The organism is Leptospira licerasiae serovar Varillal str. VAR 010, assembly GCF_000244755.1.
In the GTDB taxonomy this organism is placed as follows: domain Bacteria; phylum Spirochaetota; class Leptospiria; order Leptospirales; family Leptospiraceae; genus Leptospira_B; species Leptospira_B licerasiae.
Map to the genome: position 1 here is coordinate 229,338 of NZ_AHOO02000009.1, position 56,603 is coordinate 285,940.

The following is a 56,603-nucleotide window of genomic DNA, read 5'->3' on the forward strand; positions in this document are numbered from 1 at the left end:
CCTTTTGGATAGCGGATCTGCACTTGGTAGGAACTGCGGCCCAATCATAGTAAAAAAGGCGGGATCCTCTGTAGGAACTCCTAACGGAAAAAAAATTCTGGTTCCTGGGCTCTGGACTACTGCCAACTTGCTTACACATCTGTATTTAAAAGGGGATTTCACCCCGGTTCCTACACGTTATGATCTGATCCTAGATAAAGTAAAAAATGGAGAAGCAGACTTCGGAATAGTCATCCACGAGGAAAGATTCACTTACGAAGCAAGAGGACTCACCAAGGTAGAAGATCTAGGAGAATGGTGGGAAGGAACAACCGGTGCACATATTCCGCTCGGATGTATTGCGATCCGCAGAGATCTTTCTCCTCAGATAAAATATGACCTGGATTCGGCGATTAAGGAAAGCCTTTCTCTCGCATACCAAAACAGAGAAAGTATGTACGATTATATCTTAAAACATTCACAAACCACGACCAGAGAAGTTGCGGATGCGCACATAGATCTGTATGTGAACGAATTTTCTAAAAGTTTAGGAAAAGAAGGAGAAAGGGCCATCCGCTTATTACAGCAAAAGGCCCTTGAAACAGGATTACTTCCTCCGGAAAAAGAGAAGGAATTATTCCTTTAACTTTTCAGTTCTCTAACAATATCCAAGCTCGCAGGAGATTGATTTAAAGTGTAAAGATGGATTCCGGGCGCCCCCATCTTGACCAGTTCACGGCTTTGGTTTACGGAAAAGTGAATACTTCTTTTATAAAATTCTTCCGGACGATCTTTTACTTCTTCCAGATCTGACACTAGTTTTTCCGGAAATTCACAGGCAGCCATCGCCCTGAATCTTTCTATTTGAGAAAAAGAAGTGATCGGCATGATCCCTGGGATCACAGGTACATCGATCCCTTTTTTGCGGATCAGATCTAAGAAAGATTCGAAATTCGAATTTTTAAAAAACAATTGAGATACCAGATAAGAAGCACCCGCATCCACTTTGCGTTTCAGATTTTCCACATCGGATTCTAAACTTGCAGCCTCCGGATGTTTTTCAGGATAGCAAGCGGCTCCCATACAAAAATCAAAACCTTCTGCTTTAATAAAAGAGATCAGCTCGCTCGCGTAACCGAATCCACCTTCTACTTTTTTGAAAGCATCTTCTCCTTTCGGAGGATCTCCTCGAAGCGCCATCAGATTTTCGATACCGGATTCTCTGATTTGTTTTAATATAACTCGGATCTCGTCCTTATTCCCACCCACGCAGGTAAAATGAGCCGCCGCAGGAAGAGAAAATTTTTTAGCCAATTCGGAAGTGATTCGGATCGTTTTATCCCTAGTCGAACCGCCCGCACCATATGTTACAGTGATATAACCAGGATCCACCTTGGATAATTCTTCCACAGCTTCGAATAATTTAGTCTCGCCTTCCGGAGTTTTAGGCGGGAAAAACTCGAAAGAGTACACCGGCGCTTTAGCCGTTTTATAAATTTCTAATATCTTTTTCATTCTAACCTTTCCCCGCGAAAACCGGGGAATTTTTCAACTACAGCAGAGTAGGACTTGAATAGGTCCTCTGCCGTTTCTTTGTAAGCCCAGAGATTTTGCAACAAGCGCGCCCGGTTTTAGATTTTCAGGAGCGACTCTGACCGCGTGGCCTCCGGTAAGACCAGAACATAATAGGTCTCCGGGTTGTACAGGATAAGATTGTGCCTCTACGTTCGCAAAGACAACTCCTGCAATTGCGACCAACCATTGTCCTTCTGCTTGGGGCTTATCTCCCAAAACTAAGGAGGCGGATTTTACGGCGACACCAACAATATTCGTAGCGTTAGGCTGTCTGGATTTATGAAGTTTACCGTCTTCTCCCATAGCAAGAAGATCGCCCTCTGCGATCACATCGGAAGACTGCACCGGAAAAAATTTAGCGATACAATCCGCACCTTTTCCCGATTGGAGATAAACTGTTCCTATAAAATCAGAATCTCCTTCTGCCAGGATCGCTTTGCCGGAACCGGTTTCGTTTAGACTTGGGATCCCTTTGCCGCTCGCATAAACAGCATGGCCGGATCTGGAATGGAACCATCCACCAAATCCTCTTTTAGCCAGACCCAAAATACCTGCGGATTCTTTTTCTCCGGAAGCGCTATCGCCACGAACTCCGAACTTTTCTCCAAAGCCTAAAATCCCGGAGAATCTACCAGAACCTACGACACCTGCACCTTTCTCGCTCTCATTTCTTGCATAAGCAAGTCCTGCATTTTCAGGAGGAGGGGAGATATTTGCGTATGGGGCTTCAACAGAACCCTTCAACCTTAAATATCCGGTATGCGAACTGAAATCATGTTCTTTAGGAGCATAATCATGAGTATGGGGAAGAGGTTGTCTCGCATCCGACAATCTAGGGTCCTCCGAAGAAACCACATGACCTGGGATGGATTTTCCTTTAGGAGCAACGGTAACAATACCAGGATACTCGGTGCTAGCATGACGCAACCTTTCATCGTCACCTTGGACAACAGCACCTTCTTTTGCTTCACCAGAACGAGCGAGCTTCACAATCCCATAGGATTGAGGAGTAGAAATTTTTAATCTCTTATCATTTCCTTGTACTGCCGCATCCGCAGACTCTTCTCCGTTGGAAGCGAATCGTACAAGTCCCGGACTTTCCGTAGTGGCATGCCTTAACCTTGGATCGTCGGAGGTGACCACTTTACCTGGACTTGCGTCTCCAGGAGGAGCCAATTGTACTAAACCGAATTTTTGGTTCGTTGCATGTTTCAGACGATCGTCGTTACCCTGAACGACAGTACCTTCTTTGGTTTCGCCGTTTTCCGCAAGTTCCACAATACCGAAACTTTGGGTGGTAGAAGGTTTTATACGATCGTCATTGCCTTGCACAACTCTATCTGCCCGATTTTCGCCGTTCGCAGCCAGTCGTACCAGGCCATAAGAAGCTTCGGTAGAATGTTTTAATCTTCTGTCGTTCCCTTGAACAACAACTCCTTCTTTGTCTTCTCCGTCGGAAGCAAGCTCTACAATACCTTTATACTCAGTGGACCCATCTCTTAGTCTTCTGTCATTTGCCTGAACTGCGGCACCTTCGGAAGTTTCTCCATCGATGGCGAGTCGGACTAAACCGGATCTCAGAACGGTAGCGTAGGGGAGAGGTTCTGCAGTAGGTTTATGAGTCAGCTCGCTCAAGTAGGGAGCCGCGTACAATTCCACCTCTACGATACTGGAAGAATATTTTTCCTTACCTTGTACCTTACGAGGACGAGATACGAATTTCAGAAAACGAATATTCGTAGGTAAAAATCTCCACTGATACCAAGTTCCCAACTCGGACAAGAATTGATTCTCTTCCAAAAGTTGGTTCCAGGTCAGATCGTCTTCGCTATAATATACGGTAAAAGTTTCCGGAAAATGTAAATGACCATCTTTCGGCGTAAGAACTCTTAACTCATTTACCCGGCTGATAGAGCCCAGATCCATCAGGAAAAATTCTTCCTTAGGCTGATTGGATTCCACAGAAGACCAACCGTAATCCGGCCTTTCGTCTATCAGATTTTCTTTTACCCAAAATCTGTCTTTTTCGGAAGAAACTTCTAACTTAGTAACTCCGGAAATCCCGACTTCCAAGGCCCCGATAGAAACCTTGAATTTAGCTCCTTCTTTTTCCGAAACCTTACTGACTAATTTCAGAAAATTAGCGCGGACTAAAGAGAAGTTCCATTGTCCCACTTTTTTATTCAATCTTCTGAAACCTGTTTCTTGCAGGATCGGTTCCCAAACTTTTCCATCCAAAGAGATTTCGAATTTAAAGGAGTCCGGGAAGAATGCACCGGATTGTTCCGACTGATGTAACTTAATCTGATTAAAACTAGAGCCTGGATTTAAAACCAATGTTAAGACCCCAACACCAGGATGGTCCAATTGCTCGGAATAAGAACGAAGTCCTCCTTCCTTAAATTCGAACGTACCTTTGGTCTTAATTTCGTTTACTTTAACTTGTCGAGGATGGCTGATCCGGATGGATTCTTCATTCATAAGAGCTTTAACGTGGTCCTTTTAAACATGTACCCGGTTTTCTTCGGCTTTTGCAGAAAATATAACCAGTATCGAGGGGTGGATTTTGTCTGTGAAGTACTTTGTAATGATCATTCTAAGAGTCTCAGGAAGAGGATCCTTCACCAAAAGAGTCTTGCCGTCCGGTTCTACCTGAACTTTTTCCAATACTTCCACACTACTTCTAGAAAGATTACCTTTGCACCATTCTATAAATCCAATCCAAGAAGCTTCCCTTCCAGAAGAATGCCCAGAGTCTTGAGAATGGATGGGGGAGGTGTGCTCAAAATTCGGCCGCTTTGTTCCGGACAAATTTTTACAAATACCTCGAATATAATGTAAATTTTCTCCTAACCCTTGTGATTTTGCGATTTCTATTGCCTCGGACAGGATGTTATCTCCGTAACGTTCTCTTAAAGAATCCAAACTCAATTCTTTCTTTTCGGAACTAGGTTTTTGGTTCTGGGTATTATGGATGGTTATATTAATATTGTTTGGGTTTCCAGTTAGACCCCCCTCCGGGCTACCCATCAACACCCCTGAGGGTGCCGCAAATCTCCCTCCGGGGTTTCCAAAAATAACCCCCTGAGGTGGAATTTTAGAACCGGGGTAGTTGAAGCAAAAATAATAAGTGGAGTTTTTATGCCCGGTCCCTGGAACAAATTGAAGAAGCCCCGCTCTAACTAGGTCCTTCTTACCTTCGTTGATAGATTTTTTAGTCTTTAAGCCGGTAAGTCGGATCAGGCTTTCGTTGCTAGGCCAAACTGGCTTAAAGGTCTGGTCACTAAATTTAAGCAGGACGAGATAAAGAGTCTTCGCGGCTGGGGATAGAGTGGCCCAAACCCCGGAATCTATGATGTCCGAGAGGAATTTTATATATGGAAAATGCTCGCCCATACCTTGGATCCTCTTTTGCCCCGGAGGCAAAAAAAATTAATTTTAAGCAAAAAGGTTCGAAGGTAGTTGACATTTATCCGACATAAGGTTACTTATGTCTCATCCAACAACATTCCTTCGGGAAGGTCCGGCCCCTGGGCAAACCAGGGGAGTTTTTTTATCTCAGACCGACGGCAATGTTTCTTCCTTCTCTCTTCCGGGTTGGGAGAAAGTACTACATTTCCGTTTAGAATATTATGTCACATATTGGGGCTTTTTTCGGCTCCGTCAACTCATTCCCGATTTTTTCAGCCCAAGTCTTATAAAATCTTTTGCTAAGTACATGTTTGTACTATTTTATTTCGTTTAACAATAGGTGTTAATTGATATTCTTTTGTGTTTTTGGATCTTACTTTCCGAATTTTTTGGAAATTTCTTTCTTAACGAACTTATGAAGTTCCGAAAGAAAATCTTCGTCTTCGGCGGAGATGATTACGCTTGTGCCTTTTTTTACGATCTTATAGGGGTAGGGAGAAACTGTAGGTTTTTCGGATCCGATATTGGTCCGTATCTGTGCAGGAGAGAATAATCCGCCTTCTTCCGCTCTGTTAAAAGTTTTAGCGTCTTTTACTGTTTTTAATTCACCTGAATTGAATTTTTCTAGAAAATCTTTTAGAGTTCCTTTTTTGGCAGCGGAGGCCGCTTGCACTAAAAGGTTTTTGGATTCTATTCCTGCTTCCTTGCAAACCTTTAGGTCTTCTTTAGAAAGAGAAGAAATCCCTAAAAGTTCGGTCATATAACTTCTACTTTTTCCGAACAGATTTCCAAGTTCCAGGTCCGTATATGAGAAAGAAGTTTTGAGATGGGTCATCGCTTCTATCTCTTCATAAGGGGATAAGTTTTCCCTTTGTAGATTTTCTATGATTGCTAGGCGGAAGGTTTCTTTTGCATCCTTGTCTAGAATCTTACATTCTACTTCCGGCCAATTGAGAAGGCTTGCTGCATGAAATCTTCTCTCCCCGGCGATGATGGTATAAAATTCTTCGTCGGCCTTTTTGGTGACCAGGATAGGCTGAAGAAGTCCGTCCTTATCTAAGCTCTGAGCAAGTTCCTCTACACCTTTTTTTCTTTCTTGTCTGGGCTGACTTTCAGAAGGGCGGATCTTATCCAAACGGATTTTGCGGATCGTGCCTTCTAATTTTTCAGCCTGGAAAACGTCGGCGAGAGAACCTAGTCTTTTACTTTTTGAGCTCATTCAAAAATTCCTCAATGAAACCTTCGTATTCCTGGGCCTGGCGGCTGGATTTATTGTACTCGTAGACAGACTTTCTGGCCAGGTGAGATTCTCCGACTGCAACTCCATCCGAAATACTATTATCAAAAATTCTAAAATATTTGGTAAGAACAGGGATGATTGTTTTAGTAAGAAGTGTCTGGGGTTTGAGCTGGGTTACTAACGCACCCATGATCTCTAGACTAGGATTGATTCTTTTTTTAATACTAGTGATTGTTTGCTGCAGTCCCAAAATTCCATCTACGGAAAACTTTTCCGCCTGGAGAGGAATAATCACATAGTTGGAGGCGACAAGAGCATTGATTGTAAAAATGGAAAGGCTGGGCGGGCAATCGATTATACAAAAATCCATTTCCTTTTCTAGATCTGCAAGAGCGTCTCGTAAAATATAAGGTGCGTCCACAATTGCTGCAATTGTCTCTGCTTCCGCAAGGGTCAGGCGAGAAGGAGCGATATTTAAATTCTCCACCTCGGTCTTTACCATAACTTCTCTAATCTTCGCTTTGGATTGGAAAATATTGTGCATGGATTTTTCTAACCCTTCCGGATTCAGGAAAATCCCTGTAGAATTTGCCTGAGGATCGATATCGATCAGCAGAGTTTTTTTACCTCTTCTGGCGAGACCCCAAGCTAAATTCAGGGAGGTGGTTGTTTTACCTTCTCCTCCCTTTTGGTTTGCGATGGATACTACAATCATTCTGTTCCCTTGTATCTCAATTGTCGGATGTCCGACATCCCGTCCTTTACTTCTACCGGCCGAAATCGAAGGAATAAAGAGGGGAATTTAAACAAAAATAAAAATTAAAAAGTCAACTTCGGGACCGAAGCCAACACTATATTTCCATGTAAGTAGAAGGGGAGAAGCATTCAAACTAATTCTTAAATTTTCAAAAAATTGCAGAAAAATCGGGCCGAATGTCGGACGTCCGACATTCGAAATAAACTCCAGGTACATGGTTGACACCATGCTTAATTTTAAACATTTTCCCTTCTATGCTATCCGCTCCGGAAGAATTTATATGGGGGAATCCAGATCCTAAAGAACTTAGGATTTTGCTGCCTCTCGCCTTTCCGGAATGTTTAAGATTAATCGATGGTCTGGCCGGGCTTGCTACTTTGGTTTCCGAATCGGATCCTTCTTCCTTGGAGGAGGCTGGTTCCTGGGGCTATGGAGAAGATGGATTCTTCTATCCTTTCCTAACCAAAGGATCTCAGATCCGAAGCAGGTTAGAAGGGAGTAAATCCCCATTCTTTTTGCACAGATCGGAAGAAGTGGAACTTTTCCGGGGAGATTCGGCAGGATGTTTATTGTCCCCGGTTTTGCTGGAAGGCAAAATGTTCGGATTCTTCCTGATAGAACTTTCAAACGAGGCGGAAGAAAAACAAATTCTACTCTTACATTTGTTTTGCCAGAAGGTGGCTCGGCTTTTGAAAAAGGAATCGGAGTCTTCTTTTATTCATCGAGCTGCTGAGGAAGTCGGCCCAAATCCTTTAGGCGAGTTACTTTTCAGATTGGGGAATGGAAAAAATTCCCACCTGGAAAAATTCAAGGAATCTAGAAGCATCTGTATTATCGGTCCAGCTTCTTCTGGTAAAAAGACTCTAGCAAAATGGATCCATAAAAGGGAGTTTCCAGGCAGGCCGATTTTAACGGTTTCGATTCTCCCGGAACAAGCATCCAAGTTAGAAAAGGCCTTAATTGATTGGGAAAAAATGGCCGAATCCGGGACCCTAATCTTAGAGAATTCGGAGAATTATTCTTTGGCGCAACAGAGGATCTTGTTCGAATATTCTCAGCGAAAGTCCGGAAAATCTCGTCTTATTTTTTTAGAAAACTCAGGCAAAAAATCAATAGAAGAGTTTTTATATTTTCGTTCTCTTTTGGCCGAAAATAGGTTAGAATTACCCGTTTGGAAAGACTGGGCGAAATCGGATAAAATAGCCGCAGTGCAACCGATTTTTCAAGAGGTCTGTGAATTGCATGGCCGTCCTGATTTAGCGTTATCCGAGGAGGCAATCGAGTCTTTGGTGGGAGGGATCTCCTGTCAAAATTTAGAGGACCTTCGGAATGCGATTGAAGAGGCAGTTTTAAATTCCGGCTCGGGGGAGATCCGAAATTCGGACCTTAAAAAAGAAGGTTCAAAAGGGATTTCTCTTCCGGACCCGGAGGACCTGGATTTGCGAAAAGCAGTGGAAGCCGTGGAACGTCAAAAAATTCTTTTGGCGGATAAATTGTTCGGCGGTAACCAAATACGAATGGCAAAGGCCCTGGGGATTTCCAGGGGTTCGTTGCAATATAAATTAAAAAACCTAGGTTTGGGTTAAAATTTTGGAATTAGATTCCTTATACGAAGAAAGAAAGACTCCGGCGGGATATTTGGTAAAAGTCCGCCTGGGAAAAATGACGTACGTAGTTTTTACCTCCAAGGGGCCAGAGGTCCCAAAAGGAGCCAGAAACCAGTCCATCGTGGTTCCGGTTCCGAGGATCGCATTTTTAGGGGAAGATTTTGATCTATCCCATTTTAGGTTAGGGGAGTTGAGTTTCGTAAACGTAAAACAAGGAAAACTTGTGATCCCTTACCAGCATTCTACTTCCGGAAATGAAGTTCGAACCATCTTCTTAAACAGCGGAAGCGAATGCGATATTTTGCCGGTAATCATCTACCATTATGACCGGGTGGAAAGCCTGCTCCGGGCCAGAGAAGAAGGTGTAGAAATGCACCATCTGGTTCTGGACGAGGAATTCCCACGTCAAGAATTGGTGGCCTTAAAAATCAGATTCCCTTCCTTGAATATGCTTATCATCAAAAGAAAGGTGGCGCAAAAGGTCGGGGCAGTAGGGGAAAAGCCGTCCCCTGGAAAAGAAGAGTTGGAAAAAAGCCTGAGGGAAGAATCCAACATTGTAGATTTTAATAAAGTAAGAGCCACGGATTTATTGGAGAAGGGAAACCTGAATATGCATTCCAAAAATCCGGTCTTTTTAGCCAGGATCCATCTCCGAAAAATGGAGTTAGAAAAAGTAAAACAGCTGCTTTTGGAATTCACTCTTAAGTCGGAAGAAGTAGCATTCATCCGTACCTTCTTGGACGTGATGATCCGAAACGATGATAATAAGGAAGAGCTGAAGGGCTGGGCTCCTAAATTAAAAAATTTGGATGAAGGTTTCCGACTCGCCGGCTTAATCTTAGAAACCAAAGAAAAAGAATTCGAGGCAGAACTAGATAAAGGTTTTTCCAAAGATATTGCTAGTATGGTTTATGCACTTTTGGAAAAAGAGCAAGACAGGGCAGAGAGTAAAGAACAGGAAATTGTGCTTTGGGAGTGGAAACTCAGGGCAAAGAGATTGTTCCGAAAGACCGCCTAAAATCCTAGAAAAACTGTAAAAAAAGCTTCCATTTCCTCTGAAAATGGTTAAAAATGGGCTATATTGTCATGTTTTTTCGGATGAGACATAATTTTTTGGCACAATTCTTGCTTATCGCCGCTCTGGCTTTGGGTTCGAGCTCTGCCTTTGCGGAAGAGGGTTTTGGCTCAGAACTTTCTTCTCAAATTATTGTCGAGGCAGAAGAGTCTATTTCGGAAGAACTAAAATCCATTTACCAAGAAGAAGTGGCCCAAGTTCTTGCCGAAGGAATTTCTTATTCGGAAGAAGAAAGATTATCCGACTTTCCGGATCTAGATTTTCTTTTGGCCGATGAAGTTGTTCCTACCAGAGTCGCAAAAATTTCTGCAGATAAAAAAGTGGAGAAGGGAAAAAGTTCTAACTCAGAGCTTAAGTTCCAAAATCCTAGATCGACTTCTAAAATTTTTTCAATGTCTTCGATCTTCTCTCAAAACTGTCTTCTTGGTTTGAATGTTTTATTAACGAATCTAAAAATCGAACAAGAGATCGGTCCGGAGTTCCTGCCTAAGGCTCCGATCCAAAGGCGAACTCGAGGCAATGAGGCTTTTCCAGTCAGAGGGTCCTTTTATGCGGAAGCAATGTCCGGCTGCGCAAATACCTTTTCTCTATATTTAGGCGGGGAAGGCTTCGCTATTGAGCTATCCTGTTCTGCCGAAAATCAGCAAAATTCACTCTTAGAGCCTGGAGTTCCTACCATGAGTGGCTGGAATTTAGGGAAAATCACTGAGAATGCATTGGAAGCTAATTTAGGCCCGGAATTCGATCAAATAATGAGCATTGTCCTGGCTTCTGGGAAATCCTATAAAAAACGGACCTTCCCCCATATCAATCAAAACCAAAGGGCGAGAATAGGGAAGTCCATACTGGTTACTATCGGACTGCAAGTAGCTGTAGAATTCCCTGCCGTACAATTGGGATCCCAAGTCCTAAACCAAGAACTGAAATCATCACTCGAAAAGGTAGCGTCAAAGGCCGGACAAGACTCACATAAATTTTCTTCTGGTCGTCCGACCCCAGAAATTCTAACTTAACAAATATGGCCGTGAAGATCAAACGAACCTCTTTTCAGAGGCTTCTGAATGCGATGAAGAAAGTCACTAGCGAGGTGAACGATCATGAAATTCTTCGCAGATTAGAAACTCTCATGGTCACTAGCAAAGAAGATTTGAACCAAACAGTGGTTCGTGCTCTTTTAGAAAATCCTTTAGACTTCGATCCCAAATCCGTGCCGGAACCTTATGCACAGTACGTTAGACATTTCGTATATATGGTGAAACGAAATAAGAAAATGGGATTGGATGTGAACTTCGATTCGAGTGCCATCGATTCAAAAAAAGAGAAAAAGAAGTTAGCCGCGCCTAAAAAATCCACTCCTGCCAAAAAACAAGTTCCCGCTCGCAAAAGAGCCTAAATTTTGAAAACCTCCCTGTGCTGCGCACAGGGCCAAAACCAACTTCCCATAATAGGGCAATATCATGCCTTAACTGCCCATGAGAGGGCGAATGACTCCATAAACGGGCGGTTTCTGCCCAAAGCCTGACTTTTTGCGCCAAGTCTGCGGCATATACATAAATGCCTAATTATAAGCAGGTAATTTACGCATATGCCAACATCGGAGTGGGGCCCTTGCGCTTGGGAAATTTCGGAAAATTAAAAGGGTTTCTTCAGGGAGAAGGAGCGGGATTCCATCTGTGTTTTCGAAGGATATAAGCAAGGCTGAATTCTAATAGAAGTTAGAGCTGGCTGCGGGGGTGTTGGTTCGAAAGCACTATCTTTCTGCCTAAAAATGAGCACTTATAGAGTGATTCCCAAATAAGGGAGAAATTTTGAAGACTATCGCAAACTGGTCTAAATCTAGCGAATTTTCGCCTCTCTTTCAAGGAAGCCTGGTCGTTTGCGGCCCTCGGCATAGCAAATTAGAGCATATCCGAAGGGATTAAGGCTTCTTTCCCGGAGGAAAGTTTGGCTGGTCCTGCTGTTCTGCCCGTTACCGGTCGGCAAGATGGGAGTTCCTGCCATTCGTAGCTGCTCTTCATGGTAGGAAATGCTGTAAACCAAATAGCCCTATTTTAGGCTTCGCAAGGGCGCAAATTCTTCCTTAAAACATGTCACTTAGTCATGTGTATCAAATTTACACCCTCATGAGGATTTGGCAGGCTCGGAAACACTTTCTTCTTGCGGAAGAGAGCCAGTTCGTAGATTCTCTTCTAATGGCCGAAGTAATCAAACTAAGGGTAAAATGCCATGCCTGCTCAAATTTAATCGAAGGCTCTGCCAAGTATGGCGGTGGGCATTACGTGCCGGAAGGCGTAAACTTTGAATTCGTGGCAATCGGAAAGGTGGAAACCCCTAAAGGACGTCGAGTTAAGGCGGAGATCACCGCAGATTGCCCTAATTGCGGAGTTCGGTGTAAATGGACTATTTAAATAGATTATTGTTAGTCTATAAAATGATTAAATATAATCAGAATTATGATTTAAAATAATCGACTTTTCCTTTTTCTTATTTTGCTTAAAATTGTGTAAATGAATTTCGCAACTCCTCTCTTCCTGCTCTTTTTTTTGCTTATATTTGGGCTTAGATGGGTTCTTCCCAAATTTACCCTTTTGCCAGAATGGATTCCTAAGCCCTTTTTGCTCTCTGGAAGCTATTTTTTCTATATGTCCTGGAATCCTAAGTTTGGGGCCCTTCTTTTCGGGACTACTATACTCGATTATTGGATCGGGAGATTGATGGCTGAAAAGGAAGGTAAATCTCGAACCATCTTACTTTCTATCTCTCTAATTTTGAATCTGGGAGTTTTGGCATTTTTTAAATATTTCATTTTCTTTATGCAGTCCGGAAATGCCGTATTTTCGGCATTTGGGCTAAATTTGAGTCTTCCTGTATGGCGCATTGTGCTTCCTGTAGGGATCTCTTTTTACACTTTTCAGTCCCTAAGTTATACGATCGATGTGTTCCGAAGGGAAATTTTACCCGAAAAGAACTTTTGGAATTATGCGCTCTTTCTTTCCTTCTTCCCTCAGTTGGTTGCGGGACCTATCGTTCCGGCTAAGACGTTTTTGCCTCAGTTGAAAACTTGGGTTGTTTGGAAGGAACTCCCGCTTAGAGAAGGCCTCATTTTAATTTTGATAGGCGTGTGGAAGAAGGTGGTGATCGCCGACCAACTTTCTATTTTGCCTGATTCTTTTTATCGGGCTCCTTTGGAATTTTCGAGTGCCTATGCATGGGCAGCGGTTTTTGCGTATTCTATTCAGATCTATTGTGATTTTAGCGGTTATACTGATATCGCGTTAGGCTGTGCTCTTCTTTTGGGGTTTAGGTTGGTTGAAAATTTTAGGATGCCTTACCTTGCTTCCGGGTTTTCCGATTTTTGGAGAAGATGGCATATCTCTCTTTCTTCTTGGCTTCGAAACTATTTGTACATTCCTTTGGGTGGAAATCGTAAATCGGAGCTTAGGACCTATGTAAATCTATTCTTGACTATGCTTTTGGGCGGTTTATGGCATGGCGCCAGTTGGAATTTTGTGGTGTGGGGAGGATTTCACGGTTTATTTCTGGGCTTGGAAAGATTGGGTAAAAAATTTTGGCCTGTTTTCTTCTCACCTGAAAGCGGATCCGGAGTTTTAGGAAGGGCCGCCTATAGAATTTTTGTAATCTTAGGCGTAGTTCTTTGTTGGGTGTTCTTTAGATCTCCGAATTGGAAGACCACAAGTATTGTTTTCGAAAAACTTTTTCGGTTTTCGACCGGCGCGGATCCGGCACTTTCTTCTTTGCGTATTTTGTTTATCGCATTCTTTCTTTTTTTTGTAGCTACCTGGATCGGAAATCGGGATGAGAAGGACGGGTTTTTTCGTAAATTTTACGAAGGTTTACATCCGATAATTTTCGGAGTTTTGGTTGGCGTTGGCCTTTTATTTGCAGCCGTATTCTCTTCCGAGTCTCAGCCGTTTATTTATTTCGTTTTTTGAACCGGTCTTTGTAGATAATCTCTGATCTTCGCGTTTTCTTCGTAGATCCAAATTTTCCCGTTTCCGGACTCACAATTTAGAACTCTAGAAGGTTCTCCGTAAAACGATTTGATCCTGGATTCTCCGAGTCCTTCCGGTAAAATTGCAATTGGACCTTCCGGTGGAAATAGGAACCATTCTTTGTTGGATACTGAATACGATCCTTCTAACGTACTGAAATCGATCGGATAAGCTAAGACTCTTTTTTCGGAATATGTGAGTATTCGTCTGGCCTTTCGCGGTTCCGAGAGCACGAAAACGAACGAATCTTTTTCTTTCCATTCGTCTACGCAGGCTACTTCAGGCGGTCGGATGGACTCCCATGGATCTCTGAATTGTGCCGCTCCTTCCCCTAATGTTGCAAAGATCCCAAGCCCGAATATCAGTCCTAAAAATGCGAAATTTCTAGAATGGCTCAGATAGTTTTGGTTTTTAACGGAAGGTAAAAGCCCAAAAAGTACGGGTACCATTACGATTGCAGGTAGGCTGTATTTGAGCGAATTTTGGCCTGAATAAAGTCCGAGCAAGGGTGGTAATAAACAAAGGCTGAGCTGGAAATATCCTAAAAATCCGTAACTATGCCCTGATTCTTTTCCTTTTCTTAAACATAAGATCCCACCCAAGATCGCGAATGCTAAAAACATCCCTGAAAGTTTTACACTGAGGATTGCTGTGAAAAGATCGCTCCACCAATGTGAGATCGATTCGAGTGTGGAAAGTTTATTGGGTGAGTTGATCGTTAAAAATATTTTTATCAGAGAATGAAGTCCGATTCCGATGAGTCCTGTGGCGAAAAATCGGATGGAGATCAGTGGGAAAGAAATTCCCCAACGACCGTACCTTCTCGCCCAAGCAAGCAAAGTGGGCAGATATAATTCTAAAATTAAAATTCTGTCCGAAACTGTGAGTAGGGAGAGCAGAGGGAAAATTGAATATTTTGGGACCCTTTCTCTTCTTATATAAGGCCAGATCCAGAGTGTTGTGAGAAATGCGCTGATATGTACGGATGGAAAATATATAAAATACAGTAACGGAAATTTTTCAGCGATCAAAAATAGGAAAGAAAGTGCGAGTAAGCTGAATACGTAACTTTGGGGCCTGGGCATTTTTGGCTCCATTGCCCGGATGAATTTTCCTAATAGATATGCGAGTAAAGAGGTTTGGAAGATTGCGTAGAGTGTTAATGTCCTGAAAACATTCTCCGTTATATAGCCGAAGATAAAAACGATCGGCAGGTCCGGAAAAAAATAAGGTGTGGGGGCGAATGACCAGGTTCTTAAGGAGCCGCCGTCCCGAAGCACGTCGATCAACACGGACGGTAGATACAGGGCCTCTATGTTCCAGAAAATTTCTTTAGGCGCCGTAAATAGGGAGAATATAAGTGAGGCTAGGAAAATAATTATCGAAGTCCAGAGCCAAACCACTTGGGAATCCTGGCCAATGCCTCATCCTAGGTAAAGTAGAAAACGAAACAATTTCTGGACAAAGAGATAATTACTTTCAGTTTATGGAGCTGTGTCCCGTTCCAAGTTAACGATCTTATTTTCCATTGTTATCTCTGTTATTTTTTTGGACTTCTTACTCTTCCGGTACTCGTTTTGGCTCTTACCGAACGAATCTTCTTGGGGAGCGGATTATTTTTATAATTTTTTACATGAGTATAAAACTTTCGAAAAAGTTTCGAAGCAGAAATTCCGCGTTTTAGTTATAGGTTCCAGCGTTACCGGTTATTCCATTAATCCTAAAGATTTAGAGACCGAACTTCGTAAGGTCACCGGGAAAGATCTGGAAGTCATTTTTTTGTCTTATGCAGGTATGCCTCCCATGGATGCATACTTGATGAAGGATCAATTCTTAAGTTTATCTCCGGATCTTGTAGTGTATCCGGTCAACTTTGTGGATTGGAGATTGTATAGGACCTATGTGTTAGATCCTAAGAACGGTAAGAATGAAACCGCAGAAGAATCAAAGCTGATCTTGGATGCTCTGGACTTTCGGGATGCCCCTCAATCTAAGATCATTTTTCCTTGGGCGACTCTCTTGGAGTTTTGGGATTTAATCGGATTAGAGAAAAGTGCGGAATATTTGGCTGCTTCTATCTTCGGTTCTTATCGATATAAGGAAATTTATTGGAAAATTTCTTCTTCTCTTTATGAGCATCGTTTTGGTAGGAACACCAGCTTTAGAGAGTATAACGGTGTGGACATCCCGGAAAAAGTGACCTTTAGAGGTTGGACCGGGAAAGTTTTTTCCTTTCAGCCTAAACCTTATATGGTCCGCAAAGGTTTTTATATCCAGGTAGTGGAAGAAGTCTTGAAGGATGGAAAATTGATCCTGAACTTTGAAAATTCTTCTCATTCCGTTAAGCAGACCTTGGAGTTTACGAGCCCTGGTTGGAAAAAGATCCTTTTGGATCCTAGGTTTTTGGACCAAGGGGAAAAGGAGAATTGGATCCGCGCCGAACTTTCCAATACTTGGATCCCTTATTTTGCGGGACCGGAGCATAAGGACTGGGCTCGGGACATTCTAGGGGTGAGACTCCAGCAGATTTTCGGGAAAGAAGATGATCTTTCTCTGTTGGACAGAAGACCGGTGAGAGAAGAAAGGACAGAAGACCTACGCTTTCTAGGGATGTCCGATAAGGAATACGAAGAATATTTTTATTTTCGTCTTCTAACAGACCTAAAAAAAAGGCCAGGTTTACAGTACATTCAGGTGTTAGCGGACTCTAAGAAGAAGATCGCAAAAGAAAAGTTCCGACCCATTCTTCATTTTCGTTATATGAAGAAGCTCATTTCTTTTTTTAAAGAGAAGGATATTCCATTTCTCTTAATAAACAATCCTGAAAACCCGGTCAGTCTTTCCTGGTATGGGGATTCGGTCTGGTATAAAGAGCATTTGTCTTATCTTGGTGAGATCAGCGATGGCGGGGACAATTTTGCGGATCTAAGTCGAGCTTTGCCCTCGACTGATTTTTGGGACTTCCATCATCTTACGTATGGAGGGACTCATAAGATGAATTCTAAGTATGCTTCGCTCATATCAAAATTTGTCGAATGACAGTCCGTGGTCTTGGAAAAAAATAGAAAAAAACAATGAAATGCGGACTTTAAGTCTGCGAGCGGTCAATAAGTTCTATGAGCAAAATTAACGTAGCTGTTTTGGGAGCCACCGGCTCCGTCGGGCAAAGGTTCATCCAACTTTTGGAAAACCATCCTTATTTTCAGGTAACCCATCTATGCGCATCCGAGAATAGCGCTGGCAAAACATATGCGGAAGTAATGAAGAAGCGTTGGAAGATCTCAGGAGACATTCCTAATTACGCTCGTGACATAATTATCACATTACCGGACCCTAAGCTCGCCCAAGGCGTTAAATTGGCATTTTCCGGTCTGGACGCTTCGATTGCGGGAGAAGTGGAAACTTCTTTTGCAGAGGCCGGTATCCATATTATTTCCAATTCTAAAAATCATAGAATGGTGGAAAATGTTCCTCTTCTTTCTGCGGAAGTGAATGCAAACCATTTGGATGTGATCTCGAGCCAGAAAACTCCGGGCAAGATCATCACTAATTCAAATTGTACGATCATGGGAGTGACCATCTCTCTCAAACCTCTTTACGAAAAGTTCGGTATTGAGTCCGTTATGTTGTTCTCTATGCAGGCGATCTCCGGTGCTGGCTATCCAGGAGTTCCTACAATGGATATTTTGGGGAATGTAGTCCCTTTTATCGGCGGAGAAGAAGATAAGGCGGAGTTAGAGCCTCTGAAATGTCTCGGACAGGCGGAAGGTGGAAAGATTATCAACGCAGATTTTAAAATTTCCGCTCATTGCAATCGGGTTCCTGTTTTTGACGGACATACGGTTTGTGTTTCCGTGAAATTCAAGAAGAAGCCGACCGAATCCGAAATTTTAGAAGCCTGGTCTTCATTTAAAGGCGAACCTCAGGAATTAAAGTTGCCTCTCGCTCCGGATTTTCCGATTCTTTATCGTCAAGAAGAAGACAGACCCCAACCTCGTCTAGACCTGGAAACAGGGAGAGGAATGACTACCGTAGTGGGAAGACTCAGACCTGATCCGATTTTGGATTGGAAATATGTTGTCCTAAGTCATAATACGGTCCGTGGGGCTGCCGGTGCCGCGATTTTAAACGCGGAATTGATGTATCGGAAAAACCTACTCTAGTCGAAGAGGATGACTCATGCTGGATCCCCAATCTCCGGAACTCAAGGTAGCGGATTATAACTCGGCCTTACAGTTAACCCAAGCTTTAGAGGCGAGAGGGGATTTCCAGTACAAAGGAATTCATAAACTAGTACTGATCATCGGTGATTGGACTGAAAAGTTCGTAGCGAATAAAATTCTTCCAAGTATAGAACAGCTTGCAAGAGAGCTAACTTTGGATAAGGAAAGGGTAACCGCTTATTTAAAAGAGATGAGCGCTCGCCATAATCCTCCTATCGTAAAGAAGATTTGTATGGTGGATTATAATCCTACCGGGGATTCTTCCGACGGAAGGATCGCTTCTTTTTTAAGATTGATCACAGTATTTGCCAGGCCTTCTCAAACGGATGCAGGGTCTAGCCACAGATATGTGGACGGGGTAAACCAAACTTCTTTTAGTTCCATCCAAAGATGGGTGAAGGAGAAGAGGCAATTCCCAGGCAAGGAAAATTTCCAGAAATGGATCTTCGATTGTATTGATAATAATAAATTAAGCGAGACATACGCTTCTTCCGAGATCGGGAACTTGTTTCAGGATAGTTTCGACGTTACTCCCGTATTAAAGCAGACTACGATCAATATTCACCTAAAGCCCGTACTTAAAAAATTAGTGGATTCTCGGATTCTATATTTTTATAGAAATGAGAATGCTTTAAGCCCAGGCAATCGTTCCGTTTTTTATTATAATGTCCAAGATGAGATCCTTGCAAGACTGGATGCATATAAAAAGTATCTGAATGAAAGGATCATTCCGGAACTGCAAAGAATAGGCGTGCTTGGCAATTTTTCGGAACAAGACCTCCAAAATACTCGATCGATCGCGGGACAAGTCCTTCCTTTTTTAAGTCCGGCTTACGGTGATCAAAAAACCGCGGTTGAGGAACTTCTTTCCCTGATCCATTTTGAAGAAGAGGAGAAGGATAAAAAAGAAAAAGAAGAAAAGAAGGCCAAGCTTTCCGAACTACTCGACTATATTAAATCTGCAAACCGATTAGTGGATCTGAATTATCTTCGTTTTCGCGGAGAGCCTATCGAAGAAGAAGTCAAAAATTTGATCATTAATCATGATATGATCTTGAATTCCGATTTTGCTGATAAGAAGGGCCTATATGTTTTTGTTCTTCATAAAGATTGTATTAATGGTGCAGTCGAGACTGCAAAAAGGGTTTTTACCGCCACGGGCAACGATAGTGAGATCCGTGTTTTAGCAAAAATGAATATCCGAGACATGATGGAATCGAGAGAGGCGAGTTCTCAATTTGAGAAATTGGAATATTCCTCTCTTTTTAAATATCTTCCTTTTATCACTAGATTCTTCAGATCTCTCTTTGGGAACAATGTAGTTCATAGATTTGAAGCAGAAGAGATCCGAGCAAGACTTGCTTCGGAACAGAATAAAAAGATCTTAGAAGCTAGGACCAAGGCAGCTCAGGAAGAAAAAGTAAAAATCGCCGAAAGAAGAGTAAAAGACAGAGAAGCAGCGGAAGCTACTGCAAAGGCCAGGGCTGCCGCTGCGGTTGCAAATTCGGACTCGAGTGCTCCTGCGCGAAGTTCCGGGTTGAGCTCGGAGCAAGAAGCGGAGATCAAACGAAATTTGTCTGCGGTCTTGGATGTTCTGGATCATGCCTGGAGCCAGGACGAACTTCCGGATCGGGAGTATCTCTTACAAGCTTTAGGCGGAGATATGGACGAAAATACTCTGATCAACTTCCTGAAAAAGAATGCAAAAAAGGAAATCCATTCCTTTATGGTAAGAAATCAGGAAGAGCAGTATTCTTTTCCGATCCTTATCTCAAGAAGGTTCTTGAAAAAGAACGGCAAGGCCTTGCTGGATAAGGCGAAAAGAATTGTGGACGAGCAGAAAAATGCGGGCATGCCTGAACAGGAAAAGTTCGATTTTTACATTTCTTTTGAAGATTTTCTGAACAGAACCCTTCCTAAAATCTGAGCTCGGATCATTAGAGCAATTTTAATAAAACCGAATATACATGAAGAATGAATTAGTTAATTTCAGAAAGACTAAAATTATCTGCACGATCGGCCCTGCAACTGCCGACAAAAAAATGATCCAATCCCTAGCCGAAGCTGGGATGAATATCGCCAGATTGAACATGTCCCACGGGAATCATGACTTTCACAGATCCGTGATCCGTGCAATTAAGTCTTTGAACAAAGACGTATTAAAACATCCGATCGCAATTTTATTGGATACCCAAGGCCCGGAGATCCGCACAGGGGATCTACAAGTGGATCATTTGGACTTGAAGGTGGGAGAATCTTTTACCTTTCATATCATTCCCGGAGAAGAATCCGAGGAACAATCCGTTTTTGTAAATTATCGCGATATCGTGAAAGACCTTAAGATCGGAGATAGGGTAACAGTAGATAACGGTCTTATCAATCTTGTGGTTGAAGAGATACAAGAAACCGCTTTGAAATGTAAGGTGGTTGACGGTGGCAAATTAGGTTCTCGTAAACATATCAATCTTCCTGGAATCCGAGTAAATCTTCCTTCTATCACTCAGAAAGACCAGAAAGACATTCTTTTCGGTCTGGAAGAAGATGTTGATTTTATTGCTCTTTCTTTTGTTCGTTCTGCGGAAGATATTCATCAACTACGTAAGATCATCGAAGAAAATAACGGTCACACTGATATTATTGCTAAGATAGAAGACCAAGAAGCCGTGAAAAACATGGTGGAGATAGTGGAAGCTGCCGACGGTGTAATGGTTGCAAGAGGAGATCTTGGAGTGGAACTTCCAATAGAGGAACTTCCACTAATCCAACGTTCTATTATTCGGGAATGTGCGATCAAAGGTAAACGTGTGATCGTTGCGACCCACCTCTTGGAGTCCATGATCAATAATCCTTCTCCTACTCGCGCGGAAGTGACCGACGTCGCTAACGCAGTTTTTGAAGAAGCGGATGCAATCATGTTATCCGGCGAAACTGCTGCAGGTAAATTTCCGGTCCGCTGCGTGGATATGCTCCACAAAATCTCGGAAAGAGTCGAGAAGGCGCCGGGACTAGGGTATGTTTTGGAAAGAGTTCCTTCCAATAAGAAGGAAGAAATGGCCAAATCAGCGGCTATGCTTTCCGATTCCATTAAATCGCCTGCAATTATAGTGATTACCAGGAGGGGGACTACGGCTCTGAATGTAGCGTCTTTTCATCCTAGGTTTCCGTTGATCTATGCTTTTACCAATATGACTACGGTCCGACGTAAACTTTGGCTGACCCGAAGCGTAATTCCGTACCGTATCGATTTTTCCAGTGATCCTGAAAAGACGATCAAATTGGCGATCGAAACTTTAAAGTCGAGTGGCCGAGTGAAGGACGGGGATCAGGTGGTAATCTTGTCAGATATTATTGCGGGAGCGGACCGGGTGGAGACGATCCAGATCCGAGAGGTTAAGTAGGGATGGTAGGAACTCCTGACTAATCGGAGGCGCCCTCTCTTTCTTGATTCAACAATTTCAGGACCCAATCCTGGAGTCCCAGGCTTTGGAAGGCTTCGATAATCATTCCTGTATAACTAATGGAAGATTGTAATCTTTCGAAACTCAGCCTAACCTGCAGCTTCTTGATTTGCAGATAGAGTTGGAGTTCTTCCTTGCTCATTTTGGAAGGGTCTTTCCAGGGAGTGTAGTCTTCTCCAGAAAGTGGATTTAGGGAGAAGATGCGGCTTTCGTTGTTTTTGGTCTTGCTCATTGGGCGGGAGTTCCTTCCACTCTTACGCTTTAAGTTTCCGGATAAGGGCGAAAATGCCTAGTAGAGAAATAAAAAGGCAGAGTCCTCCAGTTCCCAGGGCTGCAGGTAACGGATCCCCCCCAAATTGCCTTTGCAAAAGGAGGAAAAAAGCAGCTAGAAAGAATAACGCGCTTAAACTAATGAAGAAAAGAGCAATTCGGAAGAATATGTAGGCTTGAATACCTAATACAATTTTTTCCGTTGCGATTCTTTTCGCATAGAGAAGGAGAGTTTCGAAATATTCAGCAATTGAATTGATGAAAGCAAGTAGGTGTTCCTTCAGTTCAAAACCCGAAAACGAAGTTCCGTCCTGCTTTTCGGTGTTTTCGTAAGGAATTTCTTCTGAATCCGTTCTTTTGGCGGCCAATGGACGTTCCGTATTATTTTCTTCGACCGATAAGCATTCCTATAATCACGCCTATCCCGACTCCGACCCCTAACCCAATCAAAGTTGCTTTTTGTGGATTTTCTTTAATATAAGTTCCTGTTTGATCAATGATTTGTTTGGCTTTTTCACTAGTCTCACCAGTAACTTGTTTTAATTTTTCCTTTAGATCAGATACGTGTTCCAAGTATTCCTCCCGGGCCTTACCTGTAATTCTTTTGGCCTTATCTTTTAAGATTTGGAGTTCTTCGCTTAGATTATCACCCTTAGACATAAGAACGCCCTCCATATACTTTTATGTTATTATAGCTGATCAATTTCAAGAATTTTACATCTTGAAATCATTCAATTGTAAAAATTAAGGACTTTAAATTTGACCGTAGGGATAAATAAGTCGATATATTAGGTCTAACCGACAAACGGATAGAAGACCGAAGCGAAAAACCATTCCGGTCGATGCAAGGTAATAAAGGGGATGGCACATGAATTTAATATCTAAAATAGCTAAGATAAGAAGAACTCAAAGACAGAGAATATACAATAGAGCATATCGCCAAGCTCTGAAACATTTGAAGCGAGAATTTAAGGCAGAAGCCGATCGCCATGCGCAGGCAGAGAAAGAATTAGAGAAATATTATCGGAAAGATGTGGACAGCGAGGCCAAAAAGACACGTAAGAAAATCCAAGAGTTAGAAAACTATAAGCTTCTTCTCGAAAGGAAGGAAATGGAAATAGAATCTAAACTTGCTTTTTTAAATGATCAATTGCACAAAATTGAAGAGTTAAAAGCAAGAATGGACGGGGCGGTCAATCTAATGGCACGCGCAGGATCTCTTTCAAACGGTGCGATCGACGACGCAGAGAAGATCAAGCAGGCTCTGAAGAAAGTTCTTTAATTCTAAGGTTCTATGGATAATTCTCCAATTCCACTTTCTGTAGAGCAAATTAGGAAGGAACTCCCGACCACGTGGGAAATAGTTACGGCTAATATAGTCCCAAAAATTGTTCGAGTATATAAATTACCCCAATATCAAGACGGAATCAAAATCATAACTGATTTAGCTAACCTCGCAAACGATATGGATCACCATCCAGAAATTCTTTTTTCGTATGGTTTCATTAGAGTGGAATTATATACACACACGTTAAAAGGATTGTCCAGCTTGGACTTGCAGTTTGCTATTACTGCCGAAAATCTCTTAAGTAATCTTTAATATATTAGCAATAGCTTAAATTGTTACGCGATTTTTGGTCTATGAGGGTCCTTTCTTTTACCATTGAAATCTGATTTTGCTAATGGATATTCTAAGATCAATAGTTCTCGAAAGAAGATATTTGATTCAAAGTTAGTATGTATTGCGGCCTTTATTTGCCAAATTGTTTTGCCGGTATATGAAAAACCTTTGGACTTGTATTCCTCCAATAGCAACACAAACAAATAGCACATTGATACTCCATGACTAATGGCGAGACTTCTAAGTTGAGTCCAATCTTCTGATTTTGGCCGGAAGTTAAACTTTATATATCGATTCTCCTTTGATCTTCCTCGAATGTTCTGATACTTGGTATATATCGATTGTGAATTAATACGCCTACTTGAATGAAAGCTTCTTAGTTGGCCAGCGAGTGCCTTCTTTAACAAATAGTTGATGCCTTGCTTACGAACATATTTTGCCAGGTGGGGAGGAATTAGAAGTGTAGAGACTTTACGTTTCTTTGGAATTTTATTTTCTAAAGATATGTTTCGAGAGAAGGAACGATAAAATGTGGGTTTTAGTTTTTCCATAAAGAAGACAGGTCTTTGAATGGAAAAGGGGCGCGAATTTTTTGCGGAAATTACGATTTATTTAAACGTAAAAGTTTATTTTAAAGCAGGAACTCCTCAAAAATCCATCCTTAAGATGCATTAAGAATGGATTCTTTTAGGAATCCTGAGAAAAGGATTTAATCTATAATTACAATTCCCTCATAATTATCAGTAAATCTATAGCCAATTCCCCAGATTGTTTCGATCCATTCAGGTTGAGCAGAATTCTTTTCCAACTTCGAACGAATTCTTTTGATATGGGAGTCGATCATTCTCTCAAATCCATCCCATTCCATTCCCCAAACAGCCTCTAAGATCATTTCCCTTGAGAAAACTTTACCTGGAGAAGTTGCCATCAACTGTAGAATATCAAATTCTTTACGAGATATATTGATTACTTGATCTTTTAAGGTGACCCTGCGTCGAACCGGATCTATTTTCAAAGATCCTCTGATGATTTCTCCACCGCTTCCGATATTCGGTTTAATTCCCGCTTTTTTATCCCATCTACGAAAGAATACATCTACTCTAGTTTTTAATTCTCTTACCGAAAAAGGCTTTGTGATATAATCGTCTGCGCCTAACTCAAGTCCCATAATTCTATCTATTTCTTCATTTCTAGCGGTAACTATAAAAATGGGAGTATTTTCATCAGATCTGCGGACTGTCCGACATACATCCATCCCATCAATATCTGGTAAGGAAAGATCTAAAATCAAGAGGTCGGGGTGGTTTGCCTTATAGTATTTAAGGCCTTCCTCGCCAGAAGTTTGAATTGTGGTTCGGTAATGAGCTGAATCTAATGACTTTCGTATTAAATTCCCGATGTCCGGATCATCTTCAATTACCAGAATATTCTTCATAAGCGCCTCAGGTGTATTGGATGTTAAATTTAACCTCATTACAACATATTATTCCCACCAAAATTGTAACATAGCAAAAAATGAGATTTTAAATGTATTGATTGGAAAACAAAAATTCGAAAAATGCTATATGATTGGCATTTTTGAAGGTCTTGCTATTCAACTTTAATGGCATTTCCAGAGAATTCTTATTTCTTAATGTGAAAAGTCTGGTTTTGGGCAATTTATGAAATACAGTAATCCTTCTTTCCCTCGGAGTTGGGCTCTTATTGCTGTTTCTGAACCTGGCCTGGATGTTCACGAAGTAACCAGGACTCTTGGGATTCGACCGGACTTATCTGTGAATAAAGGAGTTCCTGCCATCTCAGGAAATCCAGTTACTTCTTCCTTGTGGCAAATTCACTCGAAAAGAGATGCGAGTTCTCCGTTAGAGGACCATATCCATGAGTTATTAGAAAGAATTGCCCCTCATCGCAAAGAATTCCAAAGTTTTTGTGAAAAACATAATGTCTTACTCTATTGTTCCGTTGAATTCAATAACGGAAATTTGGAAGAAACTACGCTGAGCGCCCGGACTCTTTTGCTGCTCGGAAATCTGGGCTTGAAAATATCTTTTCATGCTTGGAACGTTCCAGAAAGGAGGAGAAGGTCAGAGGATCAGAATTAATTCTTCGATAGAAAAGGTTTGAATATATTTTCGGATGGGAGGTCTCGGTTTGGAAAGAATTAATACTCGATTCTTTTCTCGCAGATCCAAGGCGTATTTGATCAATTTTGCGACTACGGGGAATGGCAAAGTTTCGAATTTTGATATTTCTAATTTTACGTGCCGATTTGTTTCATAAAAGGCCATTGCTAAAACTGAGTTTAATTCGCCCAATACTTGATCATTTACTTCGGAAGTGAGAGGTTCTATCTCGACAGCTTTAGGTTTTTTCCTTATTTCGAAGTAACTGTATTTTCGGATATACTCCACAATCATTGCCCTTTCTAAAGGATTAATTATACCATTTGAGCGATTTCATACTCGAAGATGAAGCTAAATAACTTAGAAATATTGTTATTTCGATCTAGATTTTTGCATGCTACGAGAACTTTTTTTCATGAAAAAGGATTCCTAGAGATTGATACTCCGGCTTTGAAAAAAATCCCAGGGATGGAACCATATTTGGATCCATTTTTGGTAGGATCTCCTTTGGGTGAAGAAAAAGGGTATTTAATTACGTCCCCTGAATACTCTCTTAAACAAGCTTTATCTTTGGGTGTTGAAAAGGCTTACGAGATTGCACATACGTTTCGTTCGGGAGAGAAGGGGAGTTCCTACCATACCGCAGAGTTCCTCATGCTGGAATTTTATCAAACAGGTATAGATTTGCATCAGGCAATGGACCTTCTCGAAGAACTGATTCGATGGATTGCTGATAGACTAAGCCTTCCCCTTTTGGAAAAACCGTTCCAAAGAAAACTGGTGAAGGAACTCCTCGCTAACTCAGCCGGCATTGATTGGGAAAGAGATTCGTTGGAACGAAAAATCACTGAACTGTCTTTAACAAATCTTTCTCTCGACTCCATGGAATATGAAGACTGCTTTTTTTTGGTATTCTTAAACTTATTAGAGCCGAACTTCACTTCGGAATTTCAATTCATCTATGATTATCCTCCTGAAATGGCAGCCCTTTCTCGAATTGAAAATGGAGTAGCCAAAAGGTTCGAATTATATTTCGGAAATATAGAATTAGCTAACGCATTTTATGAACTTTTGGACCCGGTAGAACAGAGAGGCCGTTTTGAAAAAGAGCAAGAGTTGAGAAGAAAGTTAGGTAAGGAAGTTTTCCCAATTCACGAGGAGTTCCTGCAGGCTTTGGAAAGAGGTATTCCTGAATGTTCCGGGATTTCAATAGGTTTGGATCGACTTTTGATGGTGCTTTTGGGAAGGAACTCCCTCTCAGAAGTTAGTCCATACTGGCGAGAAATTTGAAAATAGAGGATTTTATTCTACTCTGACTTCATTTAGAATCAAGAAAGCATCATAAAGGGTTCGATAATGAATATAGGCCTCGCAAAACTTTTGTTGCACGGATTGTCGATCAAATTAACTTAAGATTCGATTTGCCCTGAAAAAGGGTTCTTCGAATGAAAAGATCCCTGGCCTTTAGTTGCGGACGGAGAATATGACTAAGAAGCAGAATTATTACGTCACTATAAAAGGCAAAAAATATGATCGCGGCCTAATTGAGTTAGCGGAGAAAGCTACCTCCGGTAAAAAAGACGGCCGCATTTCAATCGCGGATGCAAAGAAACTTCTAAACGCCGTGAAGGATAATAATACCTATACCGACATCGAAAAGAAAACGATGGAATATGTCCGTGAAAATTTTCAATTTACAGCAAAAGCAGACGAATGGTTCCGCACTGAAATCCGCAAATGGGCCGCTGAAAAATCTTCTCATACTCACACTAAATCTTCCCTACAAGAGGAATATACTTCTCACGATGAAGCAATCAGCCTTATGAGTTCGCAACACTCAGATGCACCTTATAGAGGATACATCCCGACTCCTTCTGCTGGACAGGCGAAAAAGCAGAATAGCATTCCTGTCCTGGTCCTTTCTCTCATTATTCTCGGAGGTTTCGGAATAGGGATCTATTATGCGTTCCGGAACAGTGGGAAGAAGTCCGTTGCCCATGCGGAAGAGATTAAAGAAACCAAACCTGAGCAAGTTGAGGAGAAGAAAGCTTCTTCCTCTTCTGGGAATGGGGGTATTTTCGGTTTCTTCTCTCAGAAACATGAACTTGCGAATTTTTCCGGGAAAGATGGTGAGCTTGCGTCTAAGATCCAATCTTCTCCAATCCTTTTCGACAAGAATGATATAAAAGTTCCTAAGTCTCAAAGAAGGATACTGGATTCTCTTACGTTTCTTCTCAAAAAACATTCGGAAGCTAAAGCAGTTTTGATTGGCCACGCTTCTTCCGAAGGAACCGAAGAAGTGAATCTCAAAGTTTCCCAACTCAGGGCCGAGATGGTTAGGGATTATTTATTGGGGAATGGTCTGGAAACTTCTCGTTTTATTTTAGAAGCGAAGGGCTCTCAAGTAGTTTCTTCCTCAGAGGGGAAGGGACAAAATCAGGAAAAGAATAGGCGAGTTGATATCCAAATCGTCAAGTGAGAGGGAGTTATATCTCCCCCTTTTTTTCTCTCTCCCAATCTTCCGGTAGGAACTCCAGACACTTCTCTTTCATCCCGTCTAATCCAATAGTAAACGGATATTCCGTATTCTTAAAATTGTCCTTTTTGGCGGAAAAATCCTATACAAGCACCCCGACCCTAAGAGACGATGAAACCATCATCGGAGATGACAATGGCATTTGATATAGATATGATTCGTGCCCGGTATGAAAAACTCGGGACCCTGGTTAAAAAAGCCAGAGAAGTGGTCGGCAGACCTCTCACTCTGACCGAAAAAATTCTTTATTCTCACCTTTGGGAAGGAACTCCTTCCTCCAATTTCGAAAGAGGAAAATCTTACGTTGATTTCGCTCCGGACCGCGTTGCAATGCAGGACGCGACCGCACAGATGGCCCTATTACAATTTATGTCTGCAGGTAAAAGCAAGGTAGCAGTTCCTTCCACCGTACACTGTGACCACTTGATCACTGCGAAAACTGGTTCTTCTGAAGACTTAGCAACAGCTTCTACGGAAAACAAAGAAGTATACGACTTTCTTTCCTCCGTTTCCAACAAATATGGGATCGGGTTCTGGAAACCCGGAGCTGGAATTATCCACCAAGTAGTATTAGAAAATTATGCATTTCCTGGCGGAATGATGATTGGAACAGATTCCCACACAGTGAATGCAGGTGGTTTAGGAATGGTTGCGATCGGAGTCGGAGGAGCAGACGCTTGCGACGTGATGGCAGGTCTTCCTTGGGAGCTAAAATGGCCTAAGTTGATCGGAGTGAAATTAACCGGAAAATTGAACGGTTGGACTTCCGCGAAAGACGTTATCTTGAAAGTGGCAGGAATTCTTACCGTTAAGGGTGGAACAGGAGCAATCGTAGAATATTTCGGGGAAGGATCTTCTTCTCTTTCTTGTACTGGAAAAGGAACCATCGCCAATATGGGAGCCGAGATCGGCGCTACCACTTCCACGTTCTCTTATGATGAATCAATGGAAAGATATCTTCGTTCAACGAACAGGGCGGATATAGCTGATTTAGCAAATGGGGTGAAGGAACACCTAACAGCAGATCCGGAAGTATATGCAAATCCAGACAAATTCTTTGACCAAGTGATCGAGATCAATCTTTCCGAGTTAGAACCTCACTTGAACGGACCTTTCACTCCCGACTTGGCGACTCCTATTTCTAAAATGAAAGAAGAAGCTAAGAAGAATGGATGGCCTACAAAAGTAGAAGTAGGTCTGATCGGATCTTGCACAAACTCTTCTTATGAGGACATCGCTCGCGCTGCTTCCCTTGCGAATCAGGCTGCAGAAAAGTCTTTAAAACCTAAGGCAGAGTTTACGATCACTCCCGGTTCTGAGTTAGTTCGTTTTACGATAGAAAGAGACGGGTATATTAAAATTTTCGAAAAGATCGGAGCGAAAGTTTTTGCAAACGCTTGTGGTCCTTGTATCGGAATGTGGTCCAGGGTAGGGGCGGATAAAAAGGAGAAGAACACGATCGTTCACTCTTTTAATCGTAACTTTCAATCTAGGAACGACGGTAATCCGAACACTTTTGCATTTGTGGGTTCTCCGGAGCTTGTAACTGCACTTGCGATTGCGGGAGATCTTACTTTCGATCCGAACAAAGACACTCTTACCAATGAAAAAGGGGAGAAGGTTAAATTAGATCCTCCGAATGGAGACGAGCTTCCTAAAAAAGGATTTGATGTAAAAGATGCCGGTTACCAAGCTCCTGCGGCGGACGGTTCCAATGTGCAAGTTGTTGTGGATCCGAAGTCCAATCGTCTGCAGTTGCTTGCTCCTTTCACCAAGTGGGAAGGTACAGATCTAAAAGGACTGAACCTTTTGATCAAAGTAAAAGGCAAATGTACGACAGACCATATCTCTATGGCTGGTCCTTGGTTAAAATTCAGAGGACACTTGGATAATATTTCCAATAACCTTCTGATCGGAGCTACGAATATCTTCAACGAGAAGATCAACAGCGTGAAGAATCAATTGGATGGATCTTACGACGAGGTTCCCAAAGTCCAACGCCAGTACAAAGCAAAAGGTATCGGTTCTATAGTGATCGGAGACGAGAACTACGGAGAAGGTTCTTCCAGGGAACATGCTGCTATGGAGCCAAGGTTCTTAGGAGTGAGAGCTGTTCTTGTGAAATCATTTGCTCGTATCCATGAAACAAACCTGAAAAAGCAAGGTATGCTTGCTTTGACATTTGCGGATAAGGCTGATTACGATAAGATCCAAGAAGACGATAAGATCGATATTATAGGACTTACCGATTTTAAAGAAGGAGCTCCTCTTACTTTAGCTTTACATCATAAAGATGGAAGTAAGGATGAATTCAAAGTAAACCACACTTACAATGCTCAACAGATAGAATGGTTTAAGGCAGGAAGTGCTTTGAATTTGATCGGCAGCAAAAAGTAAAAGTTTTTTTAAAAGCCGAGGCCTATGTAGCGGTCTCGGCTTTTTTATTTGGAGTCTGGCTTTAGACCCTTTTGCAAGATCCTCACCATTTCTTTGATCGTAGCTTTGATTTCCGATTCCGGAATTTTATAAACGACCTGGGCCATGAACCCTAACGCGAAGGTCAAAGAAGAAATCCCGAAAGCAACTGATTTCAGGTCCACTTTATGATCGATCTCTCCTCCCTTCTTAAATTTTTCCAGCTCATGGATCATTTCAGGAAGGGCCTTGCTATAAATTTTAGTTTGGATAATTCTACTAACGTCGGGATCTAGGATGATCCTGCTGACTGCAACTTTCATGAAGTCAGAATAATGTTTGAAATCGGAACATCTTTCCGTAATGGACTCCACTAACGCTTCATCCAAATGAAGTTCCTTTGTATCTTCTTCTTTTTTGCCGGTGGTCGAGTCGCCTAGATCATCCGTCCTAGTTAGGATCGCTTCTAGGAGCCCTTTCTTTCCACCGAAATAACGCATAATAAGAGCTTCATTAGCTCCCGCAGTCTTGGCGATATCCTTAGTGGTGGCCGCGTCATATCCTTTTTTGGCAAAAACTTGTATCCCGGCCTTCATTAAGGCTGTTTCAGTAGCCTTTCGGTCTCTTTTTTTAGGACCTTTGTGACTACCGTGCGCACCTGCTTTGGATGCCTTATTTTTTTTGACCTTCTTTTTAGGGGTTCGAACCATCTAACTGCCTATATGGGATGTATCCCGACCTTCGACTAATCAGCCAAGCGCATTTTTACTTTTTAGATCCACTTTACTCTTGCCTGTTCCGTTTATTTTTGCAATATGGTGATAAGTAAGTGAGTGATTACATGTTGGTTTTTTGATTTATCCAGATCAAGAGCCCGCAAAAAAAGGAACTTTCTTCAAGTTTATGGTCTGGAATACGTTTTTAAAAAAAAGCTTAAATGGAGATAAAATATTCGTTTCTCTACTCGTTTTGTTAAACGTATTCCTTCTTCTTCCCGGATCCGGAGGAAATGCAATCTTAACCCAAGGTGACGAAGCGATGCATATCGCTACGATTCGGGAAAGTTTGGCTTCTTCTTCGTATCTTTTTCCTAAATTCGAAGGCGTTTTAAATCTCTACAAACCACCAGCGTTGTTTTGGCTCGGAATTTTTTCGGATAGTCTTTTTGGTGTCAGCTTTTTTGCGGAAAGATTTCCTTCCTTTTTACTTTTTTTCGGATCCTCCGTTCTAATTTACTTAGGTATTAGGAGAGCAGGTGGAAGTCCTAAACAATCGTTCACAATTTCTTCCGCTTATACTTTGACTCTTGGTGTATTTAAATTCTCCCGTTTGGTGATGATGGAGTCTTTATTGACCTTTTTCATCATCTTGGTCTCAGTTACGATCTTAGAATTCAGGCTTTCTAAAAATCGGATCTGGCTATTCTTGGGGGGCTTTTTCTCCGGAATTGCAATTCTAATCAAAGGTCCTGTATTCCAAGTATACAGTGGAATTATCTTAGGAGCTTATTCTGTTATTGGGATTTTTCTTCTTCACTCAAATGGGGGATGGGCAGGCAAAAAAAGAATAGGGAAGGAACTCCTTGCCCATATCATCTTCCATTTTTCTTCTTTGGTTGTTCCTGTAATTTGGGTTCTGGTCCTTCTTTCTTATTCAGAACTCGGGAAAGAGTTCCTAACGATATTCTTATTCACGGAAAACCTTGGTAAGTTCTCTTCTGCCACAGCCAATCAATCCGAGTGGATTATTCCGATCGGATTCTTACTCTATAGTTTTCCATTCAGTCTCGCGGTTTTCTACGGGTTCTATTCTAAATTATTCCAGAAATCGAAATCCTTAAGAGAGGTGATCGGGAGTTCCTACCTCTGGGCCATCCTTGCGATTTGTTTGATACACCTTGCTCCGAACCGTAAGGATTTTTATTATCTTCTTCCTTTGGTCCCTTTAGCCTTCTTGGGAATTGGATTATTTTTCATTCGAAAAAAGGAATATCAGTTCACTCGGCTATTGTCTTTAAACTATTTCTTCTGCCTTGGGATCAGTATGCTGGTCTTGGCAGCAATGTGGGGTTTTGAAATTCTTCTGGGCCAAAATATCTGGGCGGAATTGATATTCACAGCATTCTTGCTTTTGATTTTTTTATGGAGAAGAAGGATCCGAACCCAAAAGGAAGGTGTTCCTTCCACCACAGCGCTGAACCTAATACTTGCGGCTGGTTTACTCTCCTATATCCAATTTTCGATCCTTCCCAGAGTAAACCTAAGCGAAGTTCCCGAAAGCGGACCATTTGTTAGCGCAAAGCAGATCTGTGTAATTTCGGAAAATCCTTGGACTGCACTTACTTTTAGGAACGCACTTCCAGCTGCCGAGATCGTTCATTCTGTTCCAGGGGCCGATCGAAATTGTGTGGATGGAAGAAGATATCTGGTCTTTTTCCAGGAGCAGATCCCTATTCCGACAGGATACCAACTTTTACAAACGCAGACCATTTGGAAAAGAGACGTTACCCTGCAGGAACTCCTCAGCCCATCCCAGGGAAAAGAATACGTATATTTTTATGAGCCTTCCCGGAATAAGAATTCCGAATTGGAGAGTCGATGAGCCCAATCTCTTTCAGAAAAATTTTCCCTTATCTCCCCATATTCGTTTTGGGTTTGGCTGTTGGCACATTTATCGCCTTCAAATATTCCAGAGGGACCGTGGTGCAACCCGGCATGGAGTGGGAAGGAAAAGAGATTTGCCTGGATTATTGCGATAGTCTAGCGAAATGTACTAAAAACGAATATCCTCAAACTTCTGAAGATCAATTGTATAAGGTGGAAAACGCTTGTCTCAGGGGTTGCAGAAAACATTTCGACAAGATGCAGGTATGCCTCCAACCGGAAAAAATGGCAAGTTGTTCCGAGTTGACTTCCTGTCTGTTCGGAGAATTAAAAAAGTATTATTAATATTTTTTTAATATTCTCCCTTCCAGAAACGATTTACCTTTTTCACATAATCTTTCGTTTCCTTGTAAGGAGGGATCCCGTCGTATTTTTGGACTGCACCCGGTCCTGCGTTGTAAGCCGCGATCGCTTTATCCGTATTTCCGAACTTTTTCATCATATCTGCGAGGAATTTTGTTCCCCCCGCGATATTTTCTTCCGGATCGAAAGGATTCTCCACGCCTAAAATATCCGCGGTTCCCGGCATCAATTGCATCAAACCGATTGCGCCCTTGGGAGAAACCGCGTTCGGTTTAAAATTTGATTCTGCCTTGATTACGGATTTGACCAAGTTCGGATCTAAATGATTTTTATAAGATTCTCTTTCTATAATACTGCTGAGTTCCTGGGGAGTTGGATCATTTTCCCGGGAGAAAATCCCTTTCATTTTGTCCTCCAGCTCTTGGGAGAATTCGGACTCTAACTTTTTAGGTGTAGGATCTACTTCCTCTGCGGGACGTTTAGGCTGGAACCTCTCCGTAATTTCATGGATTTCCTCCATTCTGGAGACAATTCTACGATAAGATTCTAGATCATCTAACTTCATACAGGCCTCAGGAGTTCCTACCTAAACCAAAATGGTTAATCTTAACATCCTTATTATGTCTCTCGGCTGAAATCTCCGCTGACGTGAGTCTTTTTTGCAGGTTTTAGAAAGGAAATCCAAGGGTTTCTTGAAAAAACCCGGCGCCTGAGAACGATAGACCGCGTGATAGAAATAGAAATAGTCACAACACCAAGGCTCACAGCATTTCCGGTATTCCTGGCCTTCAGCCGAGGATACTTTGAAGAAGAAGACGTACTTGTCAGAGTACGATCGCTCAAAAGTTACGAGGCCGTCCTTGCTCACTTGAGAGAAGGAAGGGCGGAAGCAGGAGAGGTTCCCTTTACAGCATGGGTTCATCAACAACTCAAAAAGACCTCTCCCAACTGGACTTTTTATAGAGGGATCATTCTATCTTGTTTGGTGCATGGATTTTATTCCGCATCTTATATGGAAGCGGAATCAATTCGAGATTCCTATCATAGTTTTTTACCTATCTTGCATCCTTATTCCTTGGATAGATTCGTAGCAGAGGAATTTTTTCGTTCGGAAAATTATCATCGCAGAAAACCTGTGCCTTATCTTACCACAAGACCTACGTTACTCGCTCATGAGTTCATTCGTGCGGAGTGTTTAGGTGCCGCGGCATCTCTCCAAGAATATCCGTTTTTTGGGGAGAAGGGTTACTGCCTCACAGTAGAGAATGAGATCCCGCCTTACTACCTGCCTACGAATATGCTCGTATTCACGGGTAGATTTGCCTCCAAATTCCCGGAAGAAGCGAACAGAGTCTCCAGAGCGATCAAGAAAGCTATGGAAGATCTTGCAAATCATGTGGCTTACGAAGGAGATTCTTTTGTAGCGGATTGGGTAGGTCCTTGCCCTTGGAAGCCTGGAGAATTGGACGGATTTTATAGAAGGCCTGTCCCCGAACTCGGAAAAATTTTATCCGGGATGCCGGCATTGGAAGATGTACGTTTCGTAATGGAAATGTATGGAAAAACTTTTCCAGGTTTAGATGGCGGGAAGAAAATTTTGGAAAGTTTGGCTCATTCGGTTGCGGACAATCCTTTTCCTAAATTTCCTTCTTCTATCACACAAACGAATTCTAAACTGTATCATACTTATTATTCCAACGGGAAGACTAAACTCGGAAATGTAGTAAAGGATATAGCTCCACTTCGTAGTCTTGTTTCCGAAATGAAAGAACTGGCGCTCTCTCTATTCTTAGGAAGAAGAGAAGTTTCCCTGGATACGCAACTTCCCAGAAGTCCATACCTTTTTATACGTTCCACTGTGAATGCAATATTGGATTATTTGAATCAAGAGATCAGGGATATAGAAGAGAAAAACAAAAGGCTTTCTGAGGATAATTATCTCTTAGAAACTAGATTAGATATAAGCGATTTAAAAAGACAAACCACGGAAGAAAGATATCGTTATATGTTCGAGTTTGCAACGGATGCTATGATCATAGTGAACGCGGACACAAGAATGATCGTTGATGCGAACAGAAGATTTAGGGAAGTTTCAGGATACCAAACCTCCGAGATAAAGAACATCCGACTCGCAAGAGTTCTTCCCGATATTTTGGAACAAACGGAATTGAAATCTCCAGGTGGAAAAGATCAAAACATGACTTTTATTCCGGAAGCAGGTTTGATACTGAAAGATGGTACTAAATTTTCAGTGGGCCTGAGTGTCACCGGCTTCAGTGCGGAAACAAAAAGATTCTACCAGATCCAAGTAAACGATAACGCATTAATTCTAGAATCTGAGAAGATCAAACACGAGTTCATATCCAATATATCGCATGAACTTAGGTCTCCAATGACGAATATCCAAGGATATTTCGATCTTCTGTTCGCAAATGAACAACTTTCTTTGGACAAGGACCAAAAAGAAATGACGGACGTGATCCGGAAGAATGTAAGAAGGTTGAACTTCCTGATAGATAACCTTCTTCAATTGGAAAAGAAGGAATCCCAGACTTCAGAGGAGATGTATGAAATTTTTGATCCGTTAACCGTGATCGAAGAAGTGCTTTATATCAATTCTCCTTCCGCATCCGAAAGCGGACTTACTGTTACGACTGATCTTGCCGGAGGTCTGAAATTAAAAGGAGTTAGATTCGAATTCTCCCAGATCATCACGAATTTTTTCGTTAACGCGATAAAATATACCGAAAAAGGCGGAATCGATGTCTCACTTAAAAAGATCTCGGATAAAAAAGTAGAGGTTCGATTTACGGACACAGGGATCGGAATAGATCCTAAATATAAAGAATTGATCTTCGAAAGATTTTTTAGGGTGCCGGATCAAAGGAACAGAACTGTGGGCGGTACTGGACTAGGACTTTCTATAAGTCGGACCTTAATCAATAAAATGGGAGGAGAAGTCATCGTAGAGCCAAACCAAAAAGGTGGCAGCATTTTTAAGGTGATTTTACCTTTGTATTCTGAATGAATCAAAAAAGAACGTATTTAATTTTATCTTTACTCATCGTTTCCTTGATCGGAATTTTTTATCTTCTATTTCCGGAGACTTCTACAAAAGAAAACACAAGCTACCAAGGCGGACTCTCGGAAGAGACCTTGAATAGAAAAGAGAACTCCTTATTCGAAGGAGGCTCTTTTTTGGATTTTTCAGGACATGTAGAAGAAACGGTATCCGGACCTGTTGCTATTGTTGGAGAACCTAATTCTAAACCGACTAAAACAAAATCCTATCTTGAAAGTTTAAGTCCGGAAGAGAGGGCGAAATTATACGAACAACTTTACGAGAAGTTCAAACCTCTTACTGAAAAATTTCCGAACAATTCTCTCATTCCCAAAAAACTTTCTGAAGAAGAAATCGCGAAAAAGAAAGAGAATGAAGATCATTACTATAGGGTCCAAAGGGAAATTTTAGAAAGAAAAGACGTTCCGAAGGAGGAGATGTCTTTCTATCTGAATACGAAACTGAAAAGATCCGATGATATGATCGAGATATTGAAATACGGAATGGAGAATTACCAAAAATTAGTGGGAGAAAATCCTAAAAATGCCAATCCGGAATATGAAAAACTTTTAAAGGAAAGATTGGATGGACTTTCTAAGAGTAGGGAAGAAGTGATTTCCGCTCAAAAAGGGAATTAAGCTTAAGAAATTTTACGTTTTCTTTTAGCACTTCTTTTGTTTTGAGGGATTTTCGCCTTCTTAGCGGCAGGTTTTTTGACCGAAGGTAATTTCATTTTGTTTAAAGTGTGAATCAGATTCACTAGTTCTTCCGGGTTCAAAACGGAAAGAATTGAAATTACCTTTTGAAATCCTACCTGCTGCAAAAGTCCCACCGCATTCTTAGTTCCGAGAGCTTTTAATAGAGCCGGGATCTCGGAAATAGATCTTTTACGGATCCATTCCGCACATTCTTGCGGAGTTAAAGCCTTTGTTAAAGGAACGAAATCTTTTACTGGCAATGCCTTGGTCAGTTCCAGAAAGGAATCTATACCGATCGCATTCAAATAAGCTATCGCAGAATCAGATCCGATATTCGTTAAGATTTCTACGATCGTTTTGGAGCCTATCGTATTATTGATCTTAGAAACATCTAAAGGAGAAATAGACTCCGCTAAAAATTTCAGATCTTTAAATCCAAGATGTTTTACGTAATATACCAGATCCGAAGGAACTGTGTTCTGGATCAGGTCTACAAGAATGGATTCGGGAATGGACTGTAAAAGAGTTACGATTTCCTGTTCGCTCAGATTTTGACTTAAGAATAAAAGCCTTTTATGGTCCACCTTTTCCGAAATGGAAAACAACGCCTCATAACCTAGGTTGCGGAATAATTGAAAGGATTTTTGAGGTCCCAGTTTATCCAGGTATTCCAATGCGTTTTGGATGGTGGAGATAACTTTTTTCATCCCAAAATATCCGTTAGTAAATCCAGAACCAAAGGAGAAAGCGATCTTTTCGCGTGGACCTTTCTGATATTAGAAGCTACATCTTCCGCAATCTTGCCGATCCACAGATCCAACTCAGGCTCGGAAAGTCCGATAAACTCTTTTAAAGTCTCTTTTCTATAATGATTCAGTAATGTATCTCTACTTACAGAGTATAGATTTTCCATGGCTCCACGGACTTTTTCGTCGTTTGCGATCGCTCTTCTGATCCTATCAGTTCCGGCGCCGAATCTGGAAGTCTCTAATCTTCCCAGATCGTTAAACCCGGTCTGGAAAAGTATTTTTAAAGTATTTCGGATTACAGTTTGGATCTCTTGTGTTCCGGAGCCTATGGAAACAAAGTCCGCAATCCTTTCGGTAAATGTAGGCAATAAAGAGGATAAAAATTGAGAGATCTGTTTTTCCAAACCTGCTACTTGGAAAACGCCATGCAAAGGATTTATCTTTTTATGGAATTCGCTCAACACTTTCTCCAATCCTTGGGAGAAGATCGCTTGGACTTCCGGTTGATTCAAAATTCCTAAGATCAGATTTTTAGAAGGAGCAGCCTGAGTTCCCGCGATAAATTCAACGATAGAATCCATGGATTCTTCCGAAAAAAATTCATCCGCAGAGGTATAGGGAAAAGCTTTCTCTATAGGAAATTCTTCCGCTAAAACTTTTAGTTTTTCTTCGGGAAGACGGACGAGTCCCAATGCGGAAGGAGAGATCGAAAGATCTTCCGGGAAGATCTCCTCTAAGCTGGATCTAAATAAAAAATGTAAACTTTTACGTATGCTATTTTCCAGAACTCCAGGGTAGGTAATCCAGTTCTCTACCTTAGTTTTACGGGAAACAAATCTTTTCCAAAATGCCAAAAGTTACTCCTCAGGCTGCTTTGATCGTGGACCAAACCGTATCCAATTTAGTAAGATGGTACGTGAGTTGGTTTCTATGATATAAGACCAAATTTTTCTTTTTTAGATTATGAAGATCTTTCGGGATCTGAAATAATTTTTCCAAGAAAACTATATCGTTGCCTTCTAATCTAAGGAAGCCGCCTTTTTTGGCCTTCTCTAAAAAAGAATCGAATGCGTGTTTTAGAGCATCCGTTTTGAATTTTTCGGAAATATAGATTTCAGGATGAGTATTTTTGATCTTCTCGGCTAAAGAAGTGAGAAGTGAAAATAATTTTTCCTTACTTTCTTTCGCTTTCCCTTCGAATTTTAAGACCAAGTAAGATGCTAAATTCCCCGCCGTGATCGTGTATCCGCTACCTAATTTTTCTTTTACTATGCTGGAAACTTGGTCCGCATCTGCGTTTTCCGGAATAGGGAATTGTTCTCCATAACCTATATGGAGTTCGGATTTTTTAGAGGAAAAATAATCGTAAGTCAATGTGAAGGAAGTAAAATTCAAATTTTTGAATTTAGATCTGAGAAAGTACACACCCTTTTTGACCTGAGCCATATATCCGTCTTGGTTAAACACTCCCTCCGGAAAAAGAAAAAGGTTCCTTCCTTCCGAGATCCTGTCGGAAAGATAACCCCATTCTTGATCTACCATATCTCTTAAGAGCCCTTTTTTCAGGAGCTCTCTTGCGTTATCTCGGAACGGTCTTTTGATCGGAACACAACCTATATAATCCAAATATTTCGGGATGATCCCCGATTTATCTATAAGCAGGAAAAATAATTTAAGAAGTCCTTTGGGTTTGAATTCCTTCACTAAAAAATCTTTTCCTAATATATCTTCTCTTGCAGGGATCGCGAATTTAATAGAAGGATGGATATGAGGATAGACTGCCGCAAGAGCGGGAACATCTCCTTCCCAAACATGGTTTGCCATAAGGACGGAAGGATAGGGGGCTTCTAAAATTTTATTAGGATTACTTGCCGGGAAATGTTCTTCGAAACCATCGAATAGTATTCCTCTCGCCTTGAATACGATCCTGATCAAAAAACTGTAAGTTTTAGTAGTATATACAGGCTGTACTTGTTTTGAAGTTTCTTTTTCAGTAACTGGATCCATACAGTTCTATTCTCTCTTTATTCTTCTATTTTTTTCGGGACCGACTCGCTGATCCGAGTGGTAACTTCGTAATTGATCGTATAAGTCCAGTTGGCATGATCGTCTGCGGAGATTTCTTCTTCTCCTTCTTTGCCTATGATAGTAACTACATCTCCGATCTCTGCTCCCGGAATATGTGTGATATCCAACATGGTCATGTTCATACAGATCCTTCCCAGGATCTTCGCTCTTTTTCCCTTTACCAGCATGACCCCGTTATTGGAAAGTTTGCGGTCTAATCCTTCGTAATAACCTACGGGTACAACAGCGATCCTTGTAGGCGCGCTTGTTTGGTATGTGGAACCGTAGCCAACATAACTATCTTCCGGAACGATCTTGGTATGAACGATCCTAGACTTCCAGGAAAGAACAGGAGAAAGATTGAAATCTTTTTTGCCGCTTAGATGCAAAGAAAGTCTAGTCTGTAAACTCGGCCAAAGCCCGTATAAAGAGATCCCCACACGCACTAGATCGTAATGAGCTTCCGGAAATAACATGGTAGATGCGGAAGCGCATGCATGTTTGACCAAATTTTTAAATCCGAATTTCTCCGCGAGAAGGATGGCTTCTGAAAAAGCTTTCATTTGTTCTTTGGAATACTTTTGCTCTAATACATCTTCCGTGCTAGCAAAATGTGTCGCGATCCCATCAATTTTCAGACCTTCCGATTTGATTTCGGAAAGAGTTCTTTCCAAGTCTGCGCCGAAAAAACCAAGCCGGGCCATCCCGGTATCCACCTTCAGATGTATCTGAGGAGAAGGTTTACAATTCGTTAAAATTCTGACTTCTTCCGTTCGAGAGACTATGATCCAAAAATTCGGATCAGAAACTTCGGAAGTTCTTTCTGCAAGGCCGGGAATTTCTCCCATGATCAAGATCTTGAACTCAGAATATTTCTCACGGAGAAGTTTTGCTTCTTCCAAAGAATTTACTCCGAAAAGATCAGCTCCTCCCTGGTAAGCGAGCTCGGCAGTCTCTAAAAGACCATGACCGTACGCGTTGGATTTAATGACCGCAGTGAGTAAAGTTTTAGGGGAAAGAAGGGCGCGAAAATTTTTCAGGTTTGCCGAGATCGCCGCTCTGGAAAGTTCTATCCAAGTTCTGTCTTTCATTCTTTGAAATTAGCGCAAGATCTTCAGTCATGAGCCTCTTTTACGGCCAGCCTGTCATTCGGATTTTTCCTTTCAACCGGGAGGAAAAAAGGGTTTCCCGAGCGGGGAAATACAAACAGACTGCCCGGGAAACGGCTAAACAAATCCTCAGGATTCCCGGATGAAACAATATAAAGTAGTACAAACTTTCCCAGTTCCCCTCCAAGATCTACTCAGAGCGAGGGAAGATAGATATAAATATTTAGATAGATTCCCCGAATTGAAAAACGTGGAATTATTGGAGGAAAGAAAAGAGGGAAACAAAGTTTACCAAAAAAGAAAGGTAAAGTTAGCCGAATCCCTGCCAAAGGTGCTTGCCACACTTCTTTCGGATCCTTCTCTTTTAGAAGATTCTGTATTCGATATTTCCACCAACACCCACGAGTTTACGATCGCTCCTCCAGGAAACGATTCTATCGTTACTATCAAAGGATTCTCCGTATACAAGGAGCTTGGCCCAAATGAATCGGAGAGAAGTTACGAGGTAAAAGTAAGCTCCGGAGTATTTTTAATGGGCTCCGTGATCGAAACGGTTATCGAAGAGATCCATAGACATTCCTTGGAGAAGGACAAAAACTCCATCTCGGAATTCCTGAAAAAGGGAGATTGAGATTTGAATAGCGGTTCTATAAACTTTGCGTCCTAGCGTCTCTGCGTGAGAAAAAAAAGAACGAGAGTTTGCTGTAACGGGAGTTATTGATTTACTATTGCGGCAGCGATGCGTAGGGCTTGTCCCACCGAAGGTGGGATGAGGCGGACTCGCCGAACCCGAAGCAGCGCGATCGGGCGATAGCGACGAGCCGCCCAAGTCCTTTCAGATTTTTGTCGAAGTTACTACAAATTTAGATCCGATTTGTCCGGTAATCCTGGCTTAATGAGCAAAAGTTCTTCTCCCAAATTGAAGATTCCCCAAGCCGGCATAGATCCTTGTATCGACGGCAATATTTCGGAGAATCTATCGTCGGAGAGGATGGTTTCGTAGTCAGGATCTTCTTCTTCCAATCGCAAGATGCTCCAACCTAAAGAATCTAATTCCTCTAGGAGTGTGGTACTTACGCCACACTCTCCGCAGGCTTTTGGAGTTAAGATAAGTACGATCCCTTTTTTTTCATTCTTCTCCGCGTTAGAGATCGCTTCCTGTTTGGAATGAAAAACAAAAGAAGAAGTTTTCCAAAAGAGTAACTTGTCTCTCTTCGTATAAATCAGCGTACCTAAAATAACCCAAAAAACCCCGAAAAAGCTCAAAAGGACCCATTTTTGAATTCGTATGTTTTTGATATTCTTACTCCTAGTGGAATTCTCTAGCTAAACTCGTCAGAAAATTCTAATCTTATATCTTTGCAGGATCTTCCGATCTTAGAAAAAGCTGTACAGAAAAAATAAATATAAATTTACGTAGAGAGTTGACAAAAAAACATAGTCATACGCATGCTCGGTTACTAACCAGAATCGGTTCGGAGGTGTCAGGCAGTAGATGAACGCATTGGGAAAGCACGTAATTGCAGAATTTTATGAGTGTGATTACGAGACCATCAACAATCACGAATTGGTAGAAGATATCATGTTGAAGGCAGTCGACCTCTCCGGTGCCACCACAGTTAAATCTGTTTTTCATAGATTTAGCCCGTTTGGTGTGAGCGGTGTGGTTGTCGTGAGCGAATCCCATTTCGCCATACATACCTGGCCAGAATACGGTTATTGCGCTATCGACGTCTTTACTTGCGGAGACTTGATCGATAATCAGGCAGCTTTGGAATATCTCAAGGAACGCTTCGGCTCAAAGAGCATCTCCGTAGTGGAAATGAAGCGCGGTTTGTTGAAACTTGGCGTAGACCTACCTCACAAACCAGTTGGGAAATAAGTATCTTCTCTCCGGCAGAGCCGGAAACACCCTAATTGATAAAGACGAGTTCCCCTCTCCGGGAGGAAGGGTCGACTTCACTTATTTTCAAACTTTAAGGAGAGGTATCAGAGTATGAGCCTAAAGATCCAAGACCAACTTAAAATAGTTAATCGTTTTTCTTATCTAAGAAACAGTATCGAAATCGCGACTACCGACAAGGGCGAAGCTTTCCTTTTCACTAAGGAAACTATCTCTGCGGGAGAAGTTGTAGCAGTTTGGGGAGGAAAAGCAGTTCATAAAAATGAACTCGCAGGACTTTCCGGACTTTCCTCTCCTCATAGAGTCCATAAGGATTTCTATCTGGTTTCTCCTTTGCATGATGATGGGATCGATTCCGTTCATTATATCCGCCAATCTGCGGATGCTAACTGTGGTTTTCAGGGAGATATTACTCTGGTTGCACTTCGTGACATCGAAGCCGGCCAAGAGATCACTTATCATCCTGCGATGAAAAACCCCGAACTCGCATGGGCTCGCAACGAAGAGGCAGAAATCGTCCGTAAACGTTTCAACGGAAGTTTCCCTACTTATATCCAGTCCAAGATCGAATCCGATCCTGAATTGAAAGTGTATGAACCTTTCAAAGACGGAGCTTGGGGACTTCTCACTTCCATCGATTTGGAAAACTGTGATGCAGCTCTTATCCGTGATGCGGATGCAATTAAACAATACGTAGTAGAACTATGTGATTTGATCGAAATGAAACGTTTCGGTGAGACCCAAGTAGTTTACTTCGGAGAAGACGATCGTGTAGCAGGTTATTCCATGGTGCAGTTGATCGAGACTTCTTGTATCTCTGCTCACTTCGCAAACGATACCAATACTTCTTATATCGATATCTTCTCTTGTAAAGGATACGATCCTAAAGTTGCGGCTGAGTTTACTCGCAAATTTTTCAAAGGCGCGGCAATGCGTCTTACAGTAACAAACCGCTTCTAAGAGGTAATATTGGAACTTTGGCTGGACGAGACCCTCGAGTTACCTAACGGAAGGGCTCTCAAGATTAGAGTGAAGGAGTTCTTGCATTCTCGTAAGACTCCTTTTCAAAAAATAGACGTATTCGAATCTCAAAGTTTCGGCAGAATGTTCACTCTGGACGGAGTGGTCATGATGACCGAGGCCGATGAGTTTGCGTATCATGAAATGATCGCTCATGTCCCTATGATGAGCCATCCGAATCCTGAAAAGGTTCTCGTGATCGGTGGCGGGGACGGAGGTACAGTTCGTGAGATCCTAAAACACCCGTCCGTAAAAGAAGTACATCTTTGCGAAATAGACAAAGGTGTTGTGGATGTTTGCTACGAGTATTTCCCTGAGATCGCAAATGCGATGAAAGACCCTCGAGTAAAACACGCGTACGAAGACGGAGCAAAATACGTTCAGGACTATAAGGAATACTTCGACGTTATCTGCGTGGATTCTTCCGATCCTGTCGGCCCTGCAGAAGTTTTATTCAAAAGACCTTTCTATGAGACAATGGCGGCTTCCTTGAAACAAGGAGGGATCTGTACCACTCAGGCGGAAAGTTTTTACTATCACGGAAAAGTAATTAAGGAATTATTCCAATTCATTCCGGAAGTTTTCGATCATTGCGGATATTATTTCACAGTGGTTCCTACGTATCCTTCCGGGATCATAGGTTTTACCTACTGTTCCAAAGGACCCGATCCTTATAAGGTCCAGCCGGATCCGAACCGAGTTCCGAAAGGATTAAAATATTACTCTGCCGAGATCCATAAGGCTGCGTTTACTCTTCCTCCTTTTGCGCAAGAGTACATCGTAAGGAAATAATGGATTTCTATTCCAAATTCGTAAAAAGAAGGGAGAAGTTAAACTCCCTTCTTTGCGTTGGGATAGACCCTGATGTTACCAAACTCCCTCCTTCTTTAGAAAAATTTCCGGACAAACTATTCGTATTCTCCAGAGAGATCGTAGATGCTACCGCAGAATATGCGGTCGCTTACAAACCGAATATTGCATTCTTCGAAGCATTCGGTTCCAAAGGAATAGAACAGTTCGAAAGACTGATCTCTCATATCAAAACGAATCATCCTGAGATCCCAATCGTTGCAGATGCAAAACGAGGAGATTTGGACAATACCGCAAGGCAATACGCTAAGTTCTTTTTCAAAGAGTTAGGGGTGGATTCTCTGACTCTTTCTCCTTATATGGGATCTGATACGATCAAACCTTTTATAGAAGACGATTCTAAGATGGTATTCCTGCTTTGTTTGACTTCCAACCCGGATTCTGCGGAACTCCAACAAAAAACCTTTTCGGAAACCGGCAGAACTCTTTACAGAGAAGTAGCGGCATTGAGCGAAAAATTCCCCGTTAAGAATGTTGGATTAGTCGTAGGAGCCACACATCCAAAGGAATTATTAGAAATTCGTAAAGCTCATCCGGATCGAATCTTTTTGATCCCGGGTTACGGAGCACAAGGCGCTTCCTTAGAAGAGGTGATTGCGGTTTGTGGGAAAAATTCCTTGGTCAACTCTTCTAGAAGTATTATCTTTTCTTCTTCCGGACCGGATTTTGCGGATGCCGCAGGAAAAGCAGCATCCTCCGTCGCGGAAGAGATGAGAAAGCTGCTGATTTAATTCGAGATTATTTTAAAGGTTCTTCTTCCTTAGGAATATCTTCTTTTTCAAGTTCTTCCTGTTTAGGTGCAGGTTCTTCTTCTTTCCGTTTTTCAGGAGATACGGTCTTATCGTCGGAGGAAGAGGAAGCAGAACCGAAATAATAACCGAAGCCGAAAATCCCGGAACCTTCCCCGTAGATGTACTTTTCTCCTTGGAAATGACGGTTGATAGAAGCACCTTCCAATTCTAAAAACACAAAGCTACGTTCGAAATTCATCCGAACGCCGAGTTTGCCGTAAGCTCTTAATGTGGATTGTTTTGCGCCGATATCTGCGATCCCTAATCCGGCTCCGATATATGGATCGAATTTGGAACCTGGACGGAAATGAAGTGTAGGTCCCAGATCTAAAAATGTTTTGGAGAAGGTGACCTTATCGATTGCCGCGGCAGCAGCGAAATAATATCCGAAATGATTGAAGTCCGGAGCGGATAATATTATTGCAGAGGACATTTCCGTGGAACGATCTTGTGGAACGAAATAACCGCTTCGATTTACTCCAACTTCAAAACCTAAATTTCTTGGATTGTATTCGAATCCTGCTCTGTAAGTTTCGGACCTTCCGGAAAGACCGTATTGATATTCAGCCTGTCCTGCACCGATGCCTATTTTTGCTGTGAAAGGTGAGTATTGGGAACCTTCTCCGAATAGAGTAGAGGGTTCAGCAAATAAAGTAGAAGGAAGAATGGCGAAAATGCAAAGTACAAATTGGGATATTATTTTTTTCAAGGTTACGCGCTCTTGTATCAAAATCGTCTTACTTTACATATCCGGTCCTAACCCTAAAGGGGTCATTTGAAATTGGATTTGTTCTGAAAAAAATATGGGATATAAGAGAACTTAAAGTTGGAACTTTCAAAATTTTTGTCGGAACTCCTACAGGCTTATGCGGGCCCGGGATTGACCCTGATTTCTTTCGGAGCAGCCACCTTGCTTCCGTTCAGTTCCGAAGCGGTACTTATGGGAGCGATCTGGTCGGGTCTTTCTCCCGCAGAAGCTGTGTTCTGGGCCTCGATCGGAAATTGTGCCGCATGCGCATTCAATTATTCATTAGGTTATTGGTTTGGTAAAAAGATTGAGGCTAGGATTTCCGAATCCAAGACCTATGCTGGGTGGGCGGAAAGAATGTCCAGATGGGGGTACTGGGCTTTGGGATTTTCTTTTCTTCCCTTTGTAGGAGATCCAATTACGGTGCTCTCCGGATTTTTTCGCCAGAAGTTTTGGATTTTTGCTTTGGTAGTATTCTCACTTCGGATATTAAGATACATTGCGCTGGCTTATGGACTCGGCTTGTAATCTTTCAAAATACAGGAACTTGTAATATTCTTTTAATGGTCGAGTTTTGGAAAAAATTTCCAAACCAGAAAAGGATCGAACAAGTCTATAGAAAAGCCTTCTTGAGAAATGTCTGATAGAAGGAACTCCAATAAAACTAAAACAGAAAGGAAGAAGGAAGTTTTTGAAAAAGAATTCTCCCCTCAAAAAGAAATCGCAAAAGACCGCTAACCGAAAAAAGGAAAAACTTGCAATTGTAGGTTCCGGAATTGCCGGGATGGGCTGTTCCTACTTTTTAAGGGACCAATACGATATTACAGTTTTCGAAAAGGCGGACTATGTCGGAGGTCATACGAACACCGTATTCATTCCGGAAGAAGATAAAAAGATCCCGATCGATACCGGGTTTATAGTATTCAACCATGTCACTTATCCCAACCTAAAACGTTTTTTCGAAGAATTACATGTGCCCACAAAAAAAACCAGTATGTCTTTTAGTGTGCAACATGTTCCGGACAATTTGGAGTTTTGCGGTTCAGGCTTGAACGGCCTATTCGCTCAAAGAAAAAATATATTCAATTTTAGATTTTTACGTTTGCTTCTGAATATCAATCGTTTCAACGATGAATCCCCTAAAATATTACAAGATCCTAAATACAAAGAATATTCTCTGCAAAGATATATAAAAGAAGAAGGGTATCATCCCGATCTTCTGACATACTACTTGGTCCCAATGAGTTCCGCAGTTTGGTCTACTCCTGAAGACCTGATGTTGGAATTCCCCGCTTACTCTCTAGTCCGCTTTTTCTTGAATCATGGATTCTTGGGATTAAATACGCAGCACCAATGGTACACTGTGGACGGCGGCTCTATCGAGTATGTCAAAAGACTGATCTCATCCAATCGGGATCGATTTTATACTAACTCGCCGGTCTTAGGAGTAGAAACTACTTCGGCAGGTAAAGCCAAACTTATCTTTAAGGGCAACAAGTCGCAAGTATTCGATAAGGTAATACTTGCCTGCCATGCAGATAGTTCCCTTTCTATTCTAAAAAAGCCTACATCTTTGCAGAAAGAATTATTATCTCAGTTTGATTATCAAGAGAATATCGCGACCTTACATACGGATGATTCCGTAATGCCAAATACAAGATCCACTTGGTCATCTTGGAATTATAGAATGGATCGGATCCAAGGAGAGATCCGCCCTCATACTATCTATTGGATGAACAGCTTGCAGGGAGTTTCCAAGCAGAAGGATTATTTTCTATCCATAGGAGATCCCGGACTTGTGGATCCTAAAAAGATCTTGAAAAGGATCAAATACGAACATCCTCTTTTTCATGTCGGTTCATTAAAAGCACAAGGCAGACTATCCGAATTAAATCGGAAGGGGCCTATTTATTTCTGCGGTAGTTATTTTAGATACGGATTCCATGAAGACGCGTTTTGGTCAGCTAAAGAATTATCGGAGACCCTGCTGGGAAGGAAGGTATGGGACTAAATTCCAAGATAGTCGAAGCAAGGGTTATGCATGATCGTAAGATCCCTAAACCGAATCGGTTCAATTACGGGGTCTTTACATTCCAATTGGATCTAGATGAACTCGATTTAGTGAACGACCGTTTATGGATGCTTGGAAATAATAAGTTTCGAGTATTTTCTTTTAAAGATAAGGATCACCTAAACTTCGGAAAAGAAGGTATAAAAGAAAATTTTTTAGAGTACTTAAGAAAAGAAGGAGTCAAAGAGAAGGTAGAAAAGGTAACGCTAATCACCAACCTGAGAGTATTCGGCTACGTCTTTAATCCGGTATCGTTTTATTTTGCCGAGGATAAGGATGGAAATCCAATATGCGCCGTTGCAGAGGTTGGGAATACATTCGGAGAAATGAAGTTATTCTTCCTTGGAAAAGGATCCTTTACTCAAAAAGGATTTAAAAAGAAAGAAGGGAAGTTCTTCTATGTCTCTCCGTTTGTCAGTCTGGACTCAGAGTTTGAATTTTATTTAAATCCTCCTCAAGACGGAAGGATAAACTTAAGGATAGACGCTTTCGAAAATGGCGAAAGGGTCATGGTGACAACTTATACCGGTAAGGCTTTAGATCTAACGGATCTAAATCTGATCCGGATGTTCCTGAAATATCCTTTCGTAACATTGAGAGTGATCGGACTCATCCACTGGCAGGCCTTACTTCTTTACCTGAAAAAACTTCCTTTCATTCGAAAGAATGAAGGTTTAGATAAACAAAGGGGATTGCATCTTGGAAGGCGATAATATTGTAAAAGTAGAACCGTTGGAAAGTGCTGGTTCTGGGGTCGGAACATTAAGTTTTTATGAAAGGATCTTCTTCTCCGCGTTATCGGGAATGCAAAGGGGATCTTTGAGGATCCTTTTTCCGGACGGAGGGCAAAGATATTTGGGAAATCCTAATTCTTCGGATCCTCCGGAGTTCCATCACGCGATACTGCAGGTGAAGGATCGGAAATTTTTCAAAAAGTTGGTATTGTACGGGGATATCGGTTTAGCTGAATCTTATATGGATGGTGATTGGGATACGGACGATATTCGTGCGATCATCTGTTGGTTCTTATTAAATTTAGAAAGTACACCTTCCGTTAGCGGTTCTAATAAGAGTCTTTTTCATCTTGCTTTAATGAATTTGGGGAATCGTCTGCTCCACTTGTTCCGGAACAACTCTGTCAAAGGTAGTAAGAAGAATATTTCGGAACATTACGATCTAGGGAACGATTTTTATAAGAAGTTCTTAGATCAGACAATGACATATTCATGCGCCTACTTTTCGGATCCTACAAAGTCTTTGGAAGAAGCGCAAATCGCTAAGATAGAAAACTTATGTAAAAAATTAAAACTCAAGGATACCGATCACCTTTTGGAGATCGGAACAGGTTGGGGCGCATTCTCAACTTACGCAGCTAAAAACTATGGCTGTAAAGTGACTTCTTATACGATTTCTGAAGAACAATACAAGTTCGCAAAAGCAAAAATTTCCGCAATGGGTTTGGAAGATAAGATAGAAGTCCGACTGGAAGATTATAGAAAAGTTGAGGGCTCCTACGATAAGATAGTGACTGTCGAAATGTTAGAAGCGGTAGGTCACGAATATTTCGAGGACTTCTTCGCTATGTGCCATAGAGTCTTAAAAAAGGACGGACTTATGGCTCACCAGATCATCACCTGTCCGGACTCCAGATACGAATCTTTTAGAAAGGGAGTGGATTTTATCCAAAAGCATATTTTTCCGGGATCACTTATACCTTCGATTGCAAGGATCAATGAAGCGATCAATAAGACCGGCGATATGTTCATTCATGAGCTGGAAGATATCGGCAGATATTACGATCGTACCCTTATGACTTGGCAAAAGGGATTCGAAGAGAATCTTTCTTCTATCGCAAGTATGGGTTATAATGAATCCTTTTTGCGTAAGTGGAGATATTATTTTTCGTATTGCGCTGCAGCCTTTCATATGAGAAATATCAGCGTGGTGCAGGTAGTCTATACCAGGCCGAATAATCTCGGATTGAATTCTCAGTGACAAAATTACAAGACCAAGGATCTAAACCTTCCTTCTTTGCCAAAGCTAGGGGAAGGATACTAGAAGAATTAAAAACAGGAACAAGTCCAGAGAAGATCGCATTATCTTTGGCAATCGGTGGAGCGATCGGGATCTTTCCTTTGATCGGGACCACAATGGCAATATGCGCCTTCTTAGGTTTTGTTTTAAGATTGAACCCGGTTTCCATTCAGATAGCAAATTATGCGATGTATCCATTTCAAGTTTTTCTAATTATTCCTTTTTTGGAATTAGGGGCATATTTGTCCGGGAAGGAACTGGATCTAACTTGGGCGTATAGACTTGTAGAAGGAGATAGTTCTCAAGTTTTGGAAGGGCTTTCTCATTCTGCAGTGTATGCTGTCCTTGGGTGGACTTGTATGGTGCCGATTCCTGCGGGGATCTCTTATTTTCTATTATTGATCCTGGTAAAAAAGGCAAACCAGATCGTTCGCAAATAAATCCATGTATATCGGAGTGTTCTAATGTACGAAAAAGCCGTGTCCTTGATGTTCAGTGCTTGGGTAGTCGTATTCTTTTTGATGAGCCTTCTTTGGTTAATCGGAAAGCTTATCAAAAATTATTCGATCGTAGATGTGGGATGGGGCCTTTGTATTTCCACTGTCGCGATCGTATATTTTTTATTAGGCGACGCTTTTTCAGTAAGAAAAGCGATCTTTGCTTTTATGGCAACTGTTTGGGGTTGGAGACTTTCCTATTTTATATTTACTACGAGAGTTCTAACAGGTCACGAAGACGCAAGATATACCGAATTTAGAAAGGAATATGGAGATCAAGTAGATCGTAAATTTTTCACAAATGTATTCCAATTCCAGGGAATTCTCGGAACAATTTTAAGCCTTCCTTTTCTTTTTCCAGCTTTGAACCCTTCGATACAAACCCATCCATTGGAGATCGTAGGTCTTTGCGTTTTTGTGATCGGGCTTTGGGGGGAATCTGTCGCCGACTTCCAATTGGCGGAATTCAAATTGGATCCTAATAATAAGGGAAAGGTTTGTGATATAGGACTTTGGAGATACAGCAGACATCCGAATTATTTTTTTGAATGGGTAATTTGGGTCTCTTTTGGTCTCGTCTCTCTCGCTTCTCCGTGGGGATGGATCGGTCTTGTCTCTCCGTTGATCATGTTTATACTTTTAACTAAGGTCACTGGGATCCCTTTCAATGAGGTCGGGCAATTAAAGTCAAAAGGAAATCTGTATTTGGATTATAAGTCCAGGACCAGTGCATTCTTTCCTTGGTTCCCTAAAAAGTAGATTCAAAATATAGAATATAGGAAAACCTAATATGAGTCTGATCTATACTCTGATGGAAAAAGATATATTCCCGGATTGGTTGATCCGATTTAGGATACGACAACTATTGCGTCTTAGGCTCCGTATGGAAGATAAAGGGAGCCTGGAAAAGAATCAGGAACATCTAATCCAATATGTAAATTCACTAAAACGATCGCCAATCGCGATTGATACCCAGGCTGCAAACGAGCAACACTATGAGGTCCCTTCTTCTTTTTTCAAATTGGTGTTGGGCAAACATATGAAATATAGCTCGGGCTATTGGACTTCTCCGGATATAGGGATAGACGAGTCCGAAAGGATTATGTTGGACCTAACGTGCAAAAGGGCGGAGTTAGAGAACGGGATGAGTGTTCTGGACCTAGGCTGTGGCTGGGGATCCATTTCTCTTTATATAGCGGAAAATTATCCGAAATGCAAAGTCACAGGAGTCTCCAATTCCAAAAGTCAAAAGAAGTTTATAGATTCGGAGGCTAAAAAGAGAGGTTTAAAAAACCTGAATATTATTACTGCGGACATGAACGTATTTAAGACGAATTTGAAATTCGATCGTATCATCTCCGTGGAAATGTTGGAACATATGAAAAACTACGAAGTTCTATTCCAGAAACTGGCTAGTTTTCTGAAACCGAAAGGAAAGTTTTTCGTACATATATTCACACATAAAAAATTCGCATATCCGTTCGACGTTGTGGATGATACGGATTGGATGGCAAAATACTTTTTTACGGGAGGGCAAATGCCTTCTCATGATCTGTTCTTATATTTTCAAAAGGATTTTCGGATCATTAACCAGTGGATAGTAAACGGAAAAAATTACGCGCTTACTTCCGAGGCTTGGCTTTCCAATATGTATAAGAATAAGGAAGAAGTTCTCAAAATATTAGGAGAAACCTACGGCAAAGAGCATGCGGTAAAATGGTTTGTTTATTGGAAAACGTTCTTTATGGCATGTGCCGAACTTTGGAAATACAAGAATGGAGAAGAATGGATCGTCTCTCATTATCTTTTTGATAAAAGATAAAAGAAATATAAACTCACAGGTTTTCCGGTAAACAAAGAGACCTGTGAGTTTTATGATTCGATCTAAGATTAAGCTTTTAATCCTGTATATAAGAACTGGATCAAATCCTTAGTGATTTTCCTTGCTTGTTTGATCTCTACGTCTCGGAACATCATTTGTTGCCCTGACAATAATACTGCAACTCCATGGGCCATTGTCCATGCGGAAGTGGCCGCTTTTTCCGCATTTCCTTCGGGAATTAAACTTGCCTTTTGACAATCTTTGATGATATCCACTATGATCTGAAATGTTTCATCTTCTGTTTTGATCAAAGAATCGTATTTTAAATGGCTTTCGATCTGGTTCCCATACATGATCCTAAATAGATCAGGATTTTCTAATGCAAATTCCACATAAGAAACCCCTGATTCTCTGAATAAAAGCAAGGGTCTCTTCTTGTATTTAGTCCTTAATCTTTTTTGTCTTTCCGCCAAGATCTTAAATCCTTCCTCTGCAATGTCTGCATATAAGGATTCCAAGTCAGGATAATGTCTATAGGGAGCGGATTGGCTGACCCCGGCCAAGGTGGCGGCTTTTCTAAGACTTAAAGCCTTATAACCTTCTTCTTTTAAGATTTTCACGGAGGCGTCTAATAAGGCCCTTTTTAGGTCTCCATGGTGGTATGAAATTTTTTCTTGGGAATTTTTCATGTTGACATGTATTACATTAAAGGTTGAAATCATAAAACTGAATGTGTTCAGTGTTCACATTGAATACGAATAAGAGGTTTTGTCAATGAATATTGATCAAGTAGGAAACGAATTCGATATTATATTTATAGGTTCAGGTATGGGAACCCTAACTACTGCAAGTCTTTTGGCCCAATCTGCCGGTAAGAAAGTTTTGGTTCTGGAGAAACATTTTCAACCGGGCGGTTTTACTCATGAATTTCAAAGAAAACAAGGGAAGTATCACTGGGATGTAGGCATTCACTATGTAGGTGATATGCATGAAGGCGGACTTTGTAAGAAGATCTCGGATAAAATTACCCGCGGGCAGCTTGCGTGGAAAAGAATGCCTGATCCTTTTGAACGTTTAGTTTTCCCCTCTCGAAAATTCGATATATATGGAGATCCGGAAAAGTTTAGATCAGATCTGATTAACGAATTTCCTGAAGAAGAGGAAGCAATCGAAAGATATTTAAAGGATATCAGAAAGGTGTCGGTTCTTTTTGGAAAGGCGATCATGATGAGACTTTCTCCTCCGCCTTTGGATTCTCTCATCGGTATTTTGGGGGAAGGGAACGTAGTCACCCTCAAAGACTATTTCGATAGAAATTTCAAGAGTGAAGACTTGAAAGGGATCCTTGCGGCACAATGGGGAGATTATGGTCTTCCTCCTTCGAAAGTAGCTTTTGCGATGCATGCTACATTGGTGCAGCATTATATTAACGGAGGTTATTATCCAGTGGGAGGCGCTGGTAAAATTTTCGATACAATAGAGCCGATCCTTCAGGAGAATGGCGGCGCGGTTTTATCTTCCGTAGAAGCAAAGGAGATCCTGATCAAGGATGGAAAGGTAGTAGGGGTTAAGGCAAAAGCGTTGAGGGGAGAAGGTCATGAGCGGGACTTTTTTGCACCGGTCGTGATCTCATGTGCGGGAGCGTATCCCACTTATACGAAATTGATCCCGGATTCGGTCCCGATATCATTCAGAAAAGATCTAAAAGACTTTTATAATAGAGAAAAAATGACCACAAGTATTTGTCTCTATCTTGGTCTTTCGGAGAGTCCTGCGAAATTCGGTTTTAGTGGGGAGAATTACTGGATTTTCTCTTCTCCGGATCATGATAAGAATTTTTCGGAAAGAAATGATTGGCTTTCTGAAAGCGATGAGATACCGAATCTGTATCTTTCCTTTCCGAGTTTGAAAAATCCAGAGGCAAAGTCTCATACAATGGATGTGATCACATTCACTGATTATTCCAATTTTGCAGAATGGAAAGATGAACCTTGGAAGAAAAGGGGAGAAGAATATAAGGACTTTAAGGAGAGGATCATAAATCGAATCCTTACTACATTGGAAGCCAGATTTCCAGGTCTTACTAAGCTGGTCGAATTTGCCGAACTTTCTACTCCAATCACGAACGAACATTTTACTTCTCATCCGGATGGAGCCATTTATGGTTTAGCATGCGTTCCGGAAAGATATAAGAAGGAAAAAAGTCCTTGGTTTGATGTCAGGACTCCGATCGAGGGTTTGTATTTAACCGGAGCGGATGCGGCATCTCCAGGAATTGCGGGTGCAATGATGGGAGGTCTTGCAGCTGCTTTGGCAGTGACCGGAAATGCAAATCTACTTAGAGAATTAAGAAATTAGAAAATTCTAATGAAAGAGGTCCCATTCTATACTACGAGCCTTCTTTTGGCCCCTGTACTTCTTTGGCAAGGGTTGAAGGCTCGTAAAACGATCCCTCGTTTACCGGAAGCTTCCGGTCCAAATTTTGGGGAATTTCCAGGTTCTCAACCTTTCCATCTTTTAGTTTTGGGAGAATCTACCGTCGCAGGTGTGGGAATTCCTGATTATAAAAGTTCTTTGACGGGGCAAATTGCCTCTGCCCTTGGAAGTAGAAGCGGCAAGAAGATCTTTTGGAAAGCGATCGGAGAGAGTGGGATTACTTTGGAAGAGGCAAAGAATAAATTCGGATCTCGTTTGCCTGAATTTTTGCCGGACGCCATCGTTCTTGCTTTGGGTGCGAATGACGTAGTAAAATTGAATTCTCAAAAAAAATGGTCGTCTGATCTGCTAGATTTGATCGACATTTGTAGATCTAAATATCCGGATGCTCCGGTTTTTGTTGCAGGAGTTCCTCCTCTTGGGATTTTTCCTTCTTTGCCTAAGACTATGAGATTTGTTTTAGGCTGGAAGGCGAGACTTTTAGATCAGGCTTCTTCTTATCTTTCTGCGAAGTTAGAGAATGTATTTCATATTCCGATGAGAAAGATCGGATCTCTTTCTCCAGAAGGGATCTTTTGCTCGGATGGATTTCATCCATCCATACAAGGTTGTTCTATTTGGGGAGAAGAGATTGCGGATTCAATCCTGGCGGCTGTAGTAAACGATTTTTCTGAGAAAAATTTGTAGGAGCTCCTACAAAATTAGGCTGGAAATAAAGATTGCGAGAATGATATTTTTGTGATATAGAAATTTTCGAAGCTCCCACGGGCCTCTCCCCCCTCCCAAAGTCAGGGTGGGGGTGCACTTTCAATAATTCAGTTTTAAGATCCGGATCTCTTTTTCCTCGAAACGAAGAGTTTCCTTGAGTTGGCTAAATCTTTCTACAGAGAAAGGGGACTCGGGAGAACGGAGTTCTTTTTTTAACTTTAGAACTTCTTCATATAGTTCGAGTAGTTCCAAAGTGTTGCCTTTCGCTTCCTTTGAATATAGCGCGCGGAACATCGGGCCGATCCTGGAAGGAATGTCTGAGTTTACTATTTCTGCGATCCCAAGATCTTCGATATGTCGGAACATCCAGTTCTGGAGATAGACTGTTAGTAGTCTTTCCATTCGGACCACGTCTTCCTTAGTATTGCGAGGAACGATCCCTTTGTAGAATCTATAACGTTTTCTTAAATATTTACCTGCAGTGTTTCCATCGATCGGATCTAATTTAAGTTTATCCCATTCTTCTTTGATGACTGGAAAGTATTCCGATCCGAAATAAGGCTCGCCGAGTTCGCAGATATGGATGGCTCCCGGGTCGTAACTTCTCATTCTGGTACGGAATCCGTCCCAATCTGCTGCGAGTAAATTGACCTGTCCCTGGCTTTGGAGCGGTTCCATAGCTCTGTTGATTTCTCGGATAAAATTTCCTTTGAGTTGATCGGACGGATCCGCAAGCACTAGGAAATTGAA

General features: G+C 41.6%; 57 protein-coding genes (2 of these 57 cut by a window edge). 35 read left to right on the plus strand and 22 right to left on the minus strand.

Translation table 11 applies throughout. The features are described 5' to 3' along the window. A protein-coding gene (locus LEP1GSC185_RS12035) for a 1,4-dihydroxy-6-naphtoate synthase (RefSeq protein ID WP_010514528.1) crosses the window boundary here: on the plus strand, positions 1–625 show its 3' portion. It extends 203 nt beyond the left edge of the window; only the last 625 of its 828 coding nucleotides appear in the window; the start codon falls outside the window, past its left edge; it ends in the stop codon at positions 623–625. Here LEP1GSC185_RS12035 and metF read toward each other — a convergent pair. The 5 genes from metF to LEP1GSC185_RS12065 all read right to left on the minus strand — a co-directional run bounded on the left by metF (position 622) and on the right by LEP1GSC185_RS12065 (position 6,920). Beyond that, a complete protein-coding gene (gene metF, locus LEP1GSC185_RS12040; RefSeq protein WP_008588788.1) occupies positions 622–1,494 on the minus strand; it encodes a methylenetetrahydrofolate reductase [NAD(P)H] in 873 nt (290 codons plus the stop codon). The two genes, LEP1GSC185_RS12035 and metF, sit on opposite strands and share 4 nt — an antisense overlap. 33 nt (positions 1,495–1,527) lie before the next feature. Further along, the gene (locus tag LEP1GSC185_RS12045; RefSeq protein ID WP_008589117.1) at positions 1,528–4,035 is read right to left on the minus strand and encodes a discoidin domain-containing protein; all 2,508 of its coding nucleotides are present in this window, start codon (positions 4,033–4,035) and stop codon (positions 1,528–1,530) included. A gap of 21 nt (positions 4,036–4,056) precedes the next feature. After that, positions 4,057–4,950, minus strand: a complete 894-nt coding sequence (locus LEP1GSC185_RS12050) for a helix-turn-helix domain-containing protein (protein WP_008588921.1) — start codon at positions 4,948–4,950, stop codon at positions 4,057–4,059. A gap of 388 nt (positions 4,951–5,338) precedes the next feature. After that, positions 5,339–6,184, minus strand: a complete 846-nt coding sequence (locus tag LEP1GSC185_RS12060; protein ID WP_008588711.1) for a ParB/RepB/Spo0J family partition protein — start codon at positions 6,182–6,184, stop codon at positions 5,339–5,341. Beyond that, positions 6,168–6,920, minus strand: coding sequence for a ParA family protein (locus LEP1GSC185_RS12065; protein ID WP_008589135.1), 753 nt, complete (start codon positions 6,918–6,920; stop codon positions 6,168–6,170). Before LEP1GSC185_RS12065 ends, LEP1GSC185_RS12060 begins: the two co-directional genes overlap by 17 nt. A gap of 296 nt (positions 6,921–7,216) precedes the next feature. Between LEP1GSC185_RS12065 and LEP1GSC185_RS12070 the strand changes: the two genes are divergently transcribed. The 6 genes from LEP1GSC185_RS12070 to LEP1GSC185_RS12095 all read left to right on the plus strand — a co-directional run bounded on the left by LEP1GSC185_RS12070 (position 7,217) and on the right by LEP1GSC185_RS12095 (position 13,597). Next, positions 7,217–8,548, plus strand: coding sequence for a helix-turn-helix domain-containing protein (locus tag LEP1GSC185_RS12070; RefSeq protein ID WP_008588849.1), 1,332 nt, complete (start codon positions 7,217–7,219; stop codon positions 8,546–8,548). 4 nt (positions 8,549–8,552) lie between these two features. Beyond that, a complete protein-coding gene (locus tag LEP1GSC185_RS12075) occupies positions 8,553–9,587 on the plus strand; it encodes a hypothetical protein (protein WP_008589247.1) in 1,035 nt (344 codons plus the stop codon). 95 nt (positions 9,588–9,682) lie between these two features. Further along, positions 9,683–10,657 (plus strand): hypothetical protein, encoded by a 975-nt coding sequence (locus tag LEP1GSC185_RS12080; RefSeq protein WP_010514529.1) that lies wholly within the window; start codon positions 9,683–9,685, stop codon positions 10,655–10,657. 5 nt (positions 10,658–10,662) lie between these two features. After that, positions 10,663–11,037, plus strand: a complete 375-nt coding sequence (locus LEP1GSC185_RS12085) for a phosphatidylinositol phospholipase (protein WP_010514530.1) — start codon at positions 10,663–10,665, stop codon at positions 11,035–11,037. Positions 11,038–11,836: 799 nt separating this feature from the next. Next, positions 11,837–12,052, plus strand: a complete 216-nt coding sequence (locus tag LEP1GSC185_RS12090) for a hypothetical protein (RefSeq protein ID WP_024864036.1) — start codon at positions 11,837–11,839, stop codon at positions 12,050–12,052. A gap of 99 nt (positions 12,053–12,151) precedes the next feature. After that, positions 12,152–13,597, plus strand: a complete 1,446-nt coding sequence (locus tag LEP1GSC185_RS12095) for an MBOAT family O-acyltransferase (RefSeq protein ID WP_008596828.1) — start codon at positions 12,152–12,154, stop codon at positions 13,595–13,597. Here LEP1GSC185_RS12095 and LEP1GSC185_RS12100 read toward each other — a convergent pair. Then, positions 13,582–15,060 (minus strand): hypothetical protein, encoded by a 1,479-nt coding sequence (locus LEP1GSC185_RS12100; protein WP_008596752.1) that lies wholly within the window; start codon positions 15,058–15,060, stop codon positions 13,582–13,584. The genes LEP1GSC185_RS12095 and LEP1GSC185_RS12100 overlap by 16 nt on opposite strands. A gap of 91 nt (positions 15,061–15,151) precedes the next feature. Here LEP1GSC185_RS12100 and LEP1GSC185_RS12105 point away from each other — a divergent pair, with 91 nt between their 5' ends. The 4 genes from LEP1GSC185_RS12105 to pyk all read left to right on the plus strand — a co-directional run bounded on the left by LEP1GSC185_RS12105 (position 15,152) and on the right by pyk (position 21,278). After that, positions 15,152–16,696 carry a hypothetical protein gene (locus LEP1GSC185_RS12105; RefSeq protein ID WP_008588925.1) on the plus strand — a complete coding sequence of 515 codons (1,545 nt, stop codon included), beginning with the start codon at positions 15,152–15,154 and terminating at the stop codon, positions 16,694–16,696. 77 nt (positions 16,697–16,773) lie between these two features. Beyond that, complete coding sequence (gene asd / locus LEP1GSC185_RS12110) at positions 16,774–17,820, plus strand: aspartate-semialdehyde dehydrogenase (protein ID WP_008588839.1); 1,047 nt, start codon at positions 16,774–16,776, stop codon at positions 17,818–17,820. A 16-nt stretch (positions 17,821–17,836) separates the two neighbouring features. Continuing rightward, positions 17,837–19,807, plus strand: a complete 1,971-nt coding sequence (locus tag LEP1GSC185_RS12115) for a hypothetical protein (RefSeq protein ID WP_008588735.1) — start codon at positions 17,837–17,839, stop codon at positions 19,805–19,807. Between the two features lie 40 nt (positions 19,808–19,847). Continuing rightward, positions 19,848–21,278, plus strand: coding sequence for a pyruvate kinase (pyk, locus tag LEP1GSC185_RS12120; protein WP_008589140.1), 1,431 nt, complete (start codon positions 19,848–19,850; stop codon positions 21,276–21,278). 19 nt (positions 21,279–21,297) lie between these two features. Here pyk and LEP1GSC185_RS12125 read toward each other — a convergent pair whose 3' ends face one another. From LEP1GSC185_RS12125 to LEP1GSC185_RS12135, 3 genes are read right to left on the minus strand one after another with little or no spacing between them, the layout of a single operon-like run. Beyond that, on the minus strand, positions 21,298–21,570 hold the full coding sequence (locus LEP1GSC185_RS12125; protein ID WP_008588978.1) for a hypothetical protein: 273 nt from the start codon (positions 21,568–21,570) through the stop codon (positions 21,298–21,300). Positions 21,571–21,592: 22 nt separating this feature from the next. After that, a complete protein-coding gene (locus LEP1GSC185_RS20330) occupies positions 21,593–21,976 on the minus strand; it encodes an LBF_4227 family protein (protein ID WP_008588829.1) in 384 nt (127 codons plus the stop codon). A 13-nt stretch (positions 21,977–21,989) separates the two neighbouring features. Next, the gene (locus tag LEP1GSC185_RS12135) at positions 21,990–22,268 is read right to left on the minus strand and encodes a DUF883 family protein (RefSeq protein WP_008589277.1); all 279 of its coding nucleotides are present in this window, start codon (positions 22,266–22,268) and stop codon (positions 21,990–21,992) included. 208 nt (positions 22,269–22,476) lie between these two features. Here LEP1GSC185_RS12135 and LEP1GSC185_RS12140 point away from each other — a divergent pair, with 208 nt between their 5' ends. Next, the gene (locus tag LEP1GSC185_RS12140) at positions 22,477–22,890 is read left to right on the plus strand and encodes a TraB/GumN family protein (protein WP_008589116.1); all 414 of its coding nucleotides are present in this window, start codon (positions 22,477–22,479) and stop codon (positions 22,888–22,890) included. Between the two features lie 12 nt (positions 22,891–22,902). Then, positions 22,903–23,208, plus strand: coding sequence for a 4a-hydroxytetrahydrobiopterin dehydratase (locus LEP1GSC185_RS20335; RefSeq protein ID WP_010514542.1), 306 nt, complete (start codon positions 22,903–22,905; stop codon positions 23,206–23,208). A gap of 23 nt (positions 23,209–23,231) precedes the next feature. Here the strand turns inward: LEP1GSC185_RS20335 and LEP1GSC185_RS12150 are convergent, their stop codons facing one another. Next, entirely contained in the window at positions 23,232–23,780 is a 549-nt protein-coding gene (locus tag LEP1GSC185_RS12150; protein ID WP_008588949.1) for a DUF1564 family protein, read from the minus strand. 158 nt (positions 23,781–23,938) lie between these two features. After that, a complete protein-coding gene (locus tag LEP1GSC185_RS12155; protein WP_008588853.1) occupies positions 23,939–24,664 on the minus strand; it encodes a response regulator transcription factor in 726 nt (241 codons plus the stop codon). A 226-nt stretch (positions 24,665–24,890) separates the two neighbouring features. On the opposite strand from LEP1GSC185_RS12155, the gene LEP1GSC185_RS12160 reads away from it, so the two are divergent. Then, entirely contained in the window at positions 24,891–25,331 is a 441-nt protein-coding gene (locus LEP1GSC185_RS12160; protein WP_008588913.1) for a DUF4279 domain-containing protein, read from the plus strand. Here LEP1GSC185_RS12160 and LEP1GSC185_RS12165 read toward each other — a convergent pair. Continuing rightward, positions 25,314–25,646: a hypothetical protein gene (locus LEP1GSC185_RS12165; RefSeq protein WP_008589015.1), complete on the minus strand. Its 333-nt coding sequence runs from the start codon at positions 25,644–25,646 to the stop codon at positions 25,314–25,316. The two genes, LEP1GSC185_RS12160 and LEP1GSC185_RS12165, sit on opposite strands and share 18 nt — an antisense overlap. A gap of 51 nt (positions 25,647–25,697) precedes the next feature. Between LEP1GSC185_RS12165 and epmA the strand changes: the two genes are divergently transcribed. From epmA to LEP1GSC185_RS12185, 3 genes are all read left to right on the plus strand, one after another. Then, positions 25,698–26,642, plus strand: coding sequence for an EF-P lysine aminoacylase EpmA (epmA, locus tag LEP1GSC185_RS12170; protein WP_008588974.1), 945 nt, complete (start codon positions 25,698–25,700; stop codon positions 26,640–26,642). A 193-nt stretch (positions 26,643–26,835) separates the two neighbouring features. Then, positions 26,836–27,831: an OmpA family protein gene (locus LEP1GSC185_RS12175; protein ID WP_008588854.1), complete on the plus strand. Its 996-nt coding sequence runs from the start codon at positions 26,836–26,838 to the stop codon at positions 27,829–27,831. A gap of 192 nt (positions 27,832–28,023) precedes the next feature. After that, on the plus strand, positions 28,024–30,285 hold the full coding sequence (locus LEP1GSC185_RS12185) for an aconitate hydratase (RefSeq protein WP_008589072.1): 2,262 nt from the start codon (positions 28,024–28,026) through the stop codon (positions 30,283–30,285). Between the two features lie 44 nt (positions 30,286–30,329). Here the strand turns inward: LEP1GSC185_RS12185 and LEP1GSC185_RS12190 are convergent, their stop codons facing one another. Next, a complete protein-coding gene (locus tag LEP1GSC185_RS12190; RefSeq protein WP_008589162.1) occupies positions 30,330–31,013 on the minus strand; it encodes a TetR/AcrR family transcriptional regulator in 684 nt (227 codons plus the stop codon). 193 nt (positions 31,014–31,206) lie between these two features. On the opposite strand from LEP1GSC185_RS12190, the gene LEP1GSC185_RS12195 reads away from it, so the two are divergent. Together LEP1GSC185_RS12195 and LEP1GSC185_RS12200 are read left to right on the plus strand one after the other, a co-directional pair. Further along, entirely contained in the window at positions 31,207–32,904 is a 1,698-nt protein-coding gene (locus tag LEP1GSC185_RS12195; protein ID WP_008588681.1) for an ArnT family glycosyltransferase, read from the plus strand. Next, positions 32,901–33,251: a Cys-rich protein gene (locus LEP1GSC185_RS12200; RefSeq protein ID WP_008588911.1), complete on the plus strand. Its 351-nt coding sequence runs from the start codon at positions 32,901–32,903 to the stop codon at positions 33,249–33,251. Before LEP1GSC185_RS12195 ends, LEP1GSC185_RS12200 begins: the two co-directional genes overlap by 4 nt. Positions 33,252–33,258: 7 nt before the next feature. On the opposite strand, the gene LEP1GSC185_RS12205 is transcribed toward LEP1GSC185_RS12200, so the two are convergent. After that, positions 33,259–33,834 carry a lytic transglycosylase domain-containing protein gene (locus LEP1GSC185_RS12205; RefSeq protein ID WP_008588989.1) on the minus strand — a complete coding sequence of 192 codons (576 nt, stop codon included), beginning with the start codon at positions 33,832–33,834 and terminating at the stop codon, positions 33,259–33,261. A 162-nt stretch (positions 33,835–33,996) separates the two neighbouring features. On the opposite strand from LEP1GSC185_RS12205, the gene LEP1GSC185_RS12210 reads away from it, so the two are divergent. Together LEP1GSC185_RS12210 and LEP1GSC185_RS12215 are read left to right on the plus strand one after the other, a co-directional pair. Beyond that, positions 33,997–36,297 (plus strand): sensor histidine kinase, encoded by a 2,301-nt coding sequence (locus LEP1GSC185_RS12210; RefSeq protein WP_008588698.1) that lies wholly within the window; start codon positions 33,997–33,999, stop codon positions 36,295–36,297. Next, positions 36,294–36,968 (plus strand): LIC_20245 family lipoprotein, encoded by a 675-nt coding sequence (locus tag LEP1GSC185_RS12215; protein ID WP_008589152.1) that lies wholly within the window; start codon positions 36,294–36,296, stop codon positions 36,966–36,968. Before LEP1GSC185_RS12210 ends, LEP1GSC185_RS12215 begins: the two co-directional genes overlap by 4 nt. A gap of 2 nt (positions 36,969–36,970) precedes the next feature. Here LEP1GSC185_RS12215 and LEP1GSC185_RS12220 read toward each other — a convergent pair whose 3' ends face one another. The 4 genes from LEP1GSC185_RS12220 to alr are packed head-to-tail and all read right to left on the minus strand — an operon-like array spanning position 36,971 to position 40,935. Then, on the minus strand, positions 36,971–37,735 hold the full coding sequence (locus LEP1GSC185_RS12220; protein WP_008589024.1) for a hypothetical protein: 765 nt from the start codon (positions 37,733–37,735) through the stop codon (positions 36,971–36,973). Next, a complete protein-coding gene (locus LEP1GSC185_RS12225) occupies positions 37,732–38,631 on the minus strand; it encodes a hypothetical protein (protein ID WP_008588867.1) in 900 nt (299 codons plus the stop codon). The genes LEP1GSC185_RS12220 and LEP1GSC185_RS12225 overlap by 4 nt, the downstream gene beginning before the upstream one ends. 10 nt (positions 38,632–38,641) lie before the next feature. Further along, positions 38,642–39,784 (minus strand): 1-acyl-sn-glycerol-3-phosphate acyltransferase, encoded by a 1,143-nt coding sequence (locus LEP1GSC185_RS12230; RefSeq protein WP_008589054.1) that lies wholly within the window; start codon positions 39,782–39,784, stop codon positions 38,642–38,644. A 17-nt stretch (positions 39,785–39,801) separates the two neighbouring features. Further along, entirely contained in the window at positions 39,802–40,935 is a 1,134-nt protein-coding gene (gene alr / locus LEP1GSC185_RS12235) for an alanine racemase (protein ID WP_008589191.1), read from the minus strand. A 160-nt stretch (positions 40,936–41,095) separates the two neighbouring features. Between alr and LEP1GSC185_RS12240 the strand changes: the two genes are divergently transcribed. After that, on the plus strand, positions 41,096–41,584 hold the full coding sequence (locus LEP1GSC185_RS12240) for a DUF2505 family protein (RefSeq protein WP_008588877.1): 489 nt from the start codon (positions 41,096–41,098) through the stop codon (positions 41,582–41,584). A 224-nt stretch (positions 41,585–41,808) separates the two neighbouring features. Here the strand turns inward: LEP1GSC185_RS12240 and LEP1GSC185_RS12245 are convergent, their stop codons facing one another. Then, positions 41,809–42,219, minus strand: a complete 411-nt coding sequence (locus LEP1GSC185_RS12245) for a hypothetical protein (RefSeq protein ID WP_008589064.1) — start codon at positions 42,217–42,219, stop codon at positions 41,809–41,811. A 229-nt stretch (positions 42,220–42,448) separates the two neighbouring features. Between LEP1GSC185_RS12245 and speD the strand changes: the two genes are divergently transcribed. From speD to pyrF, 4 genes are all read left to right on the plus strand, one after another. Beyond that, positions 42,449–42,835 carry an adenosylmethionine decarboxylase gene (speD, locus tag LEP1GSC185_RS12250; RefSeq protein WP_008596834.1) on the plus strand — a complete coding sequence of 129 codons (387 nt, stop codon included), beginning with the start codon at positions 42,449–42,451 and terminating at the stop codon, positions 42,833–42,835. 114 nt (positions 42,836–42,949) lie between these two features. Continuing rightward, positions 42,950–43,816, plus strand: coding sequence for an S-adenosylmethionine decarboxylase (locus tag LEP1GSC185_RS12255; RefSeq protein WP_008588737.1), 867 nt, complete (start codon positions 42,950–42,952; stop codon positions 43,814–43,816). A 9-nt stretch (positions 43,817–43,825) separates the two neighbouring features. Continuing rightward, positions 43,826–44,668 carry a polyamine aminopropyltransferase gene (gene speE / locus LEP1GSC185_RS12260; protein WP_008589173.1) on the plus strand — a complete coding sequence of 281 codons (843 nt, stop codon included), beginning with the start codon at positions 43,826–43,828 and terminating at the stop codon, positions 44,666–44,668. Beyond that, entirely contained in the window at positions 44,668–45,477 is an 810-nt protein-coding gene (gene pyrF / locus LEP1GSC185_RS12265; RefSeq protein WP_008589000.1) for an orotidine-5'-phosphate decarboxylase, read from the plus strand. The genes speE and pyrF overlap by 1 nt, the downstream gene beginning before the upstream one ends. A gap of 7 nt (positions 45,478–45,484) precedes the next feature. Here pyrF and LEP1GSC185_RS12270 read toward each other — a convergent pair whose 3' ends face one another. Continuing rightward, the gene (locus LEP1GSC185_RS12270) at positions 45,485–46,246 is read right to left on the minus strand and encodes a hypothetical protein (protein ID WP_008588871.1); all 762 of its coding nucleotides are present in this window, start codon (positions 46,244–46,246) and stop codon (positions 45,485–45,487) included. A 117-nt stretch (positions 46,247–46,363) separates the two neighbouring features. Here LEP1GSC185_RS12270 and LEP1GSC185_RS12275 point away from each other — a divergent pair, with 117 nt between their 5' ends. From LEP1GSC185_RS12275 to LEP1GSC185_RS12305, 7 genes are all read left to right on the plus strand, one after another. After that, complete coding sequence (locus tag LEP1GSC185_RS12275; protein ID WP_008589087.1) at positions 46,364–46,813, plus strand: YqaA family protein; 450 nt, start codon at positions 46,364–46,366, stop codon at positions 46,811–46,813. Between the two features lie 163 nt (positions 46,814–46,976). Beyond that, positions 46,977–48,296 (plus strand): NAD(P)/FAD-dependent oxidoreductase, encoded by a 1,320-nt coding sequence (locus LEP1GSC185_RS12280; RefSeq protein ID WP_008588952.1) that lies wholly within the window; start codon positions 46,977–46,979, stop codon positions 48,294–48,296. Continuing rightward, positions 48,287–49,069 (plus strand): DUF1365 domain-containing protein, encoded by a 783-nt coding sequence (locus tag LEP1GSC185_RS12285; protein ID WP_008588816.1) that lies wholly within the window; start codon positions 48,287–48,289, stop codon positions 49,067–49,069. Before LEP1GSC185_RS12280 ends, LEP1GSC185_RS12285 begins: the two co-directional genes overlap by 10 nt. After that, on the plus strand, positions 49,056–50,351 hold the full coding sequence (locus LEP1GSC185_RS12290; protein WP_008588835.1) for an SAM-dependent methyltransferase: 1,296 nt from the start codon (positions 49,056–49,058) through the stop codon (positions 50,349–50,351). The genes LEP1GSC185_RS12285 and LEP1GSC185_RS12290 overlap by 14 nt, the downstream gene beginning before the upstream one ends. Continuing rightward, the gene (locus LEP1GSC185_RS12295) at positions 50,348–50,830 is read left to right on the plus strand and encodes a DUF2062 domain-containing protein (RefSeq protein ID WP_008589108.1); all 483 of its coding nucleotides are present in this window, start codon (positions 50,348–50,350) and stop codon (positions 50,828–50,830) included. The genes LEP1GSC185_RS12290 and LEP1GSC185_RS12295 overlap by 4 nt, the downstream gene beginning before the upstream one ends. A gap of 24 nt (positions 50,831–50,854) precedes the next feature. Next, positions 50,855–51,646, plus strand: coding sequence for a DUF1295 domain-containing protein (locus tag LEP1GSC185_RS12300; protein WP_008588928.1), 792 nt, complete (start codon positions 50,855–50,857; stop codon positions 51,644–51,646). Positions 51,647–51,677: 31 nt separating this feature from the next. Next, on the plus strand, positions 51,678–52,709 hold the full coding sequence (locus LEP1GSC185_RS12305; protein ID WP_008588805.1) for an SAM-dependent methyltransferase: 1,032 nt from the start codon (positions 51,678–51,680) through the stop codon (positions 52,707–52,709). 68 nt (positions 52,710–52,777) lie between these two features. On the opposite strand, the gene LEP1GSC185_RS12310 is transcribed toward LEP1GSC185_RS12305, so the two are convergent. Beyond that, complete coding sequence (locus tag LEP1GSC185_RS12310; protein ID WP_008589250.1) at positions 52,778–53,398, minus strand: TetR/AcrR family transcriptional regulator; 621 nt, start codon at positions 53,396–53,398, stop codon at positions 52,778–52,780. An 85-nt stretch (positions 53,399–53,483) separates the two neighbouring features. On the opposite strand from LEP1GSC185_RS12310, the gene LEP1GSC185_RS12315 reads away from it, so the two are divergent. Beyond that, positions 53,484–55,067 (plus strand): phytoene desaturase family protein, encoded by a 1,584-nt coding sequence (locus tag LEP1GSC185_RS12315; RefSeq protein ID WP_008589044.1) that lies wholly within the window; start codon positions 53,484–53,486, stop codon positions 55,065–55,067. 9 nt (positions 55,068–55,076) lie between these two features. Beyond that, positions 55,077–55,832: an SGNH/GDSL hydrolase family protein gene (locus tag LEP1GSC185_RS12320; protein ID WP_008588879.1), complete on the plus strand. Its 756-nt coding sequence runs from the start codon at positions 55,077–55,079 to the stop codon at positions 55,830–55,832. Between the two features lie 120 nt (positions 55,833–55,952). Here LEP1GSC185_RS12320 and LEP1GSC185_RS12325 read toward each other — a convergent pair whose 3' ends face one another. Beyond that, on the minus strand, positions 55,953–56,603 hold the 3' portion of the coding sequence (locus LEP1GSC185_RS12325; RefSeq protein WP_008588948.1) for a hypothetical protein. 105 nt of this gene lie beyond the right edge of the window; only the last 651 of its 756 coding nucleotides appear in the window; its start codon lies beyond the right edge, outside the window; the stop codon is at positions 55,953–55,955.

Bases quoted from the DNA above. Each gene is read 5' to 3' on its own strand.
- metF (WP_008588788.1), bottom strand. From the start codon at position 1,494: ATGAAAAAGATATTAGAAATTTATAAAACGGCTAAAGCGCCGGTGTAC.
- LEP1GSC185_RS12045 (WP_008589117.1), bottom strand. From the start codon at position 4,035: ATGAATGAAGAATCCATCCGGATCAGCCATCCTCGACAAGTTAAAGTA.
- LEP1GSC185_RS12050 (WP_008588921.1), bottom strand. From the start codon at position 4,950: ATGGGCGAGCATTTTCCATATATAAAATTCCTCTCGGACATCATAGAT.
- LEP1GSC185_RS12060 (WP_008588711.1), bottom strand. From the start codon at position 6,184: ATGAGCTCAAAAAGTAAAAGACTAGGTTCTCTCGCCGACGTTTTCCAG.
- LEP1GSC185_RS12065 (WP_008589135.1), bottom strand. From the start codon at position 6,920: ATGATTGTAGTATCCATCGCAAACCAAAAGGGAGGAGAAGGTAAAACA.
- LEP1GSC185_RS12070 (WP_008588849.1), top strand. From the start codon at position 7,217: ATGCTATCCGCTCCGGAAGAATTTATATGGGGGAATCCAGATCCTAAA.
- LEP1GSC185_RS12085 (WP_010514530.1), top strand. From the start codon at position 10,663: ATGGCCGTGAAGATCAAACGAACCTCTTTTCAGAGGCTTCTGAATGCG.
- LEP1GSC185_RS12090 (WP_024864036.1), top strand. From the start codon at position 11,837: ATGGCCGAAGTAATCAAACTAAGGGTAAAATGCCATGCCTGCTCAAAT.
- LEP1GSC185_RS12095 (WP_008596828.1), top strand. From the start codon at position 12,152: ATGAATTTCGCAACTCCTCTCTTCCTGCTCTTTTTTTTGCTTATATTT.
- asd (WP_008588839.1), top strand. From the start codon at position 16,774: ATGAGCAAAATTAACGTAGCTGTTTTGGGAGCCACCGGCTCCGTCGGG.
- LEP1GSC185_RS12115 (WP_008588735.1), top strand. From the start codon at position 17,837: ATGCTGGATCCCCAATCTCCGGAACTCAAGGTAGCGGATTATAACTCG.
- pyk (WP_008589140.1), top strand. From the start codon at position 19,848: ATGAAGAATGAATTAGTTAATTTCAGAAAGACTAAAATTATCTGCACG.
- LEP1GSC185_RS12125 (WP_008588978.1), bottom strand. From the start codon at position 21,570: ATGAGCAAGACCAAAAACAACGAAAGCCGCATCTTCTCCCTAAATCCA.
- LEP1GSC185_RS12135 (WP_008589277.1), bottom strand. From the start codon at position 22,268: ATGTCTAAGGGTGATAATCTAAGCGAAGAACTCCAAATCTTAAAAGAT.
- LEP1GSC185_RS12140 (WP_008589116.1), top strand. From the start codon at position 22,477: ATGAATTTAATATCTAAAATAGCTAAGATAAGAAGAACTCAAAGACAG.
- LEP1GSC185_RS20335 (WP_010514542.1), top strand. From the start codon at position 22,903: ATGGATAATTCTCCAATTCCACTTTCTGTAGAGCAAATTAGGAAGGAA.
- LEP1GSC185_RS12150 (WP_008588949.1), bottom strand. From the start codon at position 23,780: ATGGAAAAACTAAAACCCACATTTTATCGTTCCTTCTCTCGAAACATA.
- LEP1GSC185_RS12155 (WP_008588853.1), bottom strand. From the start codon at position 24,664: ATGAAGAATATTCTGGTAATTGAAGATGATCCGGACATCGGGAATTTA.
- LEP1GSC185_RS12160 (WP_008588913.1), top strand. From the start codon at position 24,891: ATGAAATACAGTAATCCTTCTTTCCCTCGGAGTTGGGCTCTTATTGCT.
- LEP1GSC185_RS12165 (WP_008589015.1), bottom strand. From the start codon at position 25,646: ATGATTGTGGAGTATATCCGAAAATACAGTTACTTCGAAATAAGGAAA.
- epmA (WP_008588974.1), top strand. From the start codon at position 25,698: ATGAAGCTAAATAACTTAGAAATATTGTTATTTCGATCTAGATTTTTG.
- LEP1GSC185_RS12175 (WP_008588854.1), top strand. From the start codon at position 26,836: ATGACTAAGAAGCAGAATTATTACGTCACTATAAAAGGCAAAAAATAT.
- LEP1GSC185_RS12185 (WP_008589072.1), top strand. From the start codon at position 28,024: ATGGCATTTGATATAGATATGATTCGTGCCCGGTATGAAAAACTCGGG.
- LEP1GSC185_RS12190 (WP_008589162.1), bottom strand. From the start codon at position 31,013: ATGGTTCGAACCCCTAAAAAGAAGGTCAAAAAAAATAAGGCATCCAAA.
- LEP1GSC185_RS12195 (WP_008588681.1), top strand. From the start codon at position 31,207: ATGGTCTGGAATACGTTTTTAAAAAAAAGCTTAAATGGAGATAAAATA.
- LEP1GSC185_RS12200 (WP_008588911.1), top strand. From the start codon at position 32,901: ATGAGCCCAATCTCTTTCAGAAAAATTTTCCCTTATCTCCCCATATTC.
- LEP1GSC185_RS12205 (WP_008588989.1), bottom strand. From the start codon at position 33,834: ATGAAGTTAGATGATCTAGAATCTTATCGTAGAATTGTCTCCAGAATG.
- LEP1GSC185_RS12215 (WP_008589152.1), top strand. From the start codon at position 36,294: ATGAATCAAAAAAGAACGTATTTAATTTTATCTTTACTCATCGTTTCC.
- LEP1GSC185_RS12220 (WP_008589024.1), bottom strand. From the start codon at position 37,735: ATGAAAAAAGTTATCTCCACCATCCAAAACGCATTGGAATACCTGGAT.
- LEP1GSC185_RS12230 (WP_008589054.1), bottom strand. From the start codon at position 39,784: ATGGATCCAGTTACTGAAAAAGAAACTTCAAAACAAGTACAGCCTGTA.
- alr (WP_008589191.1), bottom strand. From the start codon at position 40,935: ATGAAAGACAGAACTTGGATAGAACTTTCCAGAGCGGCGATCTCGGCA.
- LEP1GSC185_RS12240 (WP_008588877.1), top strand. From the start codon at position 41,096: ATGAAACAATATAAAGTAGTACAAACTTTCCCAGTTCCCCTCCAAGAT.
- speD (WP_008596834.1), top strand. From the start codon at position 42,449: ATGAACGCATTGGGAAAGCACGTAATTGCAGAATTTTATGAGTGTGAT.
- LEP1GSC185_RS12255 (WP_008588737.1), top strand. From the start codon at position 42,950: ATGAGCCTAAAGATCCAAGACCAACTTAAAATAGTTAATCGTTTTTCT.
- pyrF (WP_008589000.1), top strand. From the start codon at position 44,668: ATGGATTTCTATTCCAAATTCGTAAAAAGAAGGGAGAAGTTAAACTCC.
- LEP1GSC185_RS12285 (WP_008588816.1), top strand. From the start codon at position 48,287: ATGGGACTAAATTCCAAGATAGTCGAAGCAAGGGTTATGCATGATCGT.
- LEP1GSC185_RS12300 (WP_008588928.1), top strand. From the start codon at position 50,855: ATGTACGAAAAAGCCGTGTCCTTGATGTTCAGTGCTTGGGTAGTCGTA.
- LEP1GSC185_RS12305 (WP_008588805.1), top strand. From the start codon at position 51,678: ATGAGTCTGATCTATACTCTGATGGAAAAAGATATATTCCCGGATTGG.
- LEP1GSC185_RS12310 (WP_008589250.1), bottom strand. From the start codon at position 53,398: ATGAAAAATTCCCAAGAAAAAATTTCATACCACCATGGAGACCTAAAA.
- LEP1GSC185_RS12315 (WP_008589044.1), top strand. From the start codon at position 53,484: ATGAATATTGATCAAGTAGGAAACGAATTCGATATTATATTTATAGGT.
- LEP1GSC185_RS12320 (WP_008588879.1), top strand. From the start codon at position 55,077: ATGAAAGAGGTCCCATTCTATACTACGAGCCTTCTTTTGGCCCCTGTA.